This window comes from Streptomyces sp. NPDC055962 (assembly GCF_042270185.1).
Classification (GTDB): domain Bacteria; phylum Actinomycetota; class Actinomycetes; order Streptomycetales; family Streptomycetaceae; genus Streptomyces.
Window position 1 is genome coordinate 187,520 of record NZ_JBHJYN010000009.1, and the last position, 56,672, is coordinate 244,191.

The window sequence follows — 56,672 nt, forward strand, 5'->3', positions numbered from 1 at the left end:
CGCCGAGGAACGCGGTCTGCACCCCGTCGATCAGCGTGATGGGCGAGAACAGCCCCAGCCACGTGATGGCACCCGCCGATCCGGTCTCCCAGGCGATCGCCTGGACCGTGGAGACCGCCCCGTAGGTGATGGTCAGCACGGCGATCACCGCGGCGACCCCGAAGCCACGCCGCGGTGTCAGCGCGGCGACCACGAGCCCGAGCCCGGCGAACAGCACGGAGAGCAGCGCCACCGAGACCATCCCCTGTCCGAAGCCCTTGCTCTGGTCGGCCAAGTCGAACTTGGCCAGCAGTGCGCCCACGTACAGGATGACGAGCGGCAGCCCGGTGAGGATGAGCAGGGCCGAGGCCATGGCGGCGAACTTCGCGAGGACGTAGTCGACACGCTCGATCGGCCGCGAGAAGTACAGCGGCACGCTCTTGAAGCGGAGGTCCCTGGACACGGACTGCGGTGCCTGGGAGGCGATGAACAGTCCGATCACGGCCTGGAGGTAGATCGCGAAGTCGGTGTACCTGATGGGGAGTTTCGTCATGTTCGGCGTGGCGATGGCGACCGCGACCAGGATCAGCGCCACCAGGCACATCACCCCGCACAGCAGCATCGGCAGCACCTTGGACTTCGCGGACCTGCCCAGTCCGAACGAGCCCCGCAGCGACTGCGAGTACAGCGAGCGGCGTGCGTAGGCCCGCCCCAGGCGGACACCGTCGTAGGAGCGGTATCCGATGTTGTGGATCCGGGAGGTCTCGCTCCCGGTCACGGTTCCGGTCTCAGTGCTCATCGCGACCGCTCCCCTTCTGCTGTCCGGCACCCGTCGTCACGGCCTGTGCCGTGCGGGGTGCCGCTCCGGCGCGGAAGACCTCGGCGATGTGGTGGCGCCGCTGTTCCATCCGGATGAGTCCCAGGCCGAGCTCGGCCACGCTGTCCCGCACCACGTCGTACGTCTCGTCGCCGGCCGCCTCCACCAGGAGGATGTGGCCGGCTCCGGGAAGCCCTTCGGCGTCCAGCCCGTCGGTTCCGACGAGCGTGATCCCGGCGGCGGTGAGGGCCCGGCGCAGGGCGTCCGTGCCGTCGGGGTGGGTGTCGCTGTCGGTGACCTCGACGGCCAGCGTCGTCGTGGTCCGGGTGAAGTCGCTGGTGGAGCTGGAGCGGAGCAGCGCGCCGCCGTCGATGACGACCACGTGGTCGCAGGTCCGCTCCAGCTCTCCGAGGAGGTGCGAGGTGACCAGCACCGAGATGCCGAAGTCGGTGTGGACGCGGCGGATCAGGCCGAGCATCTCGTCGCGGCCGACCGGGTCCAGCCCGTTGGTCGGCTCGTCGAGGAGGACCAGCTTCGGGTCGTGGACCAGAGCCTGGGCCAGCTTCACCCGCTGTTTCATACCGGTCGAGTAGCCGCCGATGGGGCGGTAACGCTCCTCGTACAGCCCGACGTGGCGCAGGGTGTCCGCGGTGCGCTCACGTGCCGCTGTGGGAGGCAGCCCCGACATCCTCGCCATGTGGACGACGAACTCGGTCGCCGAGACGTCAGGGGGCAGGCAGTCGTGTTCGGGCATGTACCCGACCTGCTCCCGGATCGCGGCTCCCTCGGTGGCGACGTCCAGCCCGAGCACCGCGGCCCGGCCTTCGGTGGCGGGGGACAGACCCAGAAGGATCTTGATCAGTGTGGACTTGCCGGCCCCGTTGGAACCCACCAGGCCGGTGACGCCCGGTCCGATGTCCAAGGAGAGCCGGTCAAGCGCGGTCACCCTCGGGAACCGCTTGCTCAGGCTTTCGGTTGCGATCACAGTCACGTGTTCGAAGGTAGTGGCGCGTGCCACAGGAGTCGTCAGCCCAGGCGGTTGGATCCGCGTCAGACTCCAGGCGTACGGACCCGTAGGGGGGACCCCACGGGGGAGGACGGGCGGTCCGGGGCCGGGACGGGTGTGCGGGGCCCTGGCACGGCTGTCCACGGAACACGGCGCGGGCCGTCCACAGGGCGTTGTCCACAGGTTCGGGGCATCCCTTGACGTGACGGGCGGTCGGTTGCCACATTTCAGCGGTGTCACGTTACGGACGCGTACCGCAACGCCGGCACCGGACGAGGAGGCTGCGTGAATCTGCGAGGCGCGCGCGAGCGCTGGGTGCGTACGGGCGGGGTCGAGTTGTGTGTCGCCGAGGCGGGCGATCCGTCACAGCCGACGATCGTGCTGGTGCACGGCTATCCGGACAGCAAGGAGGTCTGGTCGGAGGTGGCGGCGCGGCTGGCCGAGCAGTGGCACGTGGTGCTCTACGACGTGCGCGGCCACGGCAGGTCGACGGCACTCAGGCCCCTGCGCGGCGGATTCACGCTGGAGAAGCTGACCGACGACTTCCTCGCTGTCGCGGACGCGGTGAGCCCGGACCGCCCCGTTCATCTCGTCGGCCACGACTGGGGATCGGTCCAGTCGTGGGAGTTCGCCACCGTGGAACGCACCAGGGGCCGTATCGCCTCGTTCACCTCGATGTCCGGTCCGTCCCTGGACCACTTCGGGCACTGGATCAAGCAACGGATGGCGCACCCGGATCCGCGTGGCGTGGGGCAGTTGCTCGGCCAAGGCGCGAAGTCCTGGTACGTGTACGCGCTGCACACGCCGGTCCTGCCCGAGATGGCCTGGCGCGGGGCCCTGGGCAGGCAGTGGCCTCGGATCCTGCGACGGATGGAGAAGGTCCCCGCGGACGGCTATCCGACGGAGTCGCTCCCTCAGGACGCGGCGCACGGGGCATGGCTCTACCGTGACAACATCCGTGCCCGCCTGCGTCGTCCACGTCCCGACGCGTACGCGCACGTCCCGGTCCAGCTGGTGACACCGACCGGCGACGCCTTCCTCTCGCCGTCGCTCTACGACGAACTCGAAGCCTGGGTACCCCGCTTGGTCCGCCGCACCCTTCCGGCGAAGCACTGGGTACCGCGCACCAGGCCGGATCAGCTGGCCTCCTGGATCAGCGAGTTCGCGCACGGCGTGGACGGCGACAGCCTGGGTGGTACCGCCGGCCCCGGAGCACCGGGTACGACTGCCACCGGTCCCCATGCGGAGCGCTTCGCCGGCCAGTTGGTACTGGTGACGGGTGCCGCCTCCGGCATCGGGCGTGCGACAGCCCTGTCGTTCGCGGAGGCCGGAGCACGAGTGGTGGCCGTGGACCGCGACGCGGAGGGCGTGGCACGGACGGCGGAGACAGCACGACTGCGCGGCGCCGCCTCGGCGTGGGGCGAAGTGGTGGACGTCGGGGACGAACAGGCGATGGAGCAGCTCGCGGAGAAGGTCGCCGCCGAACACGGCGTCGTGGACGTCCTGGTGAACAACGCCGGCATCGGGCTGTCGGGCTCCTTCCTCGACACCACGAGCGAGGAGTGGCGCACGGTGCTCGACGTGAATCTCTGGGGCGTCATCCACGGCTGCCGGGTCTTCGGCAGGCAGATGGCCGACCGGGGGCAGGGCGGTCACATCGTCAACGTCGCTTCGGCGGCTGCCTATCAGCCTTCCCGCGCCCTTCCCGCCTACAGCACCTCCAAGGCGGCGGTACTGATGCTCAGCGAATGCCTGCGTGCAGAACTGGCCGACCGCTCGATCGGCGTCAGCGCGATCTGCCCGGGATTCGTCAACACCGGAATCACCGGAACCGCGCGCTTCGCCGGAGCCGACGAGGCCGAGGAGGAGCGCCTCCGCAAGCGGACGGCCGAGCTGTACGCGCGGCGCAACTACCCGCCGGAGAAGGTGGCTCACGCGATTCTTGAAGCCGTGGTGGACAACCGCGCCGTGGTGCCGGTGACGCCCGAAGCCCGGGGCGCTCGACTGCTCCACCGGGTCAGTCCCCGACTGCTGCGCGGTGTCGCGCGGCTGAAGCCACCCCTGTGACCACCGGGCGAGTTGGGTGGCCTGGGACACAAGAGCGGTCGCCATACGGGAGGTTGTCACCGATTACTGGGCATGCGGCACAACTCCGGCACGGATGAACTGACTTCGCTCTATTGCGCTTGAACGGAAGGAGTTCAGACTTACCGGAGTTGAATAATGCCACATATAGCCCATACCGCAGCCAAGTTACCCAAATCGGTTATACGGTAGTGCCGTTGTCCACAGGAACGCCAAAAAGCCTGTGGATAAACCGAGTTGGCTGTGGATCAAACCTGATGACGGCACCCGCCACCACGAACGTCGGATGAAATCGAGGTGCGCCCTGTGACGCGCCGAGGGCACTCTGACCGGATGGACGAACGACGCACCGTCAAGGTGTCCAAGTATCTGTCGAAGCACCTTCGGCATGAGCCCGGCCGGATCGGTCTGGCTCTCGACACACACGGCTGGGTGCCCGTCGACGAGTTGCTGCGGGCCTGCGCACGGCACGGCTTCGCTCTCACCCGGGACGAACTCGACCATGTGGTCGCCGTGAACGACAAGCGGCGCTTCACCGTGGACGGGGACCGCATCCGGGCGAACCAGGGCCATTCCGTCACGGTTGATCTCGGCCTGCCCCCGGCCGAGCCGCCCGCGTACCTCTACCACGGCACCGTGGCACGCTTCCTCGACGCCATCCGGGCCGAAGGGCTCCGGCCCATGGACCGCCACCATGTCCACCTCTCGCCCGACCGCGAGACGGCGGTCCGGGTCGGCGCTCGCCGCGGCGTACCGGTCGTCCTCTCCGTGGACGCCGGAGCCATGCACCGGGCGGGGCACCTCTTCCACGTCAGCGCCAACGGGGTGTGGCTCACCGACTCCGTGCCTCCGGCCTACCTGCGCCTGCCCGGCTGACGCGCCAGGGGGTCAGCGCTGTATGCCGCCCAGCCCCGCACGCAGGTCGTCGAGGTTCATGACCGGCTAGTACTCCAGCCGTAGATCGCGATCATGGCGAGTCGCTGGTCATGGCCCGTAGACGAGATCCGTACCCCCACTTGCCTCAATCAGCCAGGACAGCGAAGCGCTACCGAAGGGCCAGCCCGTGGTGGCCACCTGCACCCAGCCGCCCGACTCGTCGGTTCCTGCGTGCCACCACCACCAGCTGCGGTCGTCTCCCATTCCTTCCTCGGTCGGGTCGAAGTAGTACAGCCAATCCGAGAGCGTCCACGGTCCCTGATCGACGGCCGCTCTCTCCTCTGGCGTCATGGCCCGCCATTGACGCAGCCACGCCTCGATGTCGAAAGGCTCGCCGTGCTCCGGTTCCGGAGTCTCGGGTGAGCACCGCTGGATGAACCAGTTCGGCAGCAGCTGCGGCCAAAGCTCATCCGCCGGCCACTCAGCCATCTGCGCGACCACGCACGTTAGTACGGCACGCGCATTGGCTATGACCTGGGCCGGATCCTCGGCGGTGAACCGGCAGCGCACGAGAAACGGCCGAGGCTGGTCGTCGTTCTCGGCTCCCAGTCCGGATCGAAGGCGCCGCAGCTCGCCTGTCATGGTTTCCACGGTGAGGAAGTATGCATCGGCACCGACCTCGCGACATCTCAATATCGCCACCGGCCAGGGGACACGAGTCTCTACGGCTGGGCAGTTGCTTGCCGTCGGTAGTGGCAGGCTCGGGCGCGGGCTTGGTGTCGGCGTCGCCAGTGTGACCAGCGCAGGCGGTGTGCGACGTCGTGGACCGGACTGATCAGGGCCGCGAACAGGTGCTGGATCTCGTTGCTGGTCAAGGGGATCAGGCCGTCAAGGGCGGGCTGGTCGCGCCGTTCGGAGGCTGCGGTGACGGTGAGGAAGGCGTGGGCGAGCATCGCGAGGGTCACCCAGCGGTGCCAGGAGGTCCAGCGGCGAACCTGGTGCTCGTCCAGGCCGGTCAGGCCCTTGACGGCCTGGAATGTCTCCTCGATCGTCCAGCGCCGTCCGGCCACCCGCACCAGTTCCGACAGTGCCGCCGGCCCGGGTGAGCAGCAGCGGTAGAAGGCGAGTTCGCCGGTGCGACGGTTGCGGCGGACCAGCAGGCACCAGTGGTCGGGCCGACCGGCGGGGGCGTGGATATCGACCTGTGCCCAGTCGTAGTACCGCTCGCCCTTTGCGCCCGCTCCAGCTGACAGTCGCTGCCAGGCCCGCTTCGGGAGCCGCGCGGCCAGGGTCTTCGCCTGGAACTTCCCAGCGCGCGTGGTGGTCGGGTGGGTGCTGGAGACGGCCAGGACGTAGCCGGTCCGGCGGCGTTCAAGGGTGATCCGCAGGTGGGGGTTGTCGCCGTAGACCTCGTCGCCTGCGACCCAGCGTGCGGGGGTTCCCGCGTCCAGCGCCCGCTCGACCATGCGGGCGGCGAGCTGGGGCTTGGTGGCGAAGGCCAGATCGTTCGGGATGCCCGCGCTCCGGCAGCGGTCCGGGTCCTCGGTCCAAGAGCGTGGCACGTACAGGGCTCGGTCGACGGAGGCGTGTCCGCGGGCGGCGGAATACACGAAATAGACGGCGACCTGGGCGTTCTCGATCCGGCCGGCGGTGCCGGTGTACCGGCGCTGGACGCCGACGGTCGCCGTGCCCTTCTTCAGATCGCCCGTCTCGTCGACCACGAGCACCGCCTGGTCGTCGGCGAGATGCTCGACGACGTAAGCGCGCACGTCATTGCGGCCAGCGTCGGCGTCCCACTTCGCACGATGCAGCAGGTGCTGCATGCCGTCCGGAGTCGCGTCGCCCGCATGCTCGGCCAGCGTCCAGCAGTTCTTCCGCGGCAGGTCTGACAGCAGTCCGAGCACCAACGCGGTTGCGCGACGTCGGGGTTCGACCCGAGCAAAAACCGGCCCGCCACGCGGCCCATCAGCTGGTCGAACATCGCCCGCCACCGGGCAGGCACTGCGCTGTGCCCCGCGGCCACCGCCTGATCTTCGTTTGTCCACACAACTCACGATGATCAACGGTGGCCTCAGCCATCTCCGGACCAGCCCTGAACAGCAAGATCGCGATCTAAGGCTGGAGCACTAAGGGGATCTTTGGCCCCGTGTGAGACAAAGGATCCAGAAGCGGTGGCACCTGCGCCGATTCCTGCATGTCGAAGACCATCAGGCAGGTACGCCGGCCGTCCTGGAGAGTGACGTACGACGCTTCGGGCCTGAGCTGCTCCACGACCTCCTCGATCATCTTGGACATGGTCCCTTCGGACACAGAGCGGTTCGTCGCCTCGGGTTCATCTGCGCGGTGAGCATCATCCTCATGGCGGCTCATTCCCTCCGGCCGACCGCATCCCGTCCCGTGCACCCGCGCGGGAAGGACCGGCCGGGTCCCTTCCAGCCTCACTCCGGCCCCGGGCCCCGGCACCACTGCCGCCCGCCCGTGGCAGGGTTCCTCCCGCAGGCCCTCAGGCGCCCGCAGGCCCCCGGGCCCGCTGGACCGCAGTGGCTTCCGGGTCCCTGGTCGCATCGCCGTACAGTCGTCGTCATGACCTCCTCCCGCCGACTGAGCACCGTGATCCTGCCCATCCGTCGCTGGCACGACGGCGGCCGGCCCCTGTGGGTACGCGCCGAGGAGCTGGGATTCCACGCCGCGTACACCTACGACCACCTGGCCTGGCGGACCTTCCGCGACGGGCCGTGGTTCGGGGCGATCCCCACGCTGACCGCGGCCGCGGCCGCCACCGAGCGCCTGCGCCTGGGCACACTCGTCACCTCGCCCAACTTCCGGCATCCGGTGACGCTGGCCAAGGACCTCATCACGCTGGATGACGTCTCCGGCGGGCGGATCACCCTCGGCATCGGCGCCGGCGGCAACGGCTTCGACGCCACCACGCTGCGCCGGAGGGACGAGGAGCCGTGGACACCGCGCGAACGTGCCGACCACTTCGACGAGTTCGTCCCGCTGCTCGACCAGTTGCTCCGGGAGCCCTCCGTGACGAGCGAGGGCCGGTTCTACGCCGCGAACGAGGCCCGCAACATCCCCGGTTGCGTACAGCGCCCCCGGCTGCCCTTCGCGATCGCCGCCACCGGGCCGCGCGGGCTGAGGCTCGCGGCGCGGCACGGCCAGGCCTGGGTCACCACCGGTGATCCCAAGCTGTACGAGGCCGGCACCCCTGAGCAGTCCGTGACGGCCCTGCGCGGCCAGATCAGCCGGCTCGGCGCGGCCTGCGAGGAGACGGGCCGCGACGTGGGCGAGCTGGACAAGATCCTCCTCACCGGCTTCACCCCGGGCAGCCCCCTGCAGTCCGTCGACGCGTTCGTGGACTTCGCGGGAACGCACTTCGACCTCGGCTTCACCGAGATCGTCGTCCACTGGCCGGTGCCGGACTCCCTCTTCGCCCTGGACACCGGGGTGTTCGAGCGGATCGCCACGGAGGCCCTGGGCCAGCTCGGCTGACCCCTTCCTCTCCGGAGGGAACGGACGGCGACCGGGCCGGAGCGAACGGATGGCGACCGGGCCGTAACCGGTCGGCGTTCCCTCCGGCCGGGGTGGGCGTCGCCTCCGATGCGAGACGAGCACCCTCCCCGGGGCGAGGCGAGCACCGTCCCCGGCAGGAGACGGGCACCGTCCCCGCAGGTCGCCGGGCCGGTGAAGGTTGGCATATGCCTGTGTCAGATCCAGCAGCTCAACGGCTCACCCTCTCAGATGTGCGCCCCTCCGCACGCCCGTGCAACCCCGTACGGGAGAATGCCGGGGTGACCTCAGCTACCGACTCGCCCCTGCCTGCCGTGACCCGGCTGATCGCCACCGATCTGGACGGCACCCTCCTGCGCGACGACAAGACGTTGTCGGACCGTACGACCGCGGCCCTGGCAGCTGCCGAGGAGGCGGGGATCGAGGTCTTCTTCGTCACGGGAAGGCCGGCCCGCTGGATGGACGTCGTCGCCCCGTACGTCCAGGGCCACTCCATGGCGATCTGCGGGAACGGCGCCGCGGTTGCCGACCTGCGCAGCGGACGCCTGCTCGCGGTCCATCCGCTGGACCGCCGGATCGCCCTGGACGTCGTCGGCCTCCTGCGCGAAGCCGCACCGGGTGTCTCGTTCGCCGTCGAGCTGGCCACCGGCATCCACTACGAGCCCGCCTACCCCCCGTTCCACATGGACCCGGGGGCCACGGTCGCCGTCGCGGAGAAGCTGCTCCACGAGGAGGCCCCGGGCACCGGCACTCCGGTTCTCAAGGTTCTCGCCCATCACCTCGAACTGGCCCCGGACGCCTTCCTCGCGCTGGCGCGCGAGGTCGCGGGGGACCGGGCGTCGTTCACCCGGTCCAGCCCCACGGCGCTGCTGGAGATCAGCGGCCTGGGGGTCTCCAAGGCCGCCACGCTCGCCGCCTGCTGCGCGGAGCGCGGGATCTCGGCGGCCGAGGTGGTCGCGTTCGGGGACATGCCCAACGACGTGGAGATGCTGAGCTGGGCCGGGGCCTCGTTCGCCATGGGCAACGCCCATCCCGCCGCGCTGGCCGCCGCGTCGGGCGTGACGCTGACCAACGACGAGGACGGCGTCGCGGTCGTCATCGAGCGGATCCTCGCCGCGCGCCGGACCGCGGGCTGAACCCGCACGCCGAACACGCTCCCTCGCCCCACCCGAACGCGCCCCTGGACCCCGCACACCGATCGCGGAACCCGTACGGCACGCCCCGCACACCGATCGCGGAACCCGTACGGCACGCCCCGCACACCGATCGCGGAACCCGTACGGCACGCCCCGCACACCGGCGGCGCCCACGGCACCGTCACACCGGGACCTGCCAGGTCACCGTCGTGCCGCCGCCCGCCTCCCCGGTCCCCGGCCCGAACCAGCTGGCACCGCCCAGGGACTCCGCCCGCCGGGCGAGATTGCGCAGCCCGCTGCGCCGTCCGCCCTCCGGGATGCCCACCCCGTCGTCCGTGACCGTCAGGCGCACCGCGTCCCGCCCGTCGGGCAGCGCGGCGGTCGCGTCCACCGTCACCTCGACATGTGAGGCCCTCGCGTGACGGAAGGTGTTGGAGAGCGTCTCGCGCAGGGCGGCGATGAGGTTCTTGCCCGCCAGCTCCCCCACCGACGAGTCGACGGGGCCGAGAAACCGGTGCGAGGGCGCGAAGCCCAAGGGCACCGCCGCCATGTTGATCTCCCGCAGGACCCTGGTCCGCAGCCCCGAAGGCGCCTCCTCGGGCTCCTGCTGCAGCGCGAAGATGGCGGTGCGGATCTCCTGGATGGTCACATCCAGCTCGTCGACGGCCCGTCCGATGCCGGCCTGCACTGCCGGCACCGGTGACCTCCGCTGTGCGCCCTCCAGCATGATCCCCGTGGCGAACAGGCGCTGGATCACGAGGTCGTGGAGGTCCCGTGCGATGCGGTCCCGGTCCTCGTAGACGACGAGCCTCTCCCGGTCCCGCTGCGCCTCGGCCAGTTTGAGGGCCAGGGCGGCCTGCGCGGCGAAATGGGTGGCGAGCATCCGCTCCGCCTCGGTGAACGGCCTCCCTCCCTGGACCCGGGGGATGGCAAGCGCCCCGATCACGCGTCCGCCGCTGCGCAGAGGGAGCAGCATGTGCGGTCCGAACTGGTCCGCAAGCCGCGTGACCATGCGGGGATCGGTCGCCGAGTCGTCCAGGAACACCTCCTCGCCCCTCAGGAGAGCCGCGACCACGGGGCTCTGCGGCGGGATGATCACCCCGAGGGAAGCGGACGGCCTGTCGCCGGAGACGGCGACGATCTCCAGGCCTCCCGACTCGGCCGGGAGCAGCACGATTCCGGCCGCGGCATCGGCGAGACGGCGGGCCTGTTCGGCGACGACAGCGAGCGCCTCGTCCGCGTCCCCGCCGGAGAGCAGGGCGGTGGTGACGGCCACCGAGCCGTCGATCCACTGGCCTCGCTGCCGGGCGGACTCGTACGTGCGGGCAAGGCCGATGGCGATCCCGGCCTCGGTGGCCAGCACGCGCAGCATGTGCAGCTCGTCGTCCCCGAAGGTCCCGCCGGCGCACTTCTCCATCACGTACAGGTTGCCGAAGATCTTGCCCTGGACCCGGATGGGGACCCCGAGGAAGGAGCGCATCTTCGGGTGGGCGGCGGGGAATCCGGCGAAGCGCGGGTCCGCCTCCAGATCCTCCAGCCTGATGGGTACGCCCTCCTGGATCAGAGCGCCGAGGAGACCGGTATGACCGTCGGGCGGGCGGCCGATCGCCCGGCCGACCTCCTCCGGCACCCCGTGGGCGATGAAGTCGCAGAGACTCTCACCTGGCTCCTCGACGACACCGATGGCCGCATAGCGGGCATGGGCCAGTTCGGCCGCGGTCTCACAGATGCGTTCGAGGGTGGAGTGGAGCTCCAGGCCCGTGCCGACGGACCTCGTCGCTTCCAGCAGCTGCGGAACACGCGCGGTCAGCTCGGCGGAGAGCCCCCGCAGGCCCCCGGTGGCCGGCTGCACGGCTCCGGACGCGCCCTTCGGATCCGGCTCGGACATGACCTGAGCCTAATAAGACCTGAATGGTCCGGAAAGTCGGACGGCATCGCGCCACCGCTCTCAGGCGCGCACCGGCACCGGCCCCACCCGCTCCTCGCCCGTCCGCACCGGCTCCTGCTCGCGTGCGAGCATGCGGCTCAGCGGACCGTCCTGTGCCGCAAGGGCGGCGTACGGGCCCTGCTGCACCACGTGGCCTCCGTCCAGCACCAGGACCTCGTCCACCGCCTCGAGCCCGGCCAGCCGATGCGTGATCAGCACGGTCGTACGTCCTTCGGTGGCGGCCAGCAGATCGGCGGTCAGGGCATCCGCCGTCGCCAGGTCGAGGTGTTCCGCGGGCTCGTCGAGCACGAGTACCGGGAAGTCGGCGAGGAGTGCCCGGGCCAGCGCCAGCCGCTGACGTTGACCGCCCGAGAGCCGGGCACCGTGTTCGCCGACCATCGTGTCGAGCCCGTCGGGCAGGGAGTCGGCCCAGTCCAGCAGCCGCGCCGCCTCGAGCGCGGCACGCAGCTGACCATCCGTCGCGCCGGTACGGGCGAGGCGCAGGTTCTCGCGGACGGAACTGTCGAAGACGTGGGCGTCCTGGGCGCACAGCCCGACGAAGGCCCGGACGGTGTCCCCGTCCAGCGCCGAGGCGTCGACACCGCCGAGACGGTACGTCCCCTCCCGCGCGTCCAGGAAGCGGAGAAGTACCTGGGCGAGCGTGGTCTTTCCGGATCCGGACGTGCCCACGACCGCGATCCGCTCACCGGCGTGCAGCGTCAGGTCGACGGAGTGCAGCGCGTCGCGCTCCGCGCCCTCGTACCTGGCCGAAAGCCCTCGTACGTCGAGCGGGAAGGGCGAGGCGGGCGCCTGCTCCGGCTCGGTCGGCTCGGCGACCGGCACCGGAGCGTCCAGCACCTCGAAGACCCGCTCCGCGCTGGTCCTGACCCGCCGTCGGTACTGGACCGCGAGCGGCAGCCCCGTCACGGCCTCGAAGGCCGCCAGCGGCGTGAGGACGACGACGGCGAGCTCCACGCCCTCCAGCCGTCCGTCGAACACCGCGGGCAGCGCGACGACCGCCGCACCCACGACCGTGAGACCGCAGACCAGGGCGGACAGTCCGCCTCCCAGCGCCGTGGCCGCCGCCGCGCGCGAGGCGATCCTCGTGAGAACCGTGTCCGCCGCACGCACCTGCTCCCTCCGGGCGGGCAGCGCCCCCGCGACGGTCAGCTCGGCCGTCCCCCCGAGAAGGTCGGCGACCCGCACCGCCAGCGCCGCCCGGGCGGGCGCCAGCCGGCGCTCGGCACGCCGGGCACAGGCGCCGCTCAGCCACGGCACCCCCACACCGGCGAGCAGCAGACCGGCCGCCAGTACGGCGCCCGCCTCCGGCAGCATCCAGGCGGTGAAGGCGACGGCCCCCGCCCCGACCCCGAGCGCGGTCCCCACGGGCAGCAGCCAGCGCAGCCAGTAGTCCTGCAGCGTGTCCACGTCGGAGACCAGCCGGGACAGCAGATCGCCGCGCCGCCTCGTACGGAGGCCGGCGGGCGCGATGCGTTCCAGCCCCCGGTACACCGACACCCTGAGCTCGGCGAGCATCCTCAGCACCGCATCGTGGGACACCAGCCGCTCGGCGTAGCGGAAGACCGCCCGGCCCATGCCGAAGGCCCGGGTCGCGGTGACGGCGACCATCAGATACAGGACGGGCGGCTGTTCGGAGGCCCGGGAGATCAGCCATCCCGAGACCGCCATGAGGCCGACGGACGACCCCACGGCGAGGCTGCCCAGCAGCAGGGCCAGGCCCAGTTTCCCGTGCTGGGAGCCTGCGGCCTCGCGGACCCGGGCCAGTACGCGACCGCCGGGACCGGGAGCGGTGTCCCGGAGGACAGACTCACGAGCCCGCCCGGGCCCGTCCGCGCTCCCCTGGACGGCGGGCTCCCCCGGGTCCGTCGCTCGCTCCGGCCCCTGTCGCGCGGGCAGCACACCCGGCGTCACCGGCTCCAGCACCACCACCCGGTCCGCGACCGAGAGCAGCGCGGGCCGGTGCACGACCAGCAGCACGGTGCGTCCCGCGGCCAGCCTCCGTACCGCGTCGACGATGGCTGCTTCCGTCTCCCCGTCCAGGCTCGCCGTCGGTTCGTCGAGCAGGAGCAGGGGCCGGTCGGCCAGGAAGGCCCGCGCCAGTGCGAGCCGCTGCCGCTGACCCGCGGAGAGCCCGGCGCCGTCCTCACCCAGCGGCGTACCGGTGCCTTCGGGCAGCGCCTCCACGAAGTCGTACGCCCCTGCCTCCCGCAGCGCGGCCACGACCGCCGCGTCGTCCGCGTCCGGACGGGCCAGCCGTACGTTCTCCGCGATCGTCCCTGCGAAGAGGTGAGGGCGCTGGGGCACCCAGGCGATCTGCTCGCGCCAGCGCTCGGGGGAGACGGCGGACAGATCGGTCCCGCCGACCCGGACCCGCCCTTCGTCGGGCGCCGTGAATCCGAGCACCACGTCGAGGAGGGTGGACTTGCCGATCCCGCTGGGACCGACCAGGGCGACGGTCTCCCCCTGCTCGACCACGAGCGAGGCCCGGTCCAGCGAGGGCTCCGTCCGGCCTTCGTGCCGGACCGTGACTTCTTCCAGCTCCAGCCGCAGCGACCGGGGCACGTCCTGGGATCCCGGGGCCGGGGGCTCGGTCTCCAGCACCGCGAAGATCTCCTCCGCCGCCGAGAGGCCCTCCGCGGCCGCGTGGTACTGGGCACCGACCTGGCGGATCGGCAGATAGGCCTCGGGTGCCAGGATGAGGATCACCAGCCCCGTGTAGAGGTCCAGCTCTCCGTGGACGAGCCGCATCCCGATCGTCACCGCGACCAGGGCCACGGAGAGGGTCGCCAGCAACTCCAGCGCGAAGGACGACAGGAAGGCGATACGCAACGTCTTCAGCGTGGCCCGGCGGTACTGCGAGGTGATGGTGCGGATCGACTCGGCCTGCGCCTTGGCCCGCCCGAAGACCTTCAGCGTAGGAAGTCCGGCGACCACGTCCAGGAAGTGTCCGGAGAGCCGCGAGAGCAGCCTCCACTGGTCGTCCATCCGGGACTGGGTGGCCCAGCCGATGAGAATCATGAAGAGCGGGATAAGTGGCAGCGTCACCACGATGATCGCGGCGGAGACCCAGTCCTCGGTGACGATCCGGGCCAGCACCGCCACGGGCACCACGACCGCGAGACCGAGCTGGGGGAGGTAGCGCGAGAAGTAGTCGTCGAGGGCGTCGACGCCCCGGGTGGCCAGCGCGATCAGCGACCCGGTGCGCTGCCCGCCCAGCCACCCCGGGCCCAGCCCGGAGGCCCGCTCCATGAGCCGGCCGCGCAGTTCGGACTTGACCGCGGAGCTCGCCCGGTGTGCGGCGAGTTCCGTCAGCCAGGCCACCAGTGCCCTGCCCGACGCGACGGCGGCCAGCAGGAGCAGGGGTGTACGGAGCCCCGAAGCCGTCAGACCGTCCTGGAACCCGCCTACCACCACCTCGGCGACGAGCATGGCCTGAGCGATGACCAGGGCCGCTCCGACCAGGCCAAGCGCCACGACGGCCGCCAGGAAGAAGCGAGTGGCCCGGGCGTACCGGAGAAGACGTGGGTCGATCGGTTTCACGTGAAACAGCTCCCCAGTGAGCTCATGTCGCTCGCTCGGCCAGTTCGGCGCACGGGACAGGTTCGGTACGGCACATCGGTGAGTCGCTGCATCTCGGCACCGTCACACCGGTTGCGCTCAGTGGGCGTCGGCGATGTGGTGCGTGCCGATGCGCTTGCGGAACACCCAGTAGGTCCAGCCCTGGTAGAGCAGCACCACCGGAGTGGCGATGCCGGCGCACCAGGTCATGATCTTGAGGGTGTAGGGGCTGGACGAGGCGTTGGAGACCGTCAGGTTCCAGGCGTCGTTCAGCGAGGACGGCATGACGTTCGGGAAGAGCGTCAGGAAGAGCATCGCGACCGCTGCCGCGATGGTCACGCCGGAGAACGCGAAGGACCAGCCCTCGCGTCCCGCCGCTATGGCACCGATGGCCAGCACCAACGACACCACAGCGACGATCATGGCCACCAGGCTCCGCCCGTTGCCGTTGTCCGCCTGGGTCCAGACGAGGAAGCCCAGAGCGAGCACCGCGGTGGCCAGGCCCAGCTTGAGGGCCAGCCTCCGAGCTCGTTCCCTGATGTCCCCGACCGTCTTGAGCGCGGCGAACACCGATCCGTGGAAGGTGAAGAGGAACAATGTGACCAGCCCGCCCATGATGGCGTAGGGGTTCAGCAGGTCCCAGAAGTTGCCGACGTACTCCATGTCGGCGTCGATCTTCACACCTCGGACGATGTTCCCGAAGGCCACGCCCCACAGGACGGCGGGAATCAGCGAGGTCCAGAAGATCGCGTGCTCCCAGTTGGCCTGCCAGCGCTCCTCGGGCCGCTTCGCCCGGTATTCGAAGGCCACCCCTCGCACGATCAGGCAGAGCAGGATGACGAGCAGGGGAAGGTAGAAGCCGGAGAACAACGTGGCGTACCACTCGGGGAACGCCGCGAAGGTCGCGCCTCCCGCGCTGAGCAGCCACACCTCGTTCCCGTCCCAGACCGGACCGATCGTGTTGATCAGCACCCGGCGCTCCTTGCGGTCCCGGGCCAGCAGTTTGGTGAGGACCCCTATTCCGAAGTCGAATCCCTCCAGGAAGAAGTAGCCGGTCCACAGGACGGCGATGAGCACGAACCAGACGTCGTGGAGTTCCATCTCTCAGCTCCGCTTGATCTCAGTAGGAGAAGGCCATCGGCCGGTCGGCGTCCTGGTCGTGGCCGCCGATCCGGGTGGGCGGGTTGAGGTCGGCCTCGGTGAGCTCGGGCGGTCCGGCCTTGACGTACTTCAGGAGGAGCTTGACCTCGATGACGGCGAGCACCGCGTAGAGCGCCGTGAAGCCGATCATGGACGTGAGGATCTCTCCCTGCGAAACCCCTGGGGAGACCGCGTCGCGCGTCTGGAACACCCCGTAGACCACCCAGGGCTGGCGTCCCATCTCGGTGAAGATCCAGCCCCAGGAATTGGCGATCAGCGGGAAGAGCATGGTCCACAGGGCGGTGATCCAGTAGAGCCTGGCGAACTTCGGGCTCAGCGCCGTGTTCCTGAAGAGGACCAGGTTCGGCACCTCGTCCTCACCGGTGCGCAGCGCCGGCGGCAACAGGAACTTCCGTCGGGTGAGCCACAGCCCGAGCAGACCGAGCCCGAACGACGCCATGCCGAAGCCGATCATCCAGCGGAAGCTCCAGAAGGCCACCGGGATGTTGGGCCGGTAGTCGCCGGGGCCGTACTTCTCCTGCTCGGCCTTGTTGATGTCGTTGATGCCGGGGACGTACGAGGTGAAGCTGTCGTCAGCGAGGAAGGAAAGTATCCCCGGGATCGAGATCTCGACGTCGTTGTGCCCCTCGGCCACGTCACCGACCGCGAAGAGCGAGAAGGGTGCCCCGTCCTCCCCCTCCCACAGAGCCTCGGCCGCGGCCATCTTCATGGGCTGCTGCTTGAACATCACCTTGCCGAGCACGTCTCCGCTGACGGCGGTGAGGAGTCCGGCGATCACCACCGTGACCAGACCGACCCTCAGCGAGGTGCGCATCACCGGGATGTGCCTCTTGCGCGCCAGGTGGAAGGCGGCGATGCCGACCATGAAGGCGCCGCCCACGAGGAAGGCCGCCGTGATCGTGTGGAAGAACTGGGCGAGCGCGGTGTTCTGCGTGAGTACGTGCCAGAAGTCCGTGAGCTCCGCCCGCCCGCGCTCCTTGTTGATGCGGTAGCCGACCGGGTGCTGCATCCAGGAGTTGGCCGCCAGGATGAAGAACGTGGAGAGGACGGTGCCGATGGAGACCATCCAGATGCAGGCGAGGTGGATCTTCTTCGGCAGCTTGTCCCAGCCGAAGATCCACAGCCCGATGAAGGTGGACTCGAAGAAGAAGGCGATCAGCGCCTCGAAGGCGAGCGGGGCACCGAAGACGTCACCGACGAACCGCGAGTAGTCGGACCAGTTCATTCCGAACTGGAACTCCTGCACGATGCCGGTGACCACGCCCATCGCGATGTTGATCAGGAAGAGCTTGCCCCAGAACTTCGTCGCCCTGAGGTACTTCTCGTTCTCCGTGCGCACCCAGGCGGTCTGCAGGCCGGCGGTCAGCGCGGCGAGAGAGATCGTCAGAGGGACGAACAGGAAGTGGTAGACGGTGGTGATGCCGAACTGCCATCGCGCCAGGGTCTCCGGTGCCAGAGCCAGGTCCACGACATTCTCCTTACGTCGCCGTGATCACAGCCGCAGCCTGCCCCTTTTATTCACCCGATCCTGGGATAAACGAGGCACGCTTGTGAACGCGTTCACATTCACAAGCATTATGGCGCACACACCTTCGAGAGCGTCGCGCGGGGGGTCCTTTTCGGCCGCACCGGTCGGGTCGTCCGAAACCGGACAGGCCCGGCGCCCGGAGGCGGCCGCCGGGACAGGAGGGACGGCGGGACGGCAGGACGGCAGGACGGCGGGACGGCAGGACGCGTAGGACGGTGGACACGGAGGGACGGCGGGACGCGAAAGGACAGTGGCCCCGGACCCCGTCGCGGGGTCCGGGGCCACCGGAGGTCCGTCGGGCGGCGTACGCGCCGCTACCGCTCCTGCTGGAAGGACTCGGTCACCTTCAGGAACACGTCATTGGCCTCGGCCTCCCCGATCGTGACCCGTACTCCCTCACCGGCGAACGGCCTCACGACCACTCCCGCACGCTCACAGGCCGCGGCGAAGTCGAGCGTCCGGTCCCCCAGGCGCAGCCAGACGAAGTTCGCCTGCGACTCCGGGACGGTCCAGCCCTGGCGCAGCAGCCCCTCGTACACACGGGCACGCTCACCCACCAGCGATCCGACCCGCCCCAGCAGCTCGTCCTCGGCGCGCAGCGAGGCGACCGCGGCGTCCTGGGCGACCTGACTGACGCCGAACGGGACGGCGGTCTTGCGCAGCGCCGCCGCCACCGGCTCGTGCGCCACCGCGAAGCCGACCCGCAGACCCGCCAGGCCGTACGCCTTGGAGAAGGTCCGGAGCACTGCGACGTTGGGCCGGTCACGGTAGATCTCGATGCCGTCCGGCACGTCGGCGTCCCGGATGAACTCCTTGTACGCCTCGTCGAGCACCACCAGGACGTCGTCCGGCACACGGTCCAGGAACCGCTCCAGCTCCGCCCGGCGCACCACGGTCCCGGTCGGGTTGTTCGGGTTGCAGACGAAGATCATCCGGGTCCGATCGGTGATCGCGCCGGCCATGGCGTCGAGGTCGTGCACCTCAGCGGTGGTCAGCGGCACCTTGACCGACGTCGCACCGCTGATCTGCGTGATGATCGGGTACGCCTCGAACGACCGCCAGGCGTAGATCACCTCGTCGCCGGGGCCCGAGGTGGCCTGGAGCAGCTGCTGGGCCACACCGACGGAACCCGTACCGGTGGCCAGATGGGAGACCGGCACACCGAAGCGGTCGGCGAGCTCGTTCATCAGACCGGTACAGGCCATGTCCGGATACCTGTTGAAGCCGGCGGCCGCGGCGAGCACCGACTCCATGACACCCGGCAGGGGCGGGTACGGGTTCTCGTTCGAGGAAAGCTTGAAGGCAACCGGTCCTCCCGCGGCGGCCGGCCTGCCCGGCACGTACGCAGGGACGCCGTCCAGCTCGGCGCGCAGCTTGGGGCTCGTCTCGCTCACCGCAGGTCCTCCTCGACCATCCGTGCACATCAATACTGCTCACCTTATGAGGATTGGGCATCCGTGCGAATGGCGGCATCCGAAATCGCCCTCTCCGGCGGGAAACGCCGGTCGCACGCGCCTCCGGGAGGCCTCAAGAGGGGGGAGCACTGTGCGTTCCTCCGCGCGCCGGTCGCTCACTCCGTGGCGCGCATCCCCCGAACAGGTGAGTTGAGACCTCTTCGAGACATGGACCATTCAGCAGGTTCACGCGCGTCGATGCATGACACATCGACCTTCAGGGCCTCAACACCCTTTATTTGCAAGGCATTTACCCTTTTCTGATCATGCAGAAACGTGCCTGTCAACGGGCGCATATGCGACCGGCCCAACCCGGCACCGGAGCCCTAATATCGGCTCGCCATGACAGCAGCAGGGAAGCACCAGGTGAGCCGGACAGAGACGCCCCGGCGCAGCGGCCGACAGGGACGGGCGGGGATCCGGGACGTGGCCGCGGCGGCCGGGGTCTCCATCACGACCGTGTCCGACGCCCTCAACGGCAAGGGCAGGCTCCCGGACGCCACCCGCCGCCATGTCCGAGAGGTCGCCGAACGGCTGGGCTACCGCCCGTCCGCGGCGGCCCGCACCCTCCGCACCGGCAAGTCGGGGCTCATCGGCCTGACCGTGACCACGTACGGGGATGAACCTTTCACCTTCACCGAGTTCGCGTACTTCGCGGAGATGGCGAGAGCCGCCACATCGGCAGCCCTCGCCCGCGGCTACGCCCTCGTGATCCTTCCGGCCACCTCACGCCACGACGTCTGGTCGAACGTCGCACTCGACGGAACGGTCGTCATCGACCCGTCCGACCAGGACCCGGTGGTCACCGAACTCGTGCGCCAGGGACTGCCCGTCGTCTCCGACGGACGCCCGGCCGGCACGCTGCCGGTCACCGCGTGGGTGGACAACGACCACCGGGCCGCGGTCCTGGACCTCCTGGACCATCTCGCGGCCGCCGGGGCACGCCGCATCGGCCTGCTGACCGGCACCACGACCGACACGTACACCCGGCTCTCCACCACGGCCTACCTCCACTGGTGCGAGCGGGTCGGCCAGGATCCGGTCTACGAGTCCTATCCGGCCCACGACCCCTGCGCGGGCGCCGTCGCCGCGGACCGCCTCCTCGCCCGCCCCGACCGTCCCGACGCCGTCTACGGGCTGTTCGACCCCAACGGGACCGACCTGCTCGCCGCCGCGCGCCGCTACGGCCTGCGGGTCCCCGAGGACCTCCTGCTGGTCTGCTGCAGCGAGTCCACGGTGTACGCGTCGACCGAGCCGCCCATCACGACGCTCTCGCTGAAACCCCGCAGGATCGGCACGGCTGTCGTCCAGCTCCTCATCGACGCCATCGAAGGGGTCGAACACGACGGGCCGGTGGAGCAGGTGATACCGACGGAGCTCATCGTCCGGACGTCCTCGCAGCGGCGTCCGCCGCGCACCACCGTCAGCGCTCCACGATCGCCCGCCGGGGATTGATCGGATTAATCCGGACCAAACGGCCGATGAACCAGGTGCCCGCACGGATTCACCACCCCTGGTGCGTCACACAGCACGATCCGCATTCCTATGATGGGCGCACGACACCGCGGACCACCTCTACCAGGCAGGGCCCGTCAGGTGTACGGAGGCGCGACGGTGGTGGAGGGGTCGATGACTCAGGGGGCCGGTCAGGAACCCGTGGTGCGGACAGCGACGTTGCGTGACTTCCGCGTACCGCCGTATGCGCAGGTGCCGATGGAGCCGCACCCGCCGCACCCGCCGCACCCGGGCAACGTCGTGGTGGGCGAAGAGCCCCCGGAGGGGTACACCCCCACCGAGCGCGATCTTCCCGTGATCAACCGGGGCGACACCGTCCAGGTGCAGGCCGTCCCCGAGGCGCGGGCCTCCGACGGCTCCGGCGGCCCGCTGTACGTCGTCGGCGACGTCCACGGCTACCTGGACGAGCTCCTGGGCGCCCTGCACCAGCAGGGACTCGTCGACGCCGACGGCCGGTGGACGGCCGGCAACGCCAGGCTCTGGTTCCTCGGCGACTTCACCGACCGCGGTCCTGACGGCATCGGCGTCATCGACCTGGTCATGCGCCTCTCCGCGGAGGCCGCGGCTGCGGGCGGCTACTGCAAGGCCCTCATGGGCAACCACGAACTGCTCCTGCTCGGCGCCAAGCGGTTCGGCGACGCCCCGGTGAACTCCGGGGCGGGAACCGCGACCTTCCAGGCCGCCTGGCTGCTCAACGGCGGCCAGAAGACGGACATGGAGCGGCTCCAGGACGTCCACCTCCAGTGGATGTCACGGCTCGACGCGGTCGTCGAGGAGGACGGGCATCTGCTGATGCACTCCGACACGACGGCCTACCTCGACTACGGGTCCACCATCGAGGACGTCAACGACACGGTGCACGCCATTCTCACGCGGAACGACGCCGACGAGTGCTGGGACCTCTTCCGTAAACTCACCAAGCGGTTCGCCTTCCGCGACGAGGGCGGCGCACAGGCCGTCCGCGAGCTGATGGCGACATACGGCGGGGAGCGCGTCGTCCACGGTCACAGCCCTATTCCGTACCTGCTCGGCGAGGTCGGGTCGGAGGACGGCGAGGACGTTCCGCGGCCCGTGGTCGACGGCCCGCACGTCTACGCGGAGGGGCTTGCCATCGCCATGGACGGCGGAGTGACCATGGCCGGAAAGCTGCTGGTCGTCCAACTCCCCCTGCATGACTGACCGCAGCCGGGGAAGACGCTTCACGACCTGACAGCGTCGACGGCTGGGCCTATTTCCGGAAACCCCCTGTCACCCTGCGCCGTAGGCGCTCTACCATCGGCGTATCAGTAGCAGGCTCTCCTCCGTTTCCGCCCGATCGCCCGGCCCGCTCGGCCGGTCAGGCCCTACGGAGCATCGGGGGATGCAGATGAAAAGCGCTCCGCACCTGCTGGCCGAGGACCGCCCCGAGTACGAGCGGATCCTTGCCGACGCGCTGCGTCACGCCCACGAACGACCGGATCTGGACGGAGTCGGCGACCGTCTCAACACGGAACAGCTGCGGACGATGGCGCTCGACGCCACGCCTCTGATCACAGCGGCGGCCGCCACCGAGTACGACCACTACGTGAAGGTCCGCGGCGAGCTCCGCGGGCCGGAGCCCCAGGACGCCCAGGCGTCCGTCCTGGGAGAGGCCACGGACGAGTCCGACCCCACGGGGGCGGGGACCCTGGCGGTGATCGCCGTGCTGGCGCCGGTCCTCGCGGGTGCGGCCGCCCTGATATTCCTGCTGATCGGGTACCCGCTCAAGGCGCTCAGCCCCGCCCCGGCCTTCGCCGGGACCATGGTCGCCGCCGGCTGGTTCTTCGCGGCCGTCGCCGCCGCGGCCATCCTGGTCGCCGCGGTGGGACTCCTCGTCACGGCCCTGCGCAACGGCGCCACCGCGCTGCCGGCCGTGGACGAAGAGGAGGAACTGCCGGAGGACGTCGCGCGAGCCCGGGAGGCCTGGCGCCACGCCCTGCTGGAACGCGGCATCCTGCCCTTCCTCCGGGACGCCTTGGCCGACCCCACGGCCGGACCCGCGTCACGGACGCCCCACCGCTCGGTCAACCGGATCCCGAAGATCGGCTACAGCAGGCCCGACTTCTCCGGGCCGGAGGACGGCCCCTCGGCCGGCCCGCGGCCGACCTTCACCAGCCCCGACTTCACGAGCCCGGACTTCGGCGGCCCGGAGCACCAGCCGGAGTGATCCGGCCGGCCCCGGAGCACCAGCCGGAGTGATCCGGCCGGCCCCGGAGCACCAGCCGGAGTGATCCGGTCGGCCCCGGAGCACCGGCCGGAGTGATCGGGCCGGGCCCGGAGCGCCTGCTGCCGGAGGGGGATCCGGCCGGACCCGGTGCCGCCCCCGCCGTGGGGGCAGGGACGGCACCCCGCCCCCCGGGCGGCGTGGGGCCGGAGTCAGTCCGCGATCGGCAGATAGACCCGGTTGCCCGCCGCCGCGAACTCCCTGGACTTCTCTGCCATCCCCGCCTCGATCTCGTCCTGCCCGTCCCCGTGCTCCCGCCGGATGTCGTGGGAGATCTTCATCGAGCAGAACTTGGGACCGCACATCGAGCAGAAGTGCGCCGTCTTGGCCGGTTCGGCCGGCAGCGTCTCGTCATGGAACTCCCGCGCGGTGTCCGGGTCGAGCGCCAGGTTGAACTGGTCCTCCCAGCGGAACTCGAACCGGGCGTCGGACAGGGCGTCGTCCCACTCCTGTGCCCCCGGGTGCCCCTTGGCGAGGTCAGCCGCATGAGCGGCGATCTTGTACGTGATGACGCCGGTCTTCACGTCGTCCCGGTTCGGCAGCCCCAGGTGCTCCTTGGGCGTGACGTAGCAGAGCATCGCCGTCCCCCACCAGGCGATCATCGCGGCACCGATGCCCGAGGTGATGTGGTCGTACGCCGGAGCGACATCCGTGGTCAGCGGGCCCAGCGTGTAGAATGGCGCCTCCTCGCAGATCTCCTGCTGGAGGTCGATGTTCTCCTTGATCTTGTGCATCGGGACGTGCCCCGGGCCCTCGATCATCGTCTGGACACCGAACCGCTTGGCCACGGTGTTGAGCTCACCGAGCGTGCGGAGCTCGGCGAACTGCGCCTCGTCGTTCGCGTCGGCGATGGAGCCGGGACGCAGACCGTCGCCGAGCGAGTACGTCACGTCGTAGGCCGCGAGGATCTCGCAGAGCTCCTCGAAGTGCTCGTACAGGAACGACTCCTTGTGGTGCGCCAGGCACCAGGCCGCCATGATGGACCCCCCGCGCGAGACGATGCCGGTCTTCCGACGGGCCGTGAGCGGTACGTACGGCAGCCGGACACCGGCGTGCACGGTCATGTAGTCGACGCCCTGCTCGGCCTGTTCGATGACGGTGTCCTTGTAGATCTCCCACGTCAGCTCCTCGGCGCGGCCGTCGACCTTCTCGAGTGCCTGGTAGAGGGGGACGGTGCCGATCGGAACGGGGGAGTTGCGCAGGACCCACTCGCGGGTGGTGTGGATGTTGCGGCCCGTGGACAGGTCCATGACCGTGTCGGCACCCCACTGGGTGGCCCAGGTCATCTTGTCCACCTCCTCCTCGATGGAGGAAGTGACCGCGGAGTTACCGATGTTGGCGTTGACCTTCACCAGGAAGCGCTTGCCGATGATCATCGGCTCGATCTCCGGGTGGTTCACGTTGGCCGGAAGGACCGCCCGGCCCGCGGCGATCTCCTCGCGCACGACCTCGGGTTCGACGTTCTCCCGGATCGCGACGTACTCCATCTCCGGGGTGATCTCGCCCCGGCGGGCGTACGCCAGCTGCGTGACCGGCCGGCCGTCGCGGCTGCGCCGGGGCTGCCGGGGGCGGCCGGGGAAGACCGCGTCGAGGTTGCGCAGGCCGCCGCGCGGGGAGGTGTGTTTGAGCCCGTCGTCCTCGGGGCGCGCGGGGCGGCCCGCGTACTCCTCGGTGTCCCCGCGGGCGATGATCCAGTTCTCCCGGAGCGGGGCGAGCCCGCGCCGGACATCGGTGTCGGTGGTGGGGTCGGTGTACGGCCCGGACGTGTCGTACAGCGTCACGTCCTTGCCGTTGGTGAGGTGCACCTGACGGACCGGCACACGGAGGTCCGGGCGCGAGCCCTGGACGTATCCCTTGTGCCAGCCGATGGACTTCCCGGCCTCGTCGTCCTTCACATCCTGCGCATTCCGCGCATTCTGCGTCGAGACAGGCGTGCTTGCGTCCGCTGTGGTCATGAGACCTACTCCCTACGCCGGCATTACCCGGTAACAGGTTCGGCGGTCGGCGCAGCTGTCCCGTACGGATGTACGGAGGTTAGCGCCCTCTCAGCCCGGTGCTCCGAGCTCCCGCGTGTGCAAAGTGCCTCCACGCTAACCTCCTTTCTGGCGTGCTGGCCAGAGGGCCTTGCCCGTTCTTGGGATGATCGCGGGGTGACGTCCCCCGGAAACGCCCCCGAACCCCACGGCTCCGCATCAGGCAGCACGCAGAGCCATGCACACGGACACACCCACAGCCACGGTCCCGCGGCGCCCGTGTCCAAGCACCTGCGCAAGGTCATCGCGGCCGTGGTGATCCCCTTCGCCACCGCCGTCCTGGTCGGCCTCGTGGCCTTCTGGCCAGGGGGAGCGCCCGCCCACGAACGCACCGGCGTGGGGTTCGACCGGCAGACCCAGGACGGCCGTGTGACGAAGGTGGTCCCGGTCGACTGCGCGGACGTCAACGCCTCACAGGTGCCGCCCACCGGCGACACCTCCACCCCCTCGGGGCGGGAGGCCGTCAACGAGCAGACGGGGCAGTGCAAGAAGGCCACGGTCGAGGTCACGACCGGTGAGGACGAGGGCCGTACGTTCGTCGAGGTCATCCAGCCCGACGCGCCGAGGCAACTGCACGAGGGCCAGGGGGTGGTCGTGGCGTACGCGCCGGACGCACCCCGCGACCTCCAGTACTCGGTGACCGATGTGGACCGCACGGTGCCGATGGCGCTGCTCGCCGGGATCTTCGCCGTCGCGGTGGTCGTGGTGGGCAGGCTGCGTGGGCTGATGGCGCTGATCGCGCTGGCGGTCTCGTTCGGCGTGCTGACCCTTTTCATCCTTCCGGCGATCCTGCAGGGATCGAATCCGCTGGTCGTCGCCGTGATCGGGGCGAGCGCCATCATGCTGATCGCCCTCTACACCTGCCACGGCCTGACGGCCCGCACCTCGGTGGCCGTGATCGGCACGCTCATCTCGCTGCTGCTGATCGGGCTGCTGGGATCCCTGTTCATCGGCTGGGCCAGCCTGTCCGGCAACACGGACGACAACACCGGCCTCATCCACGGGCTGTACCCGGACATCGACATGAGCGGCCTGCTCCTGGCCGGTGTGATCATCGGATCGCTCGGTGTGCTCGACGACGTGACCGTCACCCAGACGTCGGCGGTCTGGGAACTGCACCAGGCCGACCCGACCATGGGTGTGCGGGGGCTCTACCGGGCGGGCATCCGGATCGGGCGCGACCACATCGCCTCGGTCGTCAACACCCTCGTGCTCGCCTACGCGGGCGCGGCACTCCCGCTGCTGCTGCTCTTCTCCATCGCGCAGAGCAGCGTGGGCACCGTGGCCAACAGCGAACTGGTCGCGGAGGAGATCGTCCGCACCCTGGTCGGGTCGATCGGGCTGGTCGCCTCGGTGCCGGTGACGACGGTGCTCGCGGCCCTGGTGGTCTCCGCGGACCGCACGGGGCTCGGCGCGGAAGCCGGAGCTCCTGCACCCGCACGGACCGGGAGGGGCCGACGCCGCAAGGTGTGAACCGGGGCACCGGACACATGCCCCCGGGCCGCCGGTGTTCGATGTTCAGCCGGATCTTCCTGCTCAGCCGGCGTTCTGTTCCTTGGCCAGGATGCGGCCCAGCGCCTCTTCCAGATTGCCGTCGAAGTCACCCAGCGTGTGCTCCTGCCCCAGCGGCACCAGCTTGTCCGTCCGGTCGAGGAATGCCACAAGAGGTGCCGTGCCGGCCCTGAACAGCGCACGGTCCGCCCCGACCTGAAGACGGATGTGTACATCCGACAGCCCCTCGGGCTCGGTCGGGCCGATGTGCACATCGCCGTCGCCGCTGGGACTGTTGAGACCGTCGAGCAGCAACTCGCGGCCGAATGCCCAGGTGACGGGGGCGTCTCCCGGCAGGTGGAAGGTCATCCGGATCGCGTACGGATCACTGACCTCGTACCGGAGCTCCACCGGGATACGGAAGGAGAGCTCCTCGGAGACGAGGAAGCTCATCATGACCTCTGCTTGAACCGACTCGCGCATCGTTCAACCCCGCAGTAGATGAATCTGGCCAGGAATGATCCCCCATGGCCCTATTGACGCCATCGTGGTGCACGCGATAGCAGATCACAAGGAGTGATTTTTCAGATACTGATAGAGAACACGAACGAGCGCAAGAGAGTGGTCACTTCACAGCGTAGTTGTTCGACTGCGGGGAGCAACCGTTCTTCTTGGTGCAGGGGGAGAGAAACAGCCATCGCCGCCACGGCGGAACCGACAGTGATCGGAATGGCCGCGCAGACCGTCCCCATGGCGTACTCCTGGCGCTCGACGACCGGTTCCGTGCGCTTCATCGATCTCAGTCGGCTCAGCAGCGCCTGACGGTCCCTCACGGAGTAACGCGTCAGGGGACGGACGGGATACCGGTCCAGGTGATCCTCACGCGCCCGCTCGTCGAGCTGTCCCAGGAGGCACTGACCGAGGGCGTGGGCGTGGCCCGTCTCACGGAACGAGGCCCACTCGTGCACCGCGGGAACGGCGGGGGTGTCCGCGACGGCGACCATCTCGATCTCGCCGTCCTTGTACAGGGCGCAGTACACGGGGGCCCCGATGACGTCCGCCCAGTGCGCGAGCGAGTCGACGATCACCCCCGGACGCGGGGTCGCCGGGCCGCCGCTCAGCCGTTGGGCCGCCGCACCGAACAGGAAGACGCCGTTCTCCCGGCGCAGATAGCCCTCGTGGGTCAGCGTCCGCAGCAGGTGGTAGGCGGTGGGGAGGGGAAGGCCCGCTTCCCGCGCGAGCTGTTTGGCAGGCGCCCCGTCCCGATGGGTGCCCACAGCCTCCATGAGTCTCAACGCGCGCTGAACCGAACCGATCAACGTCGGGACAGCGGTGCTCGATGCCGTGGTCACAGGTCACCCCCAGGCATGGTGACGGGCTGTCAGCCCTCCCGCGGAGGCCGCCCCCACGGGCGCCGCGAGCCTGGGGTCCGGAGACCGGACGGTCGCACAAACCACTGGGCAGGATGGTGACGGACCGTCATTTCCCAGCTGGCGGCAGCGGTACGCCACTGTATCGGCGCATACGGCCAGGAGAGAGGTTTCGTCCTGGACTTAGCTCAGCTGGGCTAATCGCAGGAGGGCCGCACGCCACCCGACCCGTCACTGTCCGTCACGAAACCGCTGGCTGCTCCGAGCCGGCATCCGCCCCGTCGCACCTACCAGTCGCTGCGCTCGGACGAGGACATGAACTTCCGCACGACGAAGATCAGGCCGCCCACGAGGACGACGAAGACCAGCGCCTTGAAGAGGAGGCCGATCACGAACCCGACCACGCTGGCGATCAGCCCGCCGAACACCACGATCGCGATGAGAGGCACCGCGACCCACTTCACCCACCAGGGCATCCCCGCGAAAATCTCCCGCACCGCCATCGCCGCTACCTCGTCTCTCTGAGTTCCTTGCTCCGATGCTAGAGGCGCGGGGGTGGTGTACGAGGGCCCGGGATCCCCTGAACTCCCCTGAACGATCCCCTAGGGAACCCCGGGCCGGCGGGGAGAATCCCCGGGGAGGCGGCTCAGCCCTCCGGCGGGGAGAAGACCACCATGACCCGGAGGTCCTCGGTGACGTGGTGGAACTTGTGGGCCGTCCCGGCGGGTACGTAGACGACGCTCCCCCGGCCCACCTGCGTGGTCTCCGTGCCGACCGTGATCGAGGCCCGCCCGCTGACGACGAAGTAGACCTCGTCCTGTCCGTGCGGCTGCTGGGGATCGAGCGCTCCGGCGTCCAGGGCGTACAGGCCTACGGACATGGTGCGTTCCCGGATGAACTGCAGATAGGCCCCGTCGTTGGCAGCCCTCTCCGCCTCCAGCTCGTCCAGTCTGAATGCCTTCATCGTCCGTCCGCCCCTCGCATATGTGCAGCCCTGTTTCGACGGTGTCCGCCATCGATCATGTCTGCCACGATCAGACACATGAAGAATTTCGTAGTCAAGACGATCGCCAACGCAGGTGCGCTGGCCGTAGCCATCTGGTTGCTCAACGACATCACGCTGACCGGTGACAACACCGGGCGCAAGGTGCTCACCCTGATCCTGGTGGCCTTGCTGTTCGGCCTGGTGAACTTCGTCGTCAAGCCTGTCGTGAAGCTCCTCACGCTGCCCCTGTTCATCCTGACGCTCGGGCTGATCACTCTCGTCGTGAACGCCCTGATGCTGATGCTCACCTCGTGGCTGGCGGGTGTCGTCGATCTGAACTTCCATGTCGACGGCTTCTGGACCGCGGTTCTGGGCGGCCTGATCATCTCGGTCGTGTCCTGGGCGCTCAACGTGGTCCTCCCCGACGAGGACTGATCCGCGCCGGCCACACCGTGCGGCACGGACCACTGAACCACCGGCGGGACGAGGAGACGAGCATGAGCAGCACGGGTGACGGGACACGGGCCGTACGAGCAGGACTGCCCGAACCGGAGCAGTACGGGCCCGCTCTTCCCGGTCCGGTCTTCGCCGCGCACTTCCATCTGTCCGGCGATCCGGTCGGCCCCTATACCTACGGCCGGGACACGAATCCGACCTGGACCCGCCTGGAGCGCGCCATCGGCGAGCTGGAGGCACCGGGGGAGGAGGTCGGGACCACGGTCTTCGCCTCCGGGATGGCCGCCGTCTCGGCCGTGCTGCTGTCGCAGGCGCGCACCGGCGACAGCGTGGTCCTGCCGGACGACGGGTATCAGGCGCTCCCCCTCGTACGGGAGCAGCTGGAGGCGTACGGGGTCGAGGTGCGGACCGCACCGACCGGCGGCGATGCCCAGCTGGAGCTCCTCGACGGGGCGAAGCTGCTGTGGATCGAGACGCCGTCCAACCCCGGTCTCGACGTCTGTGATGTGCGCAGGCTCGTCGAAGCCGCGCACGACGCGGACGTACTGGTCGCGGTCGACAACACCCTGGCCACCCCTCTCGGCCAGCGTCCCCTCGGCCTGGGGGCGGACTTCTCCGTCGCCAGCGACACCAAGGGCCTGACCGGGCATGGGGACATCCTGCTCGGCCATGTGACGTGCCGGGATCCGGAGCTCACCGCGGGGGTACGGCGCTGGCGCAAGGTGGCCGGCGCGATTCCGGGACCCATGGAGACCTGGCTCGCCCACCGTTCGCTGGCGACGCTGCAGTTGCGGATCGACCGCCAGTGCGCGACCGCGTCGCTGCTCGCCGAGGCCTTGGCCGAGCGCGCGGACGTGACGGGCCTGCGCTACCCGGGGCGGCACGGCGACCCCTCGTACCCCGTCGCCGTGCGCCAGATGCGGCGCTTCGGCTCCGTCGTGGCGTTCGTGCTGGCGGACAGGGAGACCGCTGAGCGCTTCCTCGCGTCCCTGCGGTTGGTGGACAACGCGACCAGCTTCGGCGGGCTGCGCTCCACCGCCGAGCGCCGGGCGCGCTGGGGCGGGGACGCCGTACCGGAGGGCTTCATCAGGTTCTCGGTCGGCGCCGAGGACCCGGAGGACCTGCTGGCGGACGTGGAACGTGCGCTGGACGAGGCGGCTCGCTGATCCGCGGCTTCCGGGTCCTGGCAGGACCGGTCCGGGACGGGCGTCCCCGTCCACCGGACCGGTCCCGCTCGGGACGGGCGGTCCGAGCCTCCCCCCTCGTGGCTCGGACCACCCCGGTTCCTGCGCCGAGAACCTCCCGGACAAGGCTAGTTGACTGTGCGTCAGTGTCCAATCACCGTAACGACAGCTTCCTATCGACATATTTATAGTTGAGCGGTTGCGTCCGGCGGTGCGGCACGGGCGCAGCGTCACGCCGAGGGGAGGGGGCGGACCATGGACCTGGCCCTGCTGCGCACGTTCGTCACGGTGCACCGCGCCGGATCCTTCACCCGTGCCGCCGCACTGCTGGGACTGTCCCAGCCCGCCGTCACCTCGCAGATACGCGCACTGGAGCGGCAGCTGGGCCGCCCGCTCTTCCTGCGCAGGGCCCGCGGGGTGACCCCCACCACGGTGGGAGACGAGTTGGCCCACCGGGCGGCCCCGCATCTCGACGCCTTGGTCGACATCGTCGAGGTGGGACTCGACGACACGTCGGGGGTGCGGACACTGCACCTGGCCGGGCCCCCCGAGTTCACCTCGGTGCGGGCGCTTCCCGCCCTCAGCCCGCTGGTCTCCCAAGGGCTCGCGCTCCGCAGCACCTTCGTCGCGAACGCCGAGGGCACGCTGGAGGGGCTGGCGGCAGGCCACCATGATCTGGCCCTCACCACGGCCCGCCCGCGCGGTGGTCTGCTGACGTCGACCCCCCTCTGCGACGAGGAGCACGTCCTGATCGCGGCCCCGCGCTGGGCGGGGCGTCTGGGGCCCGGGGTCCTGCGGCACAAGGGCTCCGTACTGCTGGAGCAGCTGCCGGTGGTCGAGGTGCACGAGAGCCTCCCCCTGGTCTCGCGCTACTGGGCGACGGTGTTCGACAGCCTCCCCGCCGCCTCCGCAGCCGTGATCGCCCCGGACCTCCGAGCGGTGCTGGAGTCCGCGGCGGCGGGCGCCGGCCTCGCCGTGCTGCCGCGCTATCTCTGCGAAAGCGCCCTGGAGCGGGGTGAAGTCGTGGCGCTGCTGGACCCTCCTGTACCACCGCTCCGCACGTACTTCCTCGTCGCGAGGACCGGCACACTCGGCCTGCCGCACATTGCGCGGGCGCACGAGTTGCTGGTGCGTGCTGCTGTGGACTGGTGACCGGTCGGCCCGCAGGAGTTTCAGATCGGCTCTCCCGGGCCACGCTCTTGCCATGACCGAACGCCCCGTGGTCAAGCGCACCGCCCGCGCCGTCCTGCTCGACGGCGATGACCTCATCCTGATCAAGCGCACCAAGCCGGGTGTCGACCCGTACTGGGTCACGCCCGGTGGCGGGGTCGAGCCGGAGGACGCGACCGTCGTCGACGCGCTGCACCGCGAGGTCGACGAGGAGCTCGGCGCCAAGGTCGTGGACGTGGTGCCCTGCTTCGTCGACACGGTCGAACACATCGCCGGCGGCGGCGTCAAAGGCGTGAAGGTGCAGCACTTCTTCGTCTGCCGGCTGGCGTCGATGGACCTGTCACGTCGACACGGACCGGAGATCGACGAGCCCTGTGGGGAGTACGAGGTCGTCCGGGTGCCGTTCAGTCGCGTGGGAATCGCGGCTGTTCATCTCGTACCCCTGTCACTGCGGCACTACCTTGACGGCAACATCGAGGGTGTACGGGCGATGCATGCGCCGGACCTGGGCTGATGCCCCGGTGTTTCACGTGAAACACCTCGGGCGGCCACGCGTGCCGTGAGCACAGGAGGCGACCGGCCCGCGGTGCCGCCGACCGCCCCACGTTCATCTTCCGCAGCGTCTCGCCGTCGATTCCTCGGTGACCGCAGCCATGGATCCCCCCGTCACCGCTCCGTCGACACGGCTGCCGCGGCAACCGATTCATCGGAGCCGGAGCCGGCATCCGCGCCTGCATCAGGCTCCGGAACGTGTGCGGACACCAGCCGGCCATGGGAGACCGTCCGACGCTCGAGCGCCCCGGAGAGCACCGCCAGGACCAGCGCCGCCCCTGCGAGCACCGCGCCGACCCAGTTGGGTGCGGTATAGCCGAAACCGGCCGCGATGACGATCCCACCGAGCCACGCCGAGAGCGCGTTGCCGAGGTTGAAGGCTCCGATGTTGACGGCCGAGGCCAAGGTGGGTGCCCCTGCCGCCTGGTCGAGCACCCGCTTCTGCAGTGGCGGTACGGTCGCGAAACCGAGGGCCCCGATGAGGGCGATGGTCACCGCGGCAGCGATCTTGTTGTGCGCGGTCAGGGTGAACAGGGCAAGGACCACGGCAAGCGCGCCGAGCGAGACGTACAGCATGGGCATCAGATGACGGTCCGCGAACCTCCCGCCGAGCAGATTGCCGCCGACCATGCCCAGGCCGAAGAGGACGAGCAGCCAGGTGACGGACGATGTCGCGTAGCCGGCGGTCTCCGTCATCATCGGAGTGATGTAGGTGATGGCCGCGAAGACACCGCCGAAGCCCAGCACCGTCATCGCCATCGCGAGCAGCACCTGGACGTTGCGGAACGCCGCCAGCTCATGACGGATCCGCACGCCATGGGGCTTCGGCTGCTCGGGGACGAGCTTGGCCACACCGAGGAGGCCCAGGACACCGAGTCCCGCGACCACGAAGAACGTCACGCGCCATCCGAGGTTCTGGCCGATGAAGGTTCCCAGCGGAACCCCGACGACGTTGGCGACGGTGAGCCCGGTGAACATCATGGCGATGGCGCCGGCCTTCTTCTCCGGAGCGACCAGGCCTGCGGCAACGACTGACCCGATGCCGAAGAAGGCTCCGTGGGCCAGTGACGCGATCACCCGCCCGGCGAGCATCACGCCGAAGACAGGGGCAAGCGCGGACACCACGTTCCCCACGATGAACAGCCCCATCAGGAGCATCAGCATCCGCTTCCTGGTCACCTTGGTACCCAGGACGGTCATGAGCGGAGCGCCGAGGACCACGCCCAGGGCATAGCCCGTGACCAGGAACCCGGCGGTCGGGATCGACACGTGGAAGTCCGCGGCAACGTCGGGGAGCAACCCCATGATCACGAACTCGGTGGTTCCGATACCGAATGCCCCGATGGCGAGGGCGAGGAGCGCGAGCGGCATGGGTACACCTTCCCTGGAGATTGCGTCTGCGCCTTACAGGCGTACACAATAATTGCAGACGCCTATTAATCGCAAGCGCGGGCTATTGCGGACGTGCCCTACCCTGGAGGCAAGCAGCTCCCGCACGGAGGAGAGACCATGACAGCGACAGACCCCGCACTGACGGCCCTCGCCCAGAGCTGGTGCGCCCTCTCCCTGCTCCACGGGAAGATCGAAGCCCGCATCGAGCGGGCCCTGCAGTCGCACCACGGCCTCAGCGCGCGTGAGTTCTCCCTGCTCGACGTCCTGAGCCGACAGCACAGCGGTACGGGCGGGCACCTGCAGATGAAGCAGGTCGCTGACGCCGTGGTGCTGAGCCAGAGCGCCACCACGCGGCTGGTCACCCGACTCGAGGACCGTGGACTGCTCACGCGGTACCTGTGCGACACCGACCGGCGGGGCATCTACACGGACGTCACGGAAGCGGGCCTCACGCTGCTGGGCGAAGCGAGGCCGACCAACGACACGGCGCTCCGCGCCGCGCTCGACGAGGCCGCCGAGAACCCGGAGCTCGCCCCGCTGGTCCGGACGGTCGAGGCACTGAAGGTTCCGGCCTGACCCGGCGGGTTTGCGTAGTCTGCCGATCATGAGCGATCTCGACATACGTCCCGCAACACTCTCCGACATCCCCGCCGTCGTGGCCATGCTCGCCGACGACCCGCTGGGTGCGCAGCGCGAGTCCCCGGACGACCTCGGTCCGTATCACGCGGCCTTCCGGCAGCTTGCCGACGACCCTCATCAGCATCTGGTCGTGGCTGTGCGCGAGGCTCGCGTCGTGGGCACCCTCCAGCTCACCATCATTCCCGGGCTGTCCCGCCGCGGCGCGACCCGCTCCCTCATCGAGGGCGTGCGCGTACACGCCGATGAGCGCGGTGGGGGTCTCGGCACCCAGCTGATCCAGTGGGCGGTCGACGAATCCAGGCGTCAGAACTGCCAGTTGGTCGAGCTCACATCGGACGCCACCCGCACCGACGCCCACCGCTTCTACGAGCGACTCGGCTTCACCGCAAGCCACGTCGGGTTCAAACTCGCTCTCTGAGACATAGGGTCCCGGCAGAGTTCCGGGAGGTTTCATGTACCGCATCGACGACGACCAGCGAAGGGCCAGACTCGGCCGCCGGCACCTGCTGGCCCCTTCCGCGCGTGCGGAGTCCGTCGTAACGGTGGCGGACGCGGTTGTCGCCCTGCACTCGACCGACGCCGCCACCGTCCATCTCTCCGCCTGCGCACGGCTGTCCCACCCCGGGGTCGAGACGGTGGAACGCGCGCTCTACGAGGACGTGTCGCTGGTCCGGCTGCTGTCCATGCGGAACACCCTGTTCACCGTCTCCAGGGCTGTCGCCCCCTCCGTCGACGCGTCGAACGCACGGCCCGTCGCAGCCAAGGAGCGCAGCAAGCTCCTCAAGCATCTCCGGGAGGACGGCAACGGCCTGGACGAGCGATGGCTCGCCGATGCCGAACAGCAGACACTCGCCGTGCTGACCGCTCGGGGGCGTGCCTCGGGGAGCGAGCTCGCGGCTGCCGTACTTGCTCTACGCACCAGGATCACTGTCTTTCCCGGCACGAAGCAGGAGACGGTGCAGGGAGTCGCCTCCCGAGTGATCCGCGTCATGGCGGCGGATGGGCTCATCCGGCGCGACCGCCCCCGGGGGTCCTGGACCTCCAGCCAGTTCCGCTGGACGGCTGCGGAACCCTGGCCGGCGTCGGACCCCGCCGAGGCGCGGGCGGAGGTCGCGCGGCGGTGGCTCCTCTCCTACGGCCCCGGGACCGAGGCCGACCTGAAGTGGTGGACAGGCTGGGGGCTGCGGGACACGCGCGCGGCCCTGGCATCCGTCGGCGCCGAGGAGGTCCTGCTCGACAACGGGGCTGTCGCCCTGGTCGCCCCCGGAGACCTTGCCGCCGAACCGCCCCCGGAGCCCTGGGCGGCCCTGCTGCCCGGCCTGGACCCGAGCGGGATGGGCTGGGCCGACCGGGACTTCCAGTTGCCCGCCGGCCATCGTGCCGCGCTCTTCGACCGCGCCGGAAACATCGGACCGACCGTCTGGTGGAACGGCGGGATCGTGGGCGGCTGGGCGCAGCGCGGTGACGGCGAACTCGTCTGGCGGCTGCTCTCCGACGTGGGCCGGGACGCCTCACAGCTCATCGAGGCGGAAGCATCCCGGCTGGCCGCCTGGGTGGGCGCGGCGCGCATCACCCCCCGCTTCCGCACGCCTCTGGAACGCGAACTGTCGGCCTGATCCGTCCTCCCTCCGGGCGTGGGGGAGGACGCGCCCTGTTCGGCGTTCCACGTTGCGTGCTCACGCTCGCGCGCTTCGGCTCGTCGCTCGCATCAGCGCCTCGCGCGCTTCGGCTCGTCGCTCGCGTCGGCGCCTCGCGCGCTTCGGCTCGTCGCTCGCGTTGACGCCTCGCGCGTAGGCACCTGCTGTTTCACGTGAAACGCCGCTCAGCTCTCCTCAGAGGGCGAGCCCTCGCCAGCCGTCCTGGTCCACACCGCCAGGAATGGCCGCACCACGGTCGTACGGCTCACGGGTGAAGACGAACGATCCCAGATCGAGGTGGTCCACCGTGCCATTACCGGCACGCACGACCCGGAGCGTCTCCCCCGCGTAGTAACCGTCACGACCTGTCCAGGTCCCGTCAGGGCACGCCCGGAACCGGGCCGCACGGCCGGCACCCCGCAGCGGCTGCAACTCGATTCCTCCGCCCGCCGGCGCCTTGAGGGCATACACCTGCGTGCCCCAGTACCAGATCCCGGTGAGCGCCAGCACTTCCTCGTCGATCTCGGGCAGTGGGCGCCAGGGGGCCGGGATCCGCGGCTCCGCGTCGGCGACGATCTGCACGAGGTCCGCCGCGACCGTACCGACCAGGGGGCCGGACGTCGCGTTCGAGAGCACCACGGCCGCCACGTCGTCCTCGATGCTGAACCAGAGCGTGGCCAAGAAGCCCGGTAGCGAACCCGTGTGCCCCAGGAGCGTGCGGTCACCGCGTCGCACGACTTGGAGGCCGAGGCCATAGGTGCCGGCCCAGTCTCCCGCCTCGGTGGGAGCGGCCGGGCCACGCATCTCCTCGACCGAGGAGGCGCACAGCACACGCTCGTCACCCCGAGCCAGGAAGGCCGCGAAGCGGAGCAGGTCGGTGGTCGTCGACCAGAGTTGCCCCGCAGGCGCCATCAGTCCGAGGTCCTCGGCGGGCTCGGGCAGCATGACGTCCGCCCATGGGTGAACGGCCCAGCCCCCCGCGTGCGGTGCTTGTGCCTCGGGAGTCGTACGGTCCAGCCCCAGAGGTTCCAGGATCTCGCGGCGCAGCACGTCGGCCCAGGCATCGCCGCGCAGTCGTTCGACCAGTGACCCGAGCAGCGTGTAGCCCGGGTTGGAGTAATGATGCCGCTGGCCGGCCGAGTGGATCTGCGGACTCTCGCCGAGCACATCCGCCAGTTCCGGGCGGGTGCCACCCGGCGTCCTCTCCCACCACGGTGCGGGCGTCTCGGCCCGCAGGCCCCCGCTGTGGCCCAGCAGTTGGAAAACGGTCAGGTGACCCGCGTCCGTACCGGGCAGGTGCTTCTCCAGCGGGTCGTCCAGATCGAGCAGCCCCTCGTCCCGCAGGCGCATCACCAGCACGGCGGTGAACGTCTTGGTAAGTGAGCCGATCCGGAACTGCGTGTCGCCGTCGGGCTCGTGGCCGTCCACACAACTGCGCGCCCCGCTCCAGGCGATCCGTCCCTCCCGCTGGACAGCGGCGACCAGGGAGGGCGTCCGCCCCTCGGCCTGCGCGGTGGCGACACGGTGCAGCAGAGAACGGCGGGTGGTGGGAAGCAGAGGTTCGTCAGAGGTCATACCCAAGAATGACCCGCGCGTCCTCGGCCTGACGAACTCATTACGCAGCGCAGGGAAGCAGGGGGCCCTAGGTCTCGGCTTCCGGCCACGGGATCCAAGTCGGGCCTCACCGGCCGGTCATGTCTCACCCCTCGTCCGCATCGCCTGCCGCGTGGGGAAGCAGAGGGAAGAGCCGGGTGATGAGCGCAACGGGCCGAGCGCCGTCAGGCCGGGCCAAGGGGCGTTGCTCACGGTCCTGGTAGGGGGCGAGCGCCCGGCGGATCACACCCGCGACCCGGTGCATCTCCTCGGGCGTCAGGTAGGTGACGGCGCTGAAGGCCTCGTCCTGGCGCCATCCGGACGGTGCATCGTCCCGCCGGGCCAGCCATCGCTGCCAGCTCTCGTCCTCCAGCCCTCGGGCCATGTCACCGAACTGCTCGTCCGAGTCAGCGTGGACCGGGGAGCCGGGCTGCTTCAGACGCCAAGGGCGCGCGCGGCCCCCGCTGCGCGGAGCTTCTTCGATGTGTCCGTGGCGTGCGAGCTGCCGCAGGTGGAACGAGCAGAGGCCGGAGCTGTAGCCCAGCCGGGAGGCGGCTTCGGTCGCCGTGACGGCGCCGACTTCGGCAAGCAGACCCAGCAGGGCTGTGCGGACCTCATGCTCACGCAGCGCTTCGCCTGTACCGCGTGCCAGGTCGTTCGGAACATCGAAGTCATCTTCAGTCACTTTGCAAAGTCTGCTACTTTGCAAAGCTCTTGGCAACCTGCCGCATCCGGCCGCGGTGTCGACCGGGACCCGCGGCGTGCGCACAACGGGAGACCACCATGTCCGTCCATCACGAACGAACTCGTCCCGTCGACCGCCGAGTTCGTCTGCAAGGACGCCCCACCGACTCCTTCCCTGCTCGGGCACCCGAGGCCGAACGGGGTGCGGTGCGCCGGATCACGGTGGTGGGAGAGGACGTCCTGAACCGACCCTGCCAGGAGGTGAAGGATCTCGGCTCCCCTGAACTGTCGAGCCTGATCGACGACATGTTCCTCACGATGTACGTCGCCGAGGGTGCCGGCCTGGCCGCCAACCAAGTCGGCGTCGACCTGCGACTTTTCGTGTACGACTGCCTGGACGACCACGGGATCAGGCACGTCGGCCACATCATCGACCCGGTCCTGGAGCTGCCCGGCCCGGGTGACCGACGGCTGGTCGACGACGTCGAGGGCTGCCTGTCCGTGCCCGGTGCGTCCATGGTGGTCCCCCGGACCGATCGAGCCGTCGTCCGTGGGCTCGACAAGGACGGCAGTCCGCTCGTCGTCGAGGGGACAGGTTACTTCGCCCGGTGCCTGCAGCACGAGACCGATCACGTCCTCGGCCACACGTACCTCGACCGGCTTTCCGGGCGGGACCGCAGGAACGCGCTGCAGCAGATGGAGGAGAACCGTGAGGACGTCTTCGCGCGACGCGCCGCCAAGGCCGCCGGGCTCGGGCGCTGAAGGCGCTGAGGGGTCTGTGGACACGGCTCCGAAAGGGAGCGCAGGGCCTCAGATCTCATTGAATGCACCAATCGGCCCCTGTGAGCGGTGGCGGACAGGTCCATCTGCCACGCGTCACCCGGAGATGCGGGCCTCGATGCCGTCGAGCACGAAGTCGAGGCCGGTCCGGAAGGTGTGGTCCGCATCGTGGTGGGCGGCGTCGCGGACCACGGTGGCCAGGGCGGGGAACCGGCCGGTGGCAAAGGTCCGCTCCAGATAGGGCCCGAGCGCTGCCTGCCAGCGCTTCTCGTCCATACCGGTGGCCCGCTCGGCACGCCGGTCGGCGACCTCCCGCCGCACCGCGCCCACCACGTACGCGTTGACCGCGGCGACCACCGGCATGACGTCGTCCACGTCGACGCCGTCCAGTGCGGCGAGCACCGTCTCCCCGCCGGCCAGCGCGTGCGGTCCGAGCTGGGGACGGCCACCCAGCAGATCGGCGAGCCACTCGTGCTCGTGAACGGCGTGCCGTGTCACCTCGGCAAGGGACCGGAGAACCTCCCGCCAGCCGTCTCCGACCGGCCTGATCTCGGCATGGGCGGCGTCGACCATCAGGTCGAGCAGTTCCTCCTTGCTCGCAATGTAGCCGTACAGCCGCATCGGACGGACGTCCAGCTCGGCGGCCACCTTGCGCAGTGACACTGCGTCCAGGCCGTCCGCATCGGCCAGCCGGATCGCCACGCGCACGATCCGCTCCCGGCTCAACGGCGCAGGCACAGGTCGATTCGGCGGCTCGGGCCTCTCCCACACCAACATGCGGCCACAGTACACCGGACGAATCGATACAGTGTCTCGATCCATTCGGCGTATCGGAGGAGGGGGCTCATCCATGACCATTGCGATCGTCGGGGCCGGCCTGGGCGGTTTGACCCTGGCCCGGGTCCTGCATGTGCACGGCGTCGAAGCCGTCGTGTACGAACGTGAAGCGTCACGTGACGCACGTGCCCAGGGCGGCATGCTCGACATCCACACCGGCCAGCAGGCGTTGCGCGAGGCAGGCCTGACCGACCGGTTCCACGAGATCGCCCGGGGCGAAGGCCAGGACATGCGCCTTCTCGAACCGGACGGCACGCTGCTGCTCCAGGAGGACACGCCCGACGACGCCCCACTGGCGCGGCCCGAGGTCGACCGCTCCGATCTGCGCGACCTGCTCCTGGATTCCCTCCCCGACGCCATGGTGCGCTGGGGACACGCATGCACATCCGCCGACAGGGGCCTGCTGCACTTCGCCGACGGCGGCAGCGCGCCGTACGACCTGCTGGTCGGCGCGGACGGCGCCCACTCCCGGGTCCGCACACTGCTCACCGCTGCCCGTCCGGTGCACACGGGCCACAACGTGGTCGAGCTCGGCATTCCCGATGCCGACCGCACCCACCCCGACCTCGCGGCGATGGTCGGGCGCGGCAACTACTGGGTACTCGGCGGTGGCATCTCCCTTGCGGCGCAGCGCAACGGCGACGGCCGCGTTCGCATCGGCCTCAGCTTCTACAACACCGCCGAGGACTGGTTCGCCACCAGCGGGATCCCGTTCCACGACCCGGCCGCCGCCCGGACGCGGCTGATCGAGCTCCTCCCCGGATGGGACTCACGGATCACCGCACTCATCGCGGCATGCGACGACGCGGTCGTGCCACGGCCGATCACCACTCTCCCGGCCGGCCTGACCTGGCCGTCCGTCCCGGGTGTCACCCTGGTCGGCGATGCCGCGCACCTGATGCCACCCGTGGGAGAGGGCGCCAACATGGCGCTTCTCGACGGCGCCCTGCTCGCTCTCGCGCTGGCCGCACACCCGGACGACTTCCTCGCCGCCGTCACGGAGTACGAACGCGAGATGTTCGAGCGCACCGGCGCTGCCGCCAGGATGTCCGCGACCATGCAGGAGGTGCTGATGTCACCGGACGCCGGCAGGAGAATGCTCGAGTTCTTCCAGCCCGACGGGGTCTGAACGAAGGGGTCTCAGAGCCCGTCGGGGGGCGTGTAGGTTCTCACTTTCGGTGTCAGGCGCCGACGCTCTGAGCTGGACGTTCCTCTTCAGTCTCACGCCGTGTCGGCCGCCGGCTGTCTCAGATCGGTGTCATTTCCTCAGACTGCCCAGCCGGCTGCCAGACCTCATGAACCTGCATCGGCGGCCGTCCGTTCCATCCACTCCCGCACCTTCACTGCTTGCTCGATGCGGTTGACGATGTCCTTCTTGGACGCCGTGTCCAAGGTCTCCGGGATCTTGTCGAAGGTGTCGGGAAGGACGTCGAGGAGACCCCAGATCTGCTCGCCGGTGCTGACGGTCAGCAGTTGCTGGCACTACCACTGCAGCGGCACTTCGGGACGGTGCGTGAGCCGCTGCACGAAGGTCGGGAACAGGTAGTGCGTCGCTTCTGCGGCGAGGTGCTCTCGTAGCCAGTAGACCGGGAGCCGCTGGCTGAAGCCATGTATAGCGGCCTCCTGGGCCAGGTCCAGGAGCTGAGCGGTGTCGACGGCTCGGACGGTGCGGCGAAGGGGCGGGGTGATGTCGCGATGATGCCAAGAAGCCAGTGCGGCGCCGAGAGGTCAGCTGGGCAGGGATGCGATCTGCTGACGGGCAGGGCCCCAGACATCCTCGAACTCCTCGAAGGTGAGTTGTTCGGGTTCGTGGCCTTCCCATTCCGAGACGGGCAGCTCGGCGGTGATCCCGAATCTGCTGTCGTAGTCACCGAGGCGGCCTGCGTCGCGGGCCCGCTGCCACTCGGCGAGGGAAGCAGCTGCGATCGGGATCAGCTCAGGCCCTTCGAGTTCGACCTGCCGGATCACCCAGCCTTCGGCGTCGACCTCGAAGTAGAACCAGATGTCTTCCTCGTCCCAGTAGCAGCGCATCCATGTGGTCACCAGGCCATGATGCCGGGCCAGATGCGCCGCCCTACTCCGCTCTATCTCATGACTGGGCGATGAATCCTGCGGATCGGTCGAGCTGGAATGGAGAACCGACCCGGGTTGGATCCCAGCCTTGATCCCGTGCCTCTCGAATGCTGGCAGCAACGTGAGCCGGACGAATGGGCTCCGTCTCGACGCCCACCCAGTTGCTGGGATGGGCCTGACCGCTGGTGACGATCAAGGTCGTGCCCGGCTGGCTGCCGCTGGCCGCTTCAACCGCATAGGTCATCGGTGTCCAGCAGAGTCCCTGCATGTAGGAGGGCTTCCTGCGGATCCGCCAGCGGTACTCGATCCCGTCAACGGTTATGCGCCGGGAACCCTTCTTGTTCAGCGCCATCTTCCCTCCTCAGCTGTCGGACTGTAGCGCCGTGCGACAGGTCCGTCTCCTGGGGTGGCCATTTGCTCAGCGCTAACGGCAGACTCCAGCGGTGACCTTCACCTCCCCGCGCCCCGCTCGACACGAACCGACTCCAGCCGACCCTGATCTCTATCCGGATCTCGCGGCTGCTGGCAGTCTGGCCGCGGCCCTGGCACTGGCTGCCGCCAAGCAGGGACTCGACCTGGGTGTGGTGCTGAGCAACGATTCGGACCCGCTGCGGACAGCCGGCGTCACCAGCACAGTCCCTGGCCGGGAGCCCTGCTGGATCTTCATCGGGTCGGAGACCCGCTGGTTCAACGTCAATGGCCCGTGCCAAGGGGTTCAGCTGCTCTCGGGATCGACTTCCGATCTGGGCGAGCTGGCCCGAGCTGCGGCAGGTTGGCGTGACGGGGCCAGGCTCCGTGAGATCCAGGGTGATGCTTCCTTCATCGAGTTGAGCGAGTTGGCCGAAGCGCATGAACGCGGTCCGGCCGAGGCAGTCACCGTTCAGTGGCGACTTCTCTTGGAAGGCTTGCACCAGGACGCCGATCGACTCGACCTCGCCCGCCAGACATTGGCGCTCGCCGAGGCTGCGTCCGCCGAACCGAAGCTGCGGCAGTTGTATCCGTTCACCAGCCACTGGTCGCTGCACTTCACGACCTGCACCGGCTTCCCGTACTCATGGGACGTGCCGTTCATCGATCCGCTGAGCGACGGTCGATATCGCGTCTGCGGTCCTTCTCGTGGAACGGTCATCGGTGAAGGCGACACCGCTGCAGCAGCCATCTCCACGGTGGTGGGGGCGCTTCCGGCAAACTGCGGGCCTGCTGTCGCAGGCACTGCAAACGATCAGCGTCAGAGCTGACTCGCGATCTGACCCTGCATGGTGCTGATGGCCGCGATGACCTTCTCGCCTAAGGGAGTCAGTTTCATGGCCCGGCCGCGTTCCGCGCGTTCAAGCAGTGCCTTTCCGAGGTCCCGTTCGAGGCGGTTGATCTGGATCACCAGGGCCGACTGGTGGATGCCGAGATCTTGGGCTGCTTCAGTGAGGGTGGGATAGGACTGGGCTGCCAGGAATCGCGCGAGTCGTTGCCGCGCGTACGGGCCAGTGAGGGCTTTGCGGAGGATGACGGGAAGAGCCTCGGCTTCGTCGGCGGTGCGGAAAACGGTCTGGTGGCTCGCACCGCCGCGTGGCCGGAGGGGGATGCTGTGGGTGTGGGCCCAGCGGGCCATGGTCGCGGTGCTCATGCCCGCTTCTCGGGCGAGGTCCGGCAGGGTCCGGCGGCGGTGGACGTACTGCTCGATGAGCCAGCCGTTCTTGACCGGGCTGTCGTAGGGGCTGCGGACACCCGGCTCGGGCAGGCCGGGGCCGCTGTAGCGGAGGCGGCCGATCTCGACCCCGTAGTGCTGGACCGTGCGCCACTTCGTCTGGAGAAACTCGAAGGCGAGATCGCGATCCCGGGGAACCTCGATGTAGCCGGCGCGGGCCATGCCGTGCTCGAACATCTTCGCCGGGGACATCCGCAGACCCGGCAGGCCCGGATCGACCAGACTGGAGTGCGGCCTGCAGTGATAGACCGCCGCGGTCCACTCCCGGATGATCGCCTCAAGCTCGTCGAGGAAGAAGAAGGCGTCGTCCTCCGGGCTCTCGCCCCGCGAGTAGATGTCGGGCCCCTTGTAGCCGGGCAGCACCTGCAGCAGTCGCTCCCGCAGCGTCCGGAAGTAGCGTTCGACCGGCCCCTTGTCGCGGCCCGTCCGCAGCCGGGCCGACTGGATGGAGATGCCCATCCGTCGGCAGACGCTGGTCAGATGCTCCGAGACGTAGCCGTTGCCGTGGTCGGCAACCACCGGTACCTGCTCGGTGAGGAGGAGATAGTCCGGAATGTGCCAACGGGCCTTCCCCTCCAACACCGTCTTCAGCAAGAAGGGCTGGGCCACGATGCCACGTACGGCCGGATCGAAATCGGCGAAGAGCAACCGCGACAGCTCCAGTCGCGACTCGTAGATCACGTGATCGCGCATCGTCGCCGACCAGTAAGTGCCTGAGTAGTGCTTCTGGCCCTTGTGCCAGCGGAACGTCCGCTACGGACAAGCCGAGTGCAGGAAGTCGGCAGGCACCGTACGCCAGTCTCGGTCCTCTACGAGAGCACCGCGTTGATGACGGATACTCACCGTCGCAGCGACGTCCACCGCACCCCCAGCCCACGAGTGACTGCCCGTGTAGCCAAGGTGTCAGCGTTCGCTCCCCGCATGGAGAGGTCGCCCCTTACGTCACCCGGAAGAGTGAGCGCTCCGAGCTGCGAGTCTCATGATGGCTGCATAAATGCCATCCATATGCAGCTGGCGCTGAGACTATGAAGCGGGATTTGAGACCCTACAGGGCGCCATCAGGTCTGAGCCATGTCCACGAAGCGGGAGTAGTGGCCCTGGAACGCCACGGTGATCGTCGCCGTCGGTCCGTTACGGTGCTTGGCCACGATCAGGTCGGCCTCGCCGGCGCGCGGCGACTCCTTCTCGTACGCGTCCTCGCGGTGCAGCAGGATCACCATGTCGGCGTCCTGCTCGATGGAACCGGACTCACGCAGGTCGGAGACCATCGGCTTCTTGTCCGTGCGCTGTTCGGGACCACGGTTCAGCTGGGACAGGGCGATGACGGGCAGCTCCAGCTCCTTGGCCAGGAGCTTGAGGTTTCGGGACATGTCCGAGACCTCCTGCTGACGGCTCTCGGCACGCTTGGCCCCGCCGGACTGCATCAGCTGCAGATAGTCGATGACCACGAGCTTGAGGTCGTTGCGCTGCTTGAGGCGACGGCACTTCGCACGGATCTCCATCATCGAGAGGTTCGGCGAATCGTCGATGTAGAGCGGAGCAGCCGAGACGTCCGGCATCCGGCGGGCGAGCCTCGTCCAGTCCTCGTCGGTCATGGTGCCGGAGCGCATGTGGTGAAGGGCCACCCGGGCCTCGGCGGAGAGGAGGCGCATCGCGATCTCGTTGCGTCCCATTTCCAGGGAGAAGATCACGCTCGGCAGGTTGCTCTTGATCGAGCAGGCACGGGCGAAGTCCAGGGCGAGAGTCGATTTACCCATGGCGGGACGGGCTGCGATGACGATCATCTGGCCGGGATGCAGTCCGTTGGTCAGGGAGTCGAGGTCCGTGAATCCCGTCGGCACGCCGGTCATCTCCCCGCTGCGGGAGCCGATGGCCTCGATCTCGTCGAGAGCACCCTCCATGATGTCGCCGAGCGGGAGGTAGTCCTCGCTGGTGCGCTGCTCCGTGACGGCGTAGATCTCGGCCTGCGCGGAGTTGACGATCTCGTCGACGTCGCCGTCGGCGGCATATCCCATCTGTGTGATCTTCGTGCCGGCCTCGACGAGACGCCGCAGCACCGCACGCTCGTGGACGATCTCCGCGTAGTAGGACGCGTTGGCCGCGGTCGGCACGGACTGGACCAGCGTGTGCAGATACGGAGCTCCGCCGACCTTGGTGATCTCGCCACGCTTGACCAGTTCGGCCGCCACCGTGATCGGGTCGGCCGGCTCACCCTTGGCGTACAGGTCGAGGATCGCCGTATAGACGGTCTCGTGGGCCGGACGGTAGAAGTCGTGGCCCTTGATGATCTCCACGACGTCGGCGATGGCGTCCTTGGAGAGCAGCATGCCGCCCAGGACGGACTGCTCGGCGTCGAGATCCTGCGGAGGCACTCGCTCGAAGCCGGAGGAGGGGCCGTCCCAGCTGCTCTCCCTGCCACGCTCGTGCTGCTCGTCACGCCCCTTGCCCTCTCCGCGGCGCTGACGGGAGACGGGCAGACGGTCGCTGGGACCGACATCGGCCCAGGGGTCGTCCAAAGGCTCGGGAATGCTCACCGGGCCACCTCCTCCCGTCCGCTTCGCGGACCTAGCCGTGCCACTCTTTCTTACGGCACGGCACCGACAAACAAGACGCCCGACTCCGGTTCCGGCGCGTCAAGTTCTGCGGACTTCCAAGCCGGAACGGAGTGCGGGCGCCGCACCACGGTAGGCCGCTCCGCACCGTCAGCCAATCTGGTTATCCACAGGGCATGTGGATGACGGACCAGATGCTGTGGAGAACCCGTCGGATCCTGTGCACGGACCGGGGGACAGTACTGTGGACAAACTCATACGGGCCCATGAAAGGGCCCCCTGAGCTGGACTTTCTCAATCCACGGCCTGTGGGGGAGAAAAACTTTTGCCCTCAGCCCAAGATCACCGCAATCACCTTCCCGCCCCACTCGGGATCCAGGGCAAGGTAAGGACCTCAGACACATTGCGTCTCTTACCTGTGGAAGATTAGATTGACCCCATGACCCAGGCGCCCACGGCTCAGCCGCCATCCCGTCGTCGGCACGACCGCGAGATCATCGCACTGGCTGTCCCGGCCTTCGGAGCGCTCGTTGCCGAGCCTCTCTTCGTCATGGTCGACAGCGCCATCGTCGGGCACCTCGGCACTCCACAACTGGCCGGCCTGGCGGTCGCCGCGGCACTACTGACGACTGCGGTGAGCATCTTCGTCTTTCTCGCCTACGCGACCACAGCCGCCGTCGCCCGCCAGGTCGGCGCCGGAGATCTGGCGTCCGCCATCCGCCAGGGAATGGACGGCATCTGGCTCGCCCTGCTGATCGGTGCTGCCGTCATCGCCGTGACGCTCCCCCTCGCGCCATGGCTGGTCGAGATCTTCGGGGCTTCCGATACCGCGACCCCGTACGCCATCACGTATCTGCGGATCTCAAGCCTCGGCATCCCCGCGATGCTGGTGGTACTCGCGGCCACAGGTGTACTGCGCGGACTGCAGGACACCCGGACTCCGCTCTACGTCGCCATCGGTGGATTCGCAGCCAACGGCGCCCTCAACGTCGGGCTCGTCTACGGGGCCGGCATGGGCATCGCAGGATCCGCATGGGGCACGGTCATCGCGCAGATGGGCATGGCGATCGCCTATCTCGTCGTCGTCGTCCGTGGAGCCCATCGGCATGGAGCATCTCTGCGCCCCGACGCCAAGGGCATCAGGGCGAGCGCCCAGGCAGGCGTCCCCTTGCTCATCCGTACGCTCTCCCTGAGAGCGGTCCTGATGATCGCGACTGCCGTCGCCGCCCGTCTGGGCGACACAGATATCGCCGCCCACCAGATCATCCTGTCCCTGTGGAGCCTGACGGCCTTCGCCCTCGACGCGATCGCCATCGCCGGACAAGCCATCATCGGCCGCTATCTGGGCGCGAACGATGTGAAGGGCGCTCGCGAAGCCTGCCGTCGGATGGTGCAGTGGGGGATCGTCTCCGGGGTGGTTCTCGGCGCGCTCATCGTGCTCGCCAGGCCGCTCTTCGTCCCGCTGTTCACCAGCGACACCTCCGTACAGGACACCCTGCTGCCCGCGCTCCTGGTCGTCGCGCTCTCCCAGCCGGTCTCCGGTGTGGTCTTCGTGCTCGACGGGGTCCTGATGGGCGCCGGAGACGGCCGCTACCTCGCCTGGGCCATGGTCCTGACCTTGGCCATCTTCGCCCCGGCCGCTCTCCTGGTCCCCCACCTCGGCGGAGGTCTCACCGCCCTCTGGGGAGCGATGACGCTGATGATGGCTGTCCGGCTGATGACTCTGTGGGTGCGTACGAGGTCCGGCCGGTGGATCGTGACGGGAGCCACGCGCTGAAGCACGAGCCTCCGGCCTTCACGTGAAACGAGGCGGCTCCGGTTTCATGTGAATCCGGAGCCTCCTGTTTCACGTGAAACGACGAAGGGCCGCACCCAAGGGGTGCGGCCCTTCACCTAGCTCTGCTGAGCTGTGCCCTTAGGCAGCAACGACCTCGATACCGAGCTTCGCGGCAACCTCGGGGTGCAGACGGACGGACACCTGGTGTCCGCCGAGCGTCTTGATCGGCGAGCCGAGCTCCACGCGACGCTTGTCGACGTCCGGACCACCGGCGGACTTGATCGCCGAAGCGATGTCAGCCGGGGTGACGGAGCCGAAGAGACGGCCGGCGTCGCCGGAGCGAACAGCCAGACGCACCTTGACGGCCTCGAGCTTTGCCTTGATCTCGTTGGCCTGCTCGATCGTCGCGATCTCGTGGATCTTGCGGGCGCGGCGGATCTGCGCCACGTCCTTCTCGCCACCCTTGGTCCAGCGAATGGCGAAGCCACGCGGGACCAGGTAGTTACGGGCGTACCCGTCCTTGACGTCCACGACGTCGCCGGCGGCACCGAGGCCAGTGACCTCGTGGGTGAGGATGATCTTCATGATTCGGTCACCCTTCCCTTATCGCGCGGTGGACGTGTAGGGCAGCAGCGCCATCTCACGGCTGTTCTTGACAGCCGTGGCGACGTCACGCTGGTGCTGCGTGCAGTTGCCGGTGACGCGGCGGGCACGGATCTTGCCACGGTCGGAAATGAACTTCCGCAGCATGTTCGTGTCCTTGTAGTCCACGTACTGGGTCTTGTCCTTGCAGAACGCGCAGACCTTCTTCTTAGGCTTGCGCACAGGCGGCTTCGCCATGGTGTTTCTCCTGTGTGATCAAGAAGTGGGGGTACGAGCAGCCCTAGAAGGGCGGCTCGTCCGAGTAGCCGCCGCCGGAGGAACCGCCGGAACCGCCGGAGCTTCCGCCCCAGCCGCCCCCGCCGCCCTGCTGGCCCCCGCCCTGCTGGCCGCCGGACGGAGCATTGGTCGCCCACGGGTCGTCGGCGGGAGCACCGCCGCCACCCTGCTGGCCACCGCCACCGGGACCGCCGCCCCAGTTGCCGCCGCCCTGCTGGCCACCGCCGTATCCACCCTGGCCACCGCCCTGGCCACCGCGACCCGTGGTCTTGGTGACCTTGGCCGTGGCGTTCTTCAGGCTGGGGCCGACTTCCTCGACATCCAGCTCGTAGACCGTGCGCTTGACGCCCTCACGGTCCTCGTAGGACCGCTGCTTCAGCCGGCCCTGCACGACGACGCGCATGCCTCGCTGGAGCGACTCCGCGACGTTCTCCGCCGCCTGACGCCAGACCGAGCAGGTGAGGAACAGGCCTTCGCCGTCCTTCCACTCATTGGTCTGCCGGTCGAAGATGCGGGGAGTGGACGCGACACGGAACTTCGCGACCGCCGCACCGGACGGGGTGAAGCGCAGCTCGGGGTCGTCGACGAGATTGCCGACGACCGTGATGACGGTCTCGCCTGCCATGGGTGAACCTCTCGGCGGGGATTGCTTCTGGCTGCTTGCTACTCGAACCCGATGACCACTGAGCTAGAAGCTCAGTGGGTCTCGGGACGGAGGACCTTGGTCCGGAGGACCGACTCGTTCAGGTTCATCTGTCGGTCGAGCTCCTTGACGACCGCAGGCTCGGCCTGCAGGTCGATGACCGAGTAGATGCCCTCGGGCTTCTTCTTGATCTCGTAAGAGAGACGACGACGGCCCCAGGTGTCGACCTTCTCAACCTTTCCGTTGCCCTCACGGACGACGGAGAGGAAGTTCTCGATCAGCGGGGAGACTGCTCGCTCCTCGAGATCGGGGTCGAGGATGACCATCACCTCGTAGTGACGCATGTGGAACCCACCTCCTTTGGACTCAGCGGCCACGGTCGTTCCGTGGCAGGAGGGTCGTGATGCGTAAGCAACAGTGTTTCCGAGTAAAACAGCCGCCACTGACAACGCCCGTCTTCGAGAGATGAGGGGGGCTGCAGTGCTGGCTCAGGGCAGACACCGGTGCAGACCGTACAGAGTACCCGCAGACCGGCTTCCGGTTGAAATCCGGTGTTCAGGGCGCACAATCGAGACAGATGCGGTGTGAGAGGCGCTACATCCACCGCCCTTCCGCCAGGAGGTGCTCCATGGCACAGACAGTCCGATCTGCCGGCGTCCGACCGGCTCCCAGCCGGGTGGCCAATGCTCGCCCGGCCACCGGATCCCTCTTCGCGACCGACGGCAGGCCGCATCCGGTCCAGGAAGTCCTGATGGTGGTGACCGGGGTCCTCGGCGTCCTCGCGTTCGTGACGGCGATGTTCCACAGCCTGCACCTGATCAGCTCGTGGGCCGGGCTGATCGGCATCCTGACGGGCGCCTACGGCCAGTACATCTCCAGGACGACGTGGCAGCGGTTCGGGCTGATCATGGGGCTCGGCGCATCCGCGCTCGGCTTCTTCCTCGGCATGGCGCACGGCGGTCTCTTCGGGGGCGTCATCACCTGACCGGCAGAGCGGAGGCCGACGAGGTCGGCCTCCCCGCGCACTGCGTGGCAAGGCGATCCCGAGTGGGTGGCGCCCGGTCCGGTCCGTACGGGCCAGACCGGGCGCCCCTCGGTCACAGTAGGCTTCGGCGCGAGAGCCGGAGCCCCTGACCGATGGGGACACACCTGCCGAGGAGCGCCCCGCATGAGCCTGACCCTGAGGACCATCAGCCGAGAACAGCATCTGGCGTACATCCAGAGTCTGCCCTCGGCCAGTCACTGCCAGGTCCCGGCGTGGGCTGACGTGAAAACCGAATGGCGCTCGGAGAACCTGGGATGGTTCGACAAGAACGGCGAGATGGTCGGCGCCGGACTGGTGCTGTACCGCCAGCTGCCCAAGATCAAGCGCTATCTCGCCTACCTCCCCGAGGGCCCGGTCATCAACTGGTACGCCCCGAATCTGGACGAGTGGCTCCAGCCGATGCTCGCCCACCTGAAGCAGCAGGGCGCCTTCTCCGTCAAGATGGGCCCGCCCGTCGTCATCCGCCGCTGGGACTCGGCCGCCATCAAGTCGGGCATCCAGGACCCGGATGTGAAGCGGCTGCGTGACGTCGAGGCCAGCCACATCGAGCCGCGCGCCTTCGAGGTCTCCGACCGGCTGCGCAAGATGGGCTGGCAGCAGGGTGAGGACGGCGGCGCCGGTTTCGGCGACGTCCAGCCCCGGTACGTCTTCCAGGTCCCGCTGGCCAACCGCTCCCTCGAGGATGTCCTCAAGGGCTTCAACCAGCTCTGGCGCCGCAACATCAAGAAGGCCGACAAGGCCGGTGTCGAGGTCGTCCAGGGCAGCTACGAGGACCTCGCCGAGTGGCAGCGGCTGTACGAGATCACCGCCGTGCGTGACCACTTCCGGCCGCGCCCGCTCTCGTACTTCCAGCGCATGTGGTCGGTGCTCAACTCCGAGGACCCCAACCGCATGCGGCTGTACTTCGCCCGGCACAACGGTGTGAACCTCTCGGCCGCCACGATGCTCGTCGTCGGTGGGCACGTCTGGTACTCCTACGGCGCCTCGGACAACATCGGGCGCGAGGTCCGCCCCTCCAACGCCATGCAGTGGCGGATGCTCCGCGACTCGTACGCGATGGGCGCGACCGTCTACGACCTGCGCGGCATCAGCGACTCGCTGGACGAGACGGACCACCTCTTCGGCCTGATCCAGTTCAAAGTCGGCACCGGTGGCGAGGCCGTCGAGTACGTCGGCGAGTGGGACTTCCCCCTGAACAAGCTGCTGCACAAGGCTCTCGATATGTACATGTCGCGCCGCTGACCGCATCCTGACCATCATCCCTCAGCTCCTCTCCCTCTCTCTCACTTACACCGCAGCCACCAGAAAGGTTCCGGGCCGGCCATGGCGCTCTCCCTCTACGTCGACACCGCGCGCTGGCGGGCGCACCAGAAGTCCGTCCTGGACCAGTTCCCCGGTCTCGTGCCCGTCTGCAAGGGCAACGGATACGGCTTCGGGCACGAGCGGCTGGCCGACGAGGCGATCCGCTTCGGGTCCGACACACTGGCCGTCGGCACCACGTACGAGGCCGCGCGCATCAAGGACTGGTTCAGCGGCGACCTGCTGGTCCTCACGCCCTTCCGCCGGGGCGAGGAGCCGGTGCCGCTGCCCGACCGCGTCATCCGTTCCGTCTCCTCCGTGGACGGCGTGCACGCCCTGGTGGGGGCTCGCGTGGTCATCGAGTGCATGAGCTCGATGAAGCGCCACGGCGTGAAGGAGGAGGAGCTCGGCCAGCTGCACGCTGCCATCGAGGACGTGCGTCTCGAAGGCTTCGCCCTGCATCTGCCGCTCGACCGTACGGACGGCTCGGACGCGGTCGAGGAGGTCATCTCCTGGATGGACCGGCTGCGCGCAGCCCGGCTGCCCCTGCACACGATGTTCGTCAGCCACCTTCGGGCCGAGGAGCTGGCCCGCCTGCGGCAGCAGTTCCCGCAGACCCGCTTCCGCGCGCGTATCGGCACGCGGCTCTGGCTGGGTGACCACGAGGCGACGGAGTACCGCGGTGCGGTGCTCGACGTCACGCGTGTCGTCAAGGGCGACCGGTTCGGCTACCGCCAGCAGAAGGCCGCCTCCGACGGCTGGCTCGTGGTCGTCGCCGGCGGGACCTCGCACGGTGTCGGCCTGGAGGCTCCGAAGGCCCTGCACGGCGTGATGCCCCGTGCCAAGGGCGTCGCACGCGCCGGACTGGCCACGGTCAACCGCAACCTGTCGCCCTTCGTCTGGGCGGGCAAGCAGCGCTGGTTCGCCGAGCCGCCGCACATGCAGGTCTCGATCCTCTTCGTTCCGTCGGACGCCCAGGAACCGAAGGTCGGCGACGAACTGGTGGCCCACCTGCGCCACACGACCACCCAGTTCGACCGCCTCGTGGACCGGTAGCCCCGGCCGCCCTCAGTCCGGGACCGCTCCGCCCGCGGTTCCCCACTCCACCCGCGGTCCTTCGACCGCGGGTGCCGCGTGCCGGGACGGGTGAGGGTGCACCTGCGCCAGCGCCACGCGGTCCGGCGCCCCGTCGAGCACGCCTCCCGACGGGTCGTCGGACCCGTCGTGCCGTACGGGATCCCGCTCGGGCCTCAGGACGTCCCTGACGACCACGGCGCACAGGTAGAGCGTTCCCAGCAGGTGCAGGGCGACCGCGACCTGGTAGCCGTCCTGCGGCAGCCCCTGGTGCTTGTCGCCGCTCGTCGTGTAGGCGAGGTAGAACCAGATCCCCAGGAAGTACATGACCTCGCAGGCCTGCCACACGAGGAAGTCCCTCCAGCGCGGCCTGGCCAGTGCGGCCAGCGGGATCAGCCAGAGCACGTACTGCGGCGAGTAGACCTTGTTGGTCAGGATGAACGCGGCCACGACGAGGAAGGCGAGCTGGGCGAACCGGGGCCGGCGCTGTGCCGTCAGGGCCAGTCCGGCGATCCCCGCGCACAGCACGATCATCAGCAGCACAGAGGCCGTGTTCACCGTGGCCACGTCGATGGGCGACCCGGTGCGCTGGGTGATGACCAGCCAGAACGAGCCGTAGTCGATCTGCCGCTCACGACTGAACGTGTAGAACTTCTTCCATCCCTCCGGGGCGTACGCCATCACCGGAAGGTTCACCAGCAGCCACGCGGCTGCCGCGCCGAGGAGGGCCACCCCGTACTCCCGCCACTTCCCGGCCCGCCAGCACAGCACCATCAGCGGCCCGAGGAGCAGCACGGGGTAGAGCTTGGCAGCGGTCGCCAGGCCGATGAGGACGCCGAAGAGCAGGTTCCTTCCGCGGGACCACATGAGCATCGCCGCGGCGGTCAGGGCGACGGCGAGCAGATCCCAGTTGATGGTCGCGGTGAGCGCGAACGCCGGGGCGAGCGCGACCAGCAGACCGTCCCAGGGCCTGCGCCGGTGTGTCCGGGCGACACAGACCACGAGGACCACGGCGCAGACCATGAGCATGCCCGCGTTGACCATCCAGTACATCTGCTCGCGCTGCTGCATGGGGTCGGAGGAGGGGGTCGGTGTCAGCCAGGAGGCGACCTGCATGAACAGCCCGGTCAGGACGGGGTACTCGAGGTAGGACATGTCGCCGCCGAGCCGGTCGACGTAGGGCACGAGGCCGTCGGCGAACCCGCGTCCGGCGTAGAGGTGCGGGATGTCGGAGTAGCACGCGTGCGTGTACTGCGAGCTGGCGCCGCGGAACCAGGCCCAGTCGTAGCAGGGGACCTTCTGCACCATGCCGAGCGCGAACATCCCGATCGCGACGAGAACGATGACGCGTACCGGCGTGAGGGAGCTCGATCCGAACCGTGCCCAGCGGCCCGCCGGCCCGCCGATCAGCTCGCTGCCCACCGCGGCGATCTCGTCCTGTCGCGTGGGCGGTACGACGGACGGCTCCTGGTGCACGCTCGTGTCTTCTGCGCTTGGCATGCCGCACATCCTGCCGTACGGCGCTGTGCGCGGGCGCGGCCCACGTCCGGACACACGGACGAGGGCCGCCGCACCCGGCAGGTGCGACGGCCCTCGTCATGCGCGTCCGGTGGGCTCCGAGGAGGTCCGGAGGCCGGTGGTGCTATCCGCCTCCGAAGATCCCTCCGCGGCCGTTGTCGTCACCCTCCGTCGTTCCGTCCGTCGTTCCCTCGGTGGTCCCGGTGTCCGTCCCACCGTCGGTGGTACCGGTGTCCGTCCCGCCGTCGGTGGTTCCGCCCGTGTTCCCTTCGGTGCCGTTCCCGTTGGTGGTCCCGCCGTTCTGGTTGTTCCTGCACTCCCAGTCGAGCGGCTGGCACGTCTCGCTCGGCGTGGGGGTCGGGGACGACGGTGTGGGGGACGGCGTGGGCGAGGCGCTCGACTCCGAAGGCGTCGGCGTCGGGCTCGGAGTCGGGCTGGGGCTGACCGCGCCGCCGCCGAAGACCGTCTCACCGATCTGTTCCGGCTTCGGGAAGGCGATGGCCTTGGTCCCCTTGACCGCCTCGGTCATGTAGTCGTGCCAGATCTGTGCGGGGAACGAGGCACCGTGGATGGACTTCTCACCGCCGGTCCCGTACATCTCCAGGAACTCGCGGTCCTTGTTCTTCTCGTCGTCGTCCATGCGGAACATGCTGACGGCGGTGGACAGCTGCGGGGTGTAGCCGACGAACCACGCGGACTTGTTGCCGTCGGTGGTACCGGTCTTGCCGGCCGCGTCACGGCCTGCCAACTTGGCGGGTGTACCGGTGCCGTGCTCGACGACGTTCTTCAGCACATCAGTGACGTTGTCCGCGACGACGCTCGAAAAGGCGGGCTTGGTCTCCGTCTTGTGCTGGTAGATGACCGCGCCGTCATGCTTCACCTCGGTGACGGAGAACGGCTCCCGCTGCTTGCCGCTGGTGGCGAAGGTGGCGTACGAACCGGCCATCCGGATGGCGCTCGGTGAAGAGGTACCGATGGAGAAGGAAGGGACGTTGGCGTTCGCCATGTAGTCGTCGTCCCGCAGCCCCGCGGACATGGCCGCCTCCTTCACCTTGTCGGTGCCGACGTCCATACCGAGCTGGACGTACGGGGAGTTCGCGGATTCCTGCATGGCGTACCGGAGGCTGATGTCTCCGTAGCTGTGGTCTCCGTCGTTGGTCTGGAGCCACTCCTTGCCGTCGTCGTTCATCCAGACGGAGCCGTCGTAGTTATGGATCTTCAGCTTGTTGTCGCCGTTGTAGATGCTCTTCGGCGAGACGGGCGTCCGCTCGGACTCACCCTGCTCCTTCCCGAGCTCGGGATTCCGCTTCCCGTACTTCATCGCGGCCGCCAGCACGAAGGGCTTGAACGTCGAGCCCACCTGCGCACCGGTCGCGTCGGCATTGTTGGTGTAGTGCTTGGTCGCGTCCTCGCCGCCGTACGTGGCGACGATGGCGCCCGTCTTCGTGTCCACCGACGCGCCGCCGAACTGGACGTGCGTGTCCTTGTCGGGACGCTCCTTGGGATCGATCTTGGCCTCGTGGACCTTCTTGATCGACTTCTCGAGCTCTTCGACCTTTTTCTCCTCGAAGGTCGTGTGGATCTCGTAGCCGCCCCGGGCCAGTTCCTTCTCGGTGACGCCGTCCTCGTTGTGCGCGAGGAAGTACTTGGTCGCGAGATCGACCAGATATCCGGTCTGACCACCCAGCTTGGCGTCCTTGCGAGGCTGGATCGGCATGGGGAACTCGGTGTACTTCGCCCGCTCCGCCGCGCTCAGCTTGTTGTCCTTCACCTCTTCGTCGAGGATCCAGCTCCAGCGCAGCTTGGCCCGCTTGGTGTTCGCCTCAGCGGAGGCCTTCACCTTGTCGATCTCAGGGGAGCCCGCAGGGTCGTAGTAGCTCGCACCCTTGAGCAACGTCGCGAGGAAGGCGCACTCGCTCGGGTTCAGATCCGTCGCGTCCTTGTTGTAGTAGGCCCGTGCGGCTGCCTGCAGTCCCGACGCACCACGGCCGTAGTAGGAGACATTGAGGTACCCCTCCATGACCTCCTTCTTGCCCACCGTCTCACCGACCTTGAGCGTGATGAAGAGCTCCTTGAACTTCCTCGTCAGCGTCTGCTCCTGGCTGAGCATGGAGTTCTTCACGTACTGCTGGGTGATCGTCGAACCGCCCTGCGTGTCACCACCGCGGGCCATGTTGTAGAAGGCGCGGGCGATGCCCATCGGGTCGATGCCCCGGTCGCTCTCGAACGACTTGTTCTCGGCCGAGATGACGGCGTTCCGCATGGCCGGGGGGATCTGGGCGTACTCGATCGACTGACGGTTGACGGAACCGCCCGTGGCGACCATCTGTGTGTCGTCGGCCCAGTAGTAGACGTTGTTCTGCGCGGTGGCCAGATCCTTGACCTGGGGCGGGACCACGAGCGCGTACGCGACGCCGGCCACACCCATCATGAGACCCAGGAACCCCAGGCACAGGCCTGAGGCCAGCTTCCACGACGGGACCCAGCGG

Annotated in this window: 49 protein-coding genes, 2 pseudogenes and 1 riboswitch (2 of these 52 running past the window's edge); of the genes and pseudogenes, 22 read left to right on the forward strand and 29 right to left on the reverse strand. The window is 68.9% G+C overall.

Annotated elements, in window-relative coordinates; translation table 11 throughout:
- Positions 1 to 778, reverse strand: the 5' portion of a protein-coding gene (locus ACFC51_RS24935; RefSeq protein WP_376530849.1) for an ABC transporter permease. Its footprint begins 131 nt before the window's first position; the window shows 778 of its 909 coding nt (coding positions 1-778); its start codon is at positions 776 to 778; the stop codon falls past the left edge of the window.
- Positions 768 to 1,781 carry an ABC transporter ATP-binding protein gene (locus ACFC51_RS24940; RefSeq protein WP_376530927.1) on the reverse strand — a complete coding sequence of 338 codons (1,014 nt, stop codon included), beginning with the start codon at positions 1,779 to 1,781 and terminating at the stop codon, positions 768 to 770. The genes ACFC51_RS24935 and ACFC51_RS24940 overlap by 11 nt, the downstream gene beginning before the upstream one ends.
- A 306-nt stretch (positions 1,782 to 2,087) precedes the next feature.
- On the opposite strand from ACFC51_RS24940, the gene ACFC51_RS24945 reads away from it, so the two are divergent.
- Positions 2,088 to 3,869 carry an SDR family oxidoreductase gene (locus ACFC51_RS24945; RefSeq protein WP_376530851.1) on the forward strand — a complete coding sequence of 594 codons (1,782 nt, stop codon included), beginning with the start codon at positions 2,088 to 2,090 and terminating at the stop codon, positions 3,867 to 3,869.
- 351 nt (positions 3,870 to 4,220) lie between these two features.
- Positions 4,221 to 4,763 carry an RNA 2'-phosphotransferase gene (locus tag ACFC51_RS24950; RefSeq protein ID WP_376368315.1) on the forward strand — a complete coding sequence of 181 codons (543 nt, stop codon included), beginning with the start codon at positions 4,221 to 4,223 and terminating at the stop codon, positions 4,761 to 4,763.
- A 108-nt stretch (positions 4,764 to 4,871) separates the two neighbouring features.
- Here the strand turns inward: ACFC51_RS24950 and ACFC51_RS24955 are convergent, their stop codons facing one another.
- Both ACFC51_RS24955 and ACFC51_RS24960 read right to left on the reverse strand, forming a co-directional pair.
- On the reverse strand, positions 4,872 to 5,405 hold the full coding sequence (locus ACFC51_RS24955; RefSeq protein WP_376368485.1) for a hypothetical protein: 534 nt from the start codon (positions 5,403 to 5,405) through the stop codon (positions 4,872 to 4,874).
- A gap of 80 nt (positions 5,406 to 5,485) precedes the next feature.
- Positions 5,486 to 6,729: pseudogene (locus tag ACFC51_RS24960) on the reverse strand (IS701 family transposase).
- A gap of 617 nt (positions 6,730 to 7,346) precedes the next feature.
- Here ACFC51_RS24960 and ACFC51_RS24965 point away from each other — a divergent pair.
- On the forward strand, positions 7,347 to 8,258 hold the full coding sequence (locus tag ACFC51_RS24965) for an LLM class flavin-dependent oxidoreductase (RefSeq protein WP_376368313.1): 912 nt from the start codon (positions 7,347 to 7,349) through the stop codon (positions 8,256 to 8,258).
- 299 nt (positions 8,259 to 8,557) lie between these two features.
- The gene (locus tag ACFC51_RS24970) at positions 8,558 to 9,412 is read left to right on the forward strand and encodes a Cof-type HAD-IIB family hydrolase (RefSeq protein WP_376368311.1); all 855 of its coding nucleotides are present in this window, start codon (positions 8,558 to 8,560) and stop codon (positions 9,410 to 9,412) included.
- Positions 9,413 to 9,593: 181 nt separating this feature from the next.
- Here ACFC51_RS24970 and ACFC51_RS24975 read toward each other — a convergent pair whose 3' ends face one another.
- From ACFC51_RS24975 to hisC, 5 genes are all read right to left on the reverse strand, one after another.
- Positions 9,594 to 11,300, reverse strand: coding sequence for a GAF domain-containing protein (locus tag ACFC51_RS24975; protein ID WP_376368309.1), 1,707 nt, complete (start codon positions 11,298 to 11,300; stop codon positions 9,594 to 9,596).
- A gap of 60 nt (positions 11,301 to 11,360) precedes the next feature.
- Positions 11,361 to 14,900: a thiol reductant ABC exporter subunit CydD gene (gene cydD / locus ACFC51_RS24980; protein ID WP_376368307.1), complete on the reverse strand. Its 3,540-nt coding sequence runs from the start codon at positions 14,898 to 14,900 to the stop codon at positions 11,361 to 11,363.
- 117 nt (positions 14,901 to 15,017) lie between these two features.
- Positions 15,018 to 16,019: a cytochrome d ubiquinol oxidase subunit II gene (cydB, locus tag ACFC51_RS24985; protein WP_376368305.1), complete on the reverse strand. Its 1,002-nt coding sequence runs from the start codon at positions 16,017 to 16,019 to the stop codon at positions 15,018 to 15,020.
- 19 nt (positions 16,020 to 16,038) lie between these two features.
- Complete coding sequence (locus ACFC51_RS24990; RefSeq protein ID WP_376368304.1) at positions 16,039 to 17,547, reverse strand: cytochrome ubiquinol oxidase subunit I; 1,509 nt, start codon at positions 17,545 to 17,547, stop codon at positions 16,039 to 16,041.
- A 374-nt stretch (positions 17,548 to 17,921) separates the two neighbouring features.
- The gene (gene hisC / locus ACFC51_RS24995) at positions 17,922 to 19,001 is read right to left on the reverse strand and encodes a histidinol-phosphate transaminase (protein WP_376530854.1); all 1,080 of its coding nucleotides are present in this window, start codon (positions 18,999 to 19,001) and stop codon (positions 17,922 to 17,924) included.
- Between the two features lie 402 nt (positions 19,002 to 19,403).
- On the opposite strand from hisC, the gene ACFC51_RS25000 reads away from it, so the two are divergent.
- The 3 genes from ACFC51_RS25000 to ACFC51_RS25010 all read left to right on the forward strand — a co-directional run bounded on the left by ACFC51_RS25000 (position 19,404) and on the right by ACFC51_RS25010 (position 22,761).
- Positions 19,404 to 20,516: a LacI family DNA-binding transcriptional regulator gene (locus tag ACFC51_RS25000; protein WP_376368300.1), complete on the forward strand. Its 1,113-nt coding sequence runs from the start codon at positions 19,404 to 19,406 to the stop codon at positions 20,514 to 20,516.
- Between the two features lie 159 nt (positions 20,517 to 20,675).
- Positions 20,676 to 21,755 carry a metallophosphoesterase gene (locus tag ACFC51_RS25005; RefSeq protein WP_376530856.1) on the forward strand — a complete coding sequence of 360 codons (1,080 nt, stop codon included), beginning with the start codon at positions 20,676 to 20,678 and terminating at the stop codon, positions 21,753 to 21,755.
- A gap of 181 nt (positions 21,756 to 21,936) precedes the next feature.
- Entirely contained in the window at positions 21,937 to 22,761 is an 825-nt protein-coding gene (locus ACFC51_RS25010) for a hypothetical protein (RefSeq protein WP_376530858.1), read from the forward strand.
- Between the two features lie 209 nt (positions 22,762 to 22,970).
- Here the strand turns inward: ACFC51_RS25010 and thiC are convergent, their stop codons facing one another.
- Positions 22,971 to 24,773 (reverse strand): phosphomethylpyrimidine synthase ThiC, encoded by a 1,803-nt coding sequence (gene thiC, locus ACFC51_RS25015; RefSeq protein ID WP_376368294.1) that lies wholly within the window; start codon positions 24,771 to 24,773, stop codon positions 22,971 to 22,973.
- A riboswitch (TPP riboswitch) is annotated at positions 24,766 to 24,898 on the reverse strand. Its footprint overlaps the gene before it by 8 nt.
- 70 nt (positions 24,899 to 24,968) lie before the next feature.
- Between thiC and ACFC51_RS25020 the strand changes: the two genes are divergently transcribed.
- The gene (locus tag ACFC51_RS25020) at positions 24,969 to 26,324 is read left to right on the forward strand and encodes a YibE/F family protein (RefSeq protein ID WP_376368292.1); all 1,356 of its coding nucleotides are present in this window, start codon (positions 24,969 to 24,971) and stop codon (positions 26,322 to 26,324) included.
- A 63-nt stretch (positions 26,325 to 26,387) separates the two neighbouring features.
- Here the strand turns inward: ACFC51_RS25020 and ACFC51_RS25025 are convergent, their stop codons facing one another.
- The 4 genes from ACFC51_RS25025 to ACFC51_RS25040 all read right to left on the reverse strand — a co-directional run bounded on the left by ACFC51_RS25025 (position 26,388) and on the right by ACFC51_RS25040 (position 28,676).
- Positions 26,388 to 26,825: an SsgA family sporulation/cell division regulator gene (locus ACFC51_RS25025; protein ID WP_073750747.1), complete on the reverse strand. Its 438-nt coding sequence runs from the start codon at positions 26,823 to 26,825 to the stop codon at positions 26,388 to 26,390.
- Positions 26,826 to 26,926: 101 nt separating this feature from the next.
- The gene (locus tag ACFC51_RS25030; protein WP_376368289.1) at positions 26,927 to 27,694 is read right to left on the reverse strand and encodes an IclR family transcriptional regulator; all 768 of its coding nucleotides are present in this window, start codon (positions 27,692 to 27,694) and stop codon (positions 26,927 to 26,929) included.
- Positions 27,695 to 27,999: 305 nt separating this feature from the next.
- Positions 28,000 to 28,209, reverse strand: coding sequence for a DUF5326 family protein (locus ACFC51_RS25035; RefSeq protein ID WP_099173639.1), 210 nt, complete (start codon positions 28,207 to 28,209; stop codon positions 28,000 to 28,002).
- Between the two features lie 149 nt (positions 28,210 to 28,358).
- Positions 28,359 to 28,676, reverse strand: coding sequence for a cupin domain-containing protein (locus ACFC51_RS25040; protein ID WP_376368287.1), 318 nt, complete (start codon positions 28,674 to 28,676; stop codon positions 28,359 to 28,361).
- Between the two features lie 78 nt (positions 28,677 to 28,754).
- Between ACFC51_RS25040 and ACFC51_RS25045 the strand changes: the two genes are divergently transcribed.
- From ACFC51_RS25045 to ACFC51_RS25060, 4 genes are all read left to right on the forward strand, one after another.
- The gene (locus ACFC51_RS25045; protein WP_376368285.1) at positions 28,755 to 29,132 is read left to right on the forward strand and encodes a phage holin family protein; all 378 of its coding nucleotides are present in this window, start codon (positions 28,755 to 28,757) and stop codon (positions 29,130 to 29,132) included.
- Positions 29,133 to 29,194: 62 nt separating this feature from the next.
- On the forward strand, positions 29,195 to 30,319 hold the full coding sequence (locus tag ACFC51_RS25050) for a cystathionine gamma-lyase (RefSeq protein WP_376368283.1): 1,125 nt from the start codon (positions 29,195 to 29,197) through the stop codon (positions 30,317 to 30,319).
- 273 nt (positions 30,320 to 30,592) lie between these two features.
- Positions 30,593 to 31,489, forward strand: coding sequence for a LysR family transcriptional regulator (locus ACFC51_RS25055; protein ID WP_376368281.1), 897 nt, complete (start codon positions 30,593 to 30,595; stop codon positions 31,487 to 31,489).
- Between the two features lie 52 nt (positions 31,490 to 31,541).
- Positions 31,542 to 32,021 carry an NUDIX domain-containing protein gene (locus tag ACFC51_RS25060; RefSeq protein WP_376368279.1) on the forward strand — a complete coding sequence of 160 codons (480 nt, stop codon included), beginning with the start codon at positions 31,542 to 31,544 and terminating at the stop codon, positions 32,019 to 32,021.
- Between the two features lie 152 nt (positions 32,022 to 32,173).
- Here the strand turns inward: ACFC51_RS25060 and ACFC51_RS25065 are convergent, their stop codons facing one another.
- Positions 32,174 to 33,430, reverse strand: coding sequence for an MFS transporter (locus ACFC51_RS25065; RefSeq protein WP_376530861.1), 1,257 nt, complete (start codon positions 33,428 to 33,430; stop codon positions 32,174 to 32,176).
- Positions 33,431 to 33,568: 138 nt separating this feature from the next.
- Here ACFC51_RS25065 and ACFC51_RS25070 point away from each other — a divergent pair, with 138 nt between their 5' ends.
- The 3 genes from ACFC51_RS25070 to ACFC51_RS25080 are packed head-to-tail and all read left to right on the forward strand — an operon-like array spanning position 33,569 to position 35,706.
- Positions 33,569 to 34,027 (forward strand): MarR family winged helix-turn-helix transcriptional regulator, encoded by a 459-nt coding sequence (locus ACFC51_RS25070; RefSeq protein WP_376368275.1) that lies wholly within the window; start codon positions 33,569 to 33,571, stop codon positions 34,025 to 34,027.
- Positions 34,028 to 34,055: 28 nt separating this feature from the next.
- Entirely contained in the window at positions 34,056 to 34,508 is a 453-nt protein-coding gene (locus tag ACFC51_RS25075) for a GNAT family N-acetyltransferase (RefSeq protein ID WP_376530865.1), read from the forward strand.
- A gap of 34 nt (positions 34,509 to 34,542) precedes the next feature.
- Positions 34,543 to 35,706, forward strand: coding sequence for a winged helix DNA-binding domain-containing protein (locus ACFC51_RS25080; protein ID WP_376530867.1), 1,164 nt, complete (start codon positions 34,543 to 34,545; stop codon positions 35,704 to 35,706).
- Between the two features lie 216 nt (positions 35,707 to 35,922).
- Here ACFC51_RS25080 and ACFC51_RS25085 read toward each other — a convergent pair whose 3' ends face one another.
- Entirely contained in the window at positions 35,923 to 37,302 is a 1,380-nt protein-coding gene (locus tag ACFC51_RS25085) for a serine hydrolase domain-containing protein (RefSeq protein ID WP_376368269.1), read from the reverse strand.
- A gap of 124 nt (positions 37,303 to 37,426) precedes the next feature.
- Positions 37,427 to 38,005: a winged helix-turn-helix domain-containing protein gene (locus tag ACFC51_RS25090; RefSeq protein ID WP_376368267.1), complete on the reverse strand. Its 579-nt coding sequence runs from the start codon at positions 38,003 to 38,005 to the stop codon at positions 37,427 to 37,429.
- A 98-nt stretch (positions 38,006 to 38,103) separates the two neighbouring features.
- Between ACFC51_RS25090 and def the strand changes: the two genes are divergently transcribed.
- On the forward strand, positions 38,104 to 38,766 hold the full coding sequence (gene def / locus ACFC51_RS25095) for a peptide deformylase (protein ID WP_376530870.1): 663 nt from the start codon (positions 38,104 to 38,106) through the stop codon (positions 38,764 to 38,766).
- Positions 38,767 to 38,880: 114 nt separating this feature from the next.
- Here def and ACFC51_RS25100 read toward each other — a convergent pair whose 3' ends face one another.
- Entirely contained in the window at positions 38,881 to 39,561 is a 681-nt protein-coding gene (locus ACFC51_RS25100; RefSeq protein WP_376368263.1) for a TetR/AcrR family transcriptional regulator, read from the reverse strand.
- 73 nt (positions 39,562 to 39,634) lie between these two features.
- Here ACFC51_RS25100 and ACFC51_RS25105 point away from each other — a divergent pair, with 73 nt between their 5' ends.
- The gene (locus tag ACFC51_RS25105) at positions 39,635 to 40,750 is read left to right on the forward strand and encodes an FAD-dependent oxidoreductase (RefSeq protein WP_376530873.1); all 1,116 of its coding nucleotides are present in this window, start codon (positions 39,635 to 39,637) and stop codon (positions 40,748 to 40,750) included.
- A 164-nt stretch (positions 40,751 to 40,914) separates the two neighbouring features.
- Here ACFC51_RS25105 and ACFC51_RS25110 read toward each other — a convergent pair.
- The 3 genes and pseudogenes from ACFC51_RS25110 to ACFC51_RS25120 all read right to left on the reverse strand — a co-directional run bounded on the left by ACFC51_RS25110 (position 40,915) and on the right by ACFC51_RS25120 (position 42,046).
- Positions 40,915 to 41,310, reverse strand: a pseudogene (locus ACFC51_RS25110) (hypothetical protein).
- 39 nt (positions 41,311 to 41,349) lie between these two features.
- Positions 41,350 to 41,652: a hypothetical protein gene (locus tag ACFC51_RS25115; protein ID WP_376530929.1), complete on the reverse strand. Its 303-nt coding sequence runs from the start codon at positions 41,650 to 41,652 to the stop codon at positions 41,350 to 41,352.
- Positions 41,653 to 41,710: 58 nt separating this feature from the next.
- Complete coding sequence (locus ACFC51_RS25120) at positions 41,711 to 42,046, reverse strand: hypothetical protein (RefSeq protein ID WP_078620210.1); 336 nt, start codon at positions 42,044 to 42,046, stop codon at positions 41,711 to 41,713.
- A 91-nt stretch (positions 42,047 to 42,137) separates the two neighbouring features.
- On the opposite strand from ACFC51_RS25120, the gene ACFC51_RS25125 reads away from it, so the two are divergent.
- Positions 42,138 to 42,932, forward strand: a complete 795-nt coding sequence (locus ACFC51_RS25125; protein ID WP_376530876.1) for a DUF6193 family natural product biosynthesis protein — start codon at positions 42,138 to 42,140, stop codon at positions 42,930 to 42,932.
- Here ACFC51_RS25125 and ACFC51_RS25130 read toward each other — a convergent pair.
- Entirely contained in the window at positions 42,923 to 44,089 is a 1,167-nt protein-coding gene (locus ACFC51_RS25130) for a LysR family transcriptional regulator (RefSeq protein ID WP_376530879.1), read from the reverse strand. The two genes, ACFC51_RS25125 and ACFC51_RS25130, sit on opposite strands and share 10 nt — an antisense overlap.
- 365 nt (positions 44,090 to 44,454) lie before the next feature.
- Positions 44,455 to 45,930 carry a replicative DNA helicase gene (gene dnaB / locus ACFC51_RS25135; protein WP_376368253.1) on the reverse strand — a complete coding sequence of 492 codons (1,476 nt, stop codon included), beginning with the start codon at positions 45,928 to 45,930 and terminating at the stop codon, positions 44,455 to 44,457.
- Between the two features lie 457 nt (positions 45,931 to 46,387).
- On the opposite strand from dnaB, the gene ACFC51_RS25140 reads away from it, so the two are divergent.
- Complete coding sequence (locus ACFC51_RS25140) at positions 46,388 to 47,725, forward strand: MATE family efflux transporter (RefSeq protein ID WP_376530882.1); 1,338 nt, start codon at positions 46,388 to 46,390, stop codon at positions 47,723 to 47,725.
- A 138-nt stretch (positions 47,726 to 47,863) separates the two neighbouring features.
- On the opposite strand, the gene rplI is transcribed toward ACFC51_RS25140, so the two are convergent.
- The 4 genes from rplI to rpsF form a co-directional block, all read right to left on the reverse strand.
- Complete coding sequence (gene rplI / locus ACFC51_RS25145) at positions 47,864 to 48,310, reverse strand: 50S ribosomal protein L9 (RefSeq protein ID WP_014155197.1); 447 nt, start codon at positions 48,308 to 48,310, stop codon at positions 47,864 to 47,866.
- Between the two features lie 18 nt (positions 48,311 to 48,328).
- Positions 48,329 to 48,565 (reverse strand): 30S ribosomal protein S18, encoded by a 237-nt coding sequence (gene rpsR, locus ACFC51_RS25150; RefSeq protein ID WP_003967857.1) that lies wholly within the window; start codon positions 48,563 to 48,565, stop codon positions 48,329 to 48,331.
- A gap of 43 nt (positions 48,566 to 48,608) precedes the next feature.
- Complete coding sequence (locus tag ACFC51_RS25155) at positions 48,609 to 49,229, reverse strand: single-stranded DNA-binding protein (RefSeq protein ID WP_376379076.1); 621 nt, start codon at positions 49,227 to 49,229, stop codon at positions 48,609 to 48,611.
- 71 nt (positions 49,230 to 49,300) lie between these two features.
- On the reverse strand, positions 49,301 to 49,591 hold the full coding sequence (gene rpsF / locus ACFC51_RS25160) for a 30S ribosomal protein S6 (protein ID WP_006604399.1): 291 nt from the start codon (positions 49,589 to 49,591) through the stop codon (positions 49,301 to 49,303).
- 284 nt (positions 49,592 to 49,875) lie between these two features.
- Here rpsF and ACFC51_RS25165 point away from each other — a divergent pair, with 284 nt between their 5' ends.
- The 3 genes from ACFC51_RS25165 to ACFC51_RS25175 all read left to right on the forward strand — a co-directional run bounded on the left by ACFC51_RS25165 (position 49,876) and on the right by ACFC51_RS25175 (position 52,647).
- Positions 49,876 to 50,232 (forward strand): hypothetical protein, encoded by a 357-nt coding sequence (locus ACFC51_RS25165; protein WP_376379079.1) that lies wholly within the window; start codon positions 49,876 to 49,878, stop codon positions 50,230 to 50,232.
- A 183-nt stretch (positions 50,233 to 50,415) separates the two neighbouring features.
- Positions 50,416 to 51,534 (forward strand): lipid II:glycine glycyltransferase FemX, encoded by a 1,119-nt coding sequence (locus ACFC51_RS25170; RefSeq protein WP_376530885.1) that lies wholly within the window; start codon positions 50,416 to 50,418, stop codon positions 51,532 to 51,534.
- Positions 51,535 to 51,615: 81 nt separating this feature from the next.
- The gene (locus tag ACFC51_RS25175) at positions 51,616 to 52,647 is read left to right on the forward strand and encodes an alanine racemase (RefSeq protein WP_329230784.1); all 1,032 of its coding nucleotides are present in this window, start codon (positions 51,616 to 51,618) and stop codon (positions 52,645 to 52,647) included.
- 12 nt (positions 52,648 to 52,659) lie between these two features.
- Here the strand turns inward: ACFC51_RS25175 and ACFC51_RS25180 are convergent, their stop codons facing one another.
- Entirely contained in the window at positions 52,660 to 54,165 is a 1,506-nt protein-coding gene (locus ACFC51_RS25180; protein ID WP_376530887.1) for a glycosyltransferase family 87 protein, read from the reverse strand.
- Positions 54,166 to 54,307: 142 nt separating this feature from the next.
- Positions 54,308 to 56,672, reverse strand: partial view of a transglycosylase domain-containing protein gene (locus ACFC51_RS25185; RefSeq protein ID WP_376530890.1) — the 3' portion only. 314 nt of this gene lie beyond the right edge of the window; the window shows 2,365 of its 2,679 coding nt (coding positions 315-2,679); its start codon lies beyond the right edge, outside the window — the gene reads right to left on this strand; the stop codon is at positions 54,308 to 54,310.

Coding starts and splice junctions, on each gene's coding strand:
- ACFC51_RS25000 (WP_376368300.1), top strand. CDS start 19,404: ATGACAGCAGCAGGGAAGCACCAGGTGAGCCGGACAGAGACGCCCCGG.
- ACFC51_RS25065 (WP_376530861.1), bottom strand. CDS start 33,430: ATGCCGCTCGCGCTCCTCGCCCTCGCCATCGGGGCATTCGGTATCGGA.
- ACFC51_RS25085 (WP_376368269.1), bottom strand. CDS start 37,302: ATGACCTCTGACGAACCTCTGCTTCCCACCACCCGCCGTTCTCTGCTG.
- ACFC51_RS25140 (WP_376530882.1), top strand. CDS start 46,388: ATGACCCAGGCGCCCACGGCTCAGCCGCCATCCCGTCGTCGGCACGAC.
- ACFC51_RS25045 (WP_376368285.1), top strand. CDS start 28,755: ATGAAGAATTTCGTAGTCAAGACGATCGCCAACGCAGGTGCGCTGGCC.
- ACFC51_RS25100 (WP_376368263.1), bottom strand. CDS start 39,561: ATGTTGGTGTGGGAGAGGCCCGAGCCGCCGAATCGACCTGTGCCTGCG.
- cydB (WP_376368305.1), bottom strand. CDS start 16,019: ATGGAACTCCACGACGTCTGGTTCGTGCTCATCGCCGTCCTGTGGACC.
- ACFC51_RS25155 (WP_376379076.1), bottom strand. CDS start 49,229: ATGGCAGGCGAGACCGTCATCACGGTCGTCGGCAATCTCGTCGACGAC.
- rpsR (WP_003967857.1), bottom strand. CDS start 48,565: ATGGCGAAGCCGCCTGTGCGCAAGCCTAAGAAGAAGGTCTGCGCGTTC.
- def (WP_376530870.1), top strand. CDS start 38,104: ATGTCCGTCCATCACGAACGAACTCGTCCCGTCGACCGCCGAGTTCGT.
- thiC (WP_376368294.1), bottom strand. CDS start 24,773: ATGACCACAGCGGACGCAAGCACGCCTGTCTCGACGCAGAATGCGCGG.
- ACFC51_RS25080 (WP_376530867.1), top strand. CDS start 34,543: ATGTACCGCATCGACGACGACCAGCGAAGGGCCAGACTCGGCCGCCGG.
- ACFC51_RS25105 (WP_376530873.1), top strand. CDS start 39,635: ATGACCATTGCGATCGTCGGGGCCGGCCTGGGCGGTTTGACCCTGGCC.
- ACFC51_RS25130 (WP_376530879.1), bottom strand. CDS start 44,089: ATGCGCGATCACGTGATCTACGAGTCGCGACTGGAGCTGTCGCGGTTG.
- ACFC51_RS24965 (WP_376368313.1), top strand. CDS start 7,347: ATGACCTCCTCCCGCCGACTGAGCACCGTGATCCTGCCCATCCGTCGC.
- ACFC51_RS25025 (WP_073750747.1), bottom strand. CDS start 26,825: ATGCGCGAGTCGGTTCAAGCAGAGGTCATGATGAGCTTCCTCGTCTCC.
- ACFC51_RS25115 (WP_376530929.1), bottom strand. CDS start 41,652: ATGCGCTGCTACTGGGACGAGGAAGACATCTGGTTCTACTTCGAGGTC.
- ACFC51_RS24955 (WP_376368485.1), bottom strand. CDS start 5,405: ATGACAGGCGAGCTGCGGCGCCTTCGATCCGGACTGGGAGCCGAGAAC.
- ACFC51_RS25170 (WP_376530885.1), top strand. CDS start 50,416: ATGAGCCTGACCCTGAGGACCATCAGCCGAGAACAGCATCTGGCGTAC.
- ACFC51_RS25180 (WP_376530887.1), bottom strand. CDS start 54,165: ATGCCAAGCGCAGAAGACACGAGCGTGCACCAGGAGCCGTCCGTCGTA.
- ACFC51_RS25175 (WP_329230784.1), top strand. CDS start 51,616: ATGGCGCTCTCCCTCTACGTCGACACCGCGCGCTGGCGGGCGCACCAG.
- rplI (WP_014155197.1), bottom strand. CDS start 48,310: ATGAAGATCATCCTCACCCACGAGGTCACTGGCCTCGGTGCCGCCGGC.
- ACFC51_RS25040 (WP_376368287.1), bottom strand. CDS start 28,676: ATGAAGGCATTCAGACTGGACGAGCTGGAGGCGGAGAGGGCTGCCAAC.
- ACFC51_RS25120 (WP_078620210.1), bottom strand. CDS start 42,046: ATGGCGCTGAACAAGAAGGGTTCCCGGCGCATAACCGTTGACGGGATC.
- ACFC51_RS25070 (WP_376368275.1), top strand. CDS start 33,569: ATGACAGCGACAGACCCCGCACTGACGGCCCTCGCCCAGAGCTGGTGC.
- ACFC51_RS25055 (WP_376368281.1), top strand. CDS start 30,593: ATGGACCTGGCCCTGCTGCGCACGTTCGTCACGGTGCACCGCGCCGGA.
- ACFC51_RS25075 (WP_376530865.1), top strand. CDS start 34,056: ATGAGCGATCTCGACATACGTCCCGCAACACTCTCCGACATCCCCGCC.
- rpsF (WP_006604399.1), bottom strand. CDS start 49,591: ATGCGTCACTACGAGGTGATGGTCATCCTCGACCCCGATCTCGAGGAG.
- ACFC51_RS25165 (WP_376379079.1), top strand. CDS start 49,876: ATGGCACAGACAGTCCGATCTGCCGGCGTCCGACCGGCTCCCAGCCGG.
- ACFC51_RS24975 (WP_376368309.1), bottom strand. CDS start 11,300: ATGTCCGAGCCGGATCCGAAGGGCGCGTCCGGAGCCGTGCAGCCGGCC.
- ACFC51_RS25060 (WP_376368279.1), top strand. CDS start 31,542: ATGACCGAACGCCCCGTGGTCAAGCGCACCGCCCGCGCCGTCCTGCTC.
- ACFC51_RS25050 (WP_376368283.1), top strand. CDS start 29,195: ATGAGCAGCACGGGTGACGGGACACGGGCCGTACGAGCAGGACTGCCC.
- ACFC51_RS24950 (WP_376368315.1), top strand. CDS start 4,221: ATGGACGAACGACGCACCGTCAAGGTGTCCAAGTATCTGTCGAAGCAC.
- ACFC51_RS25010 (WP_376530858.1), top strand. CDS start 21,937: ATGCAGATGAAAAGCGCTCCGCACCTGCTGGCCGAGGACCGCCCCGAG.